Source organism: Flavobacterium sp. TMP13 (assembly GCF_050847115.1).
Lineage (GTDB): Bacteria > Bacteroidota > Bacteroidia > Flavobacteriales > Flavobacteriaceae > Flavobacterium.
In genome coordinates, this window is record NZ_CP193656.1 from 807,399 (window position 1) to 865,069 (window position 57,671).

The following is a 57,671-nucleotide window of genomic DNA, read 5'->3' on the forward strand; positions in this document are numbered from 1 at the left end:
GAGCAGCTTCGATACCCAAAGCAAATTCGGCTAGAGGCAGTAGTTTTGAGTTGGCCGATCCTCCTAGTATTCCTTTAAAATAATTAGAAAAACCAAGCCCATGAATGATTCCAAAAAACAAAGTAATAAAGAAAATCACATTTATACTTTCAGTTTTAGATGATTTTCCGGCGGTAAATAAATTAAACAGTGCGGTAATAAAAATCGTAATCGGAATTAAAAACTCCACCAAATTTACTCTTATTGCAACCACGCCGTACACGGAAAGAAATAAAGCCACTGTATGACCTATTGTAAAGATAGTAACTAATAACAAAATACGTTTCCAATCTTTAAACGCATAAGGCACCGCAAGCGCTATTAAGAACAAAACGTGATCGTAAGCATGAATGTCTAAAACATGTTTTAATCCTATTTGAAAATAAATCCAAAACTCTGACATAGGTTTTTTTATTAAAAATTGATAAGGGCTTGTAAACTTACAATTTATTTTGAAAACCGTCTATTCTCACTTTAAATTCAACAATAAAAATAAGTTAATATTCAAAAAAAGTAGTGCAAAAAAATTATATAATAATTAAAATTAATAATTTAAAAATAGGGTTATCTTTGCGGGATAAAAACTTATTAATTATGTCATTTTCAGATTTATTTGATAGCGAATTCAAACAACGTAATAAAGGTCATTTTGCTGCTATTGTTCGTGTAGCATTAGCCGATGGAATTTTACATCCTGAGGAAAAAGACTTTTTAGACAAACTAGCGTCACAGTTAGAAATCTCAGATGCAGAATATGTAGAGATTTTAAGCGATCCTTTGAGATATCCTATCAATCCACCTTATTTGCACACACAACGTTTGGAGCGTTTGTACGATTTGGCTCGTATGGTTCATGCGGATCATAATTTAGAAAAAAAACAAGAAGTAATGTTACAAAAAATTGGAATTGGTTTAGGATTCAATCCAAGTAACGTAAATTATATAGTTGCAAAATCACTTTCATTAGTGGGCAAGAAAGTAGATTTAGATACCTTTATTTACGAAATGCAAAACATGAATAAATAATTCAACGTTTATACCTTATTAGAGGGCTGCTTCATTAATTTGATGCAGCCCTTTTTTTTTGCACATTACTTTACGAACAAATGCAGCTACACGCACATAATAACAAAAAATACTATTTTGTGAAATACCACTAAAACGCTTCTACATAATTTTGGACTACTGTATATTTGTTGCTTTAATAGCTGTTGTTTTTATAAAAAAGTGTTATTATAGCATAAAATCTATAAGTATTACACATTATGAATATCAGAAAAGGACAGATCGAAGACATGGCAGCGGTTTTAGAATTAATCCAAGAATTGGCAACTTTTGAAAAAGAACCGGAGGCAGTTGTAGTCACTGTAGCTGACTTAGAACGCGACGGATTTGGACCCAATCCTTTGTTTCATGTTTTTGTCGCCGAAGTTGATACCGAAGCCAAGAACAACAATAACTCGAAAGAGATTGTTGGAATTGCATTGTATTACTACCGTTTTTCTACATGGAAAGGTAGAACGATTCACTTGGAAGATCTTATTGTAAAAGAAAGCATGCGAGGATCTGGATTAGGTTTGGCTTTGTATACTGAAATCTTTAAGCAAGCGCAAAAAGATAAAGTAAGACGAGTAGAATGGAATGTCTTGGACTGGAATACACCAGCAATTAAATTTTATGAAAAATCTGGTGCAAAAGTGCTTGATGAATGGCGTGTCGTACAAATGGACGAAGCTGGAATCGAAGCATTTTTGAATCATAAAAAATTGATTTAAAAATATAGAGTAGAACTAATGAGAGTATACAAATTTGGTGGTGCATCGGTAAAAGATGCAGAGGGAATTAGAAACGTGTATGATGTTTTGCAAAAAACAGGATATGAAGATGTATTGCTGATTGTTTCTGCAATGGGAAAAACCACAAACGCATTAGAGGTAGTTATTAAAAACTATTTTGAACAATCGTCTGAACTACAATCTTCTGTTCAAGATGTGAAGAACTACCACGATCAAATTTTGTTGGATTTATTTTCGGACCCAAATCATCCTGTGTTTGAAATTATAGCAAATCATTTTACGGATTTAGAGTGTTTTATGGAACACAACAAATCACCTAATTACAACTTCGTCTATGATCAAATTGTAAGTATGGGAGAAATTGTTTCGACTACTATTTTGAGCCAGTTTATGAGTTTTATGGGAATTGATACCCAGTGGATCGACGTTAGAAATTTTATTAAAACAGATGCCAATTACCGTGATGCAGAAGTGGACTGGGAACTAACGCAAGAAAACATCTCTAAAAACATAAAAACCAATAGCCTAAATATTACTCAAGGCTTTCTAGGTTCTGATGAAAACAACTTTACTACTACTTTAGGTCGCGAAGGTTCTGATTATACGGCTGCGATTTTTGCTTATTGCTTAAATGCGGAAAGCGTTACGATATGGAAAGATGTTCCCGGAGTAATGAATGCAGATCCGCGCTATTTCGAAAATGCGAGTTTGCTTAATCAAATATCCTATCGCGAAGCGATTGAATTGGCTTTTTATGGTGCTTCGGTAATACACCCAAAAACGCTACAGCCTTTGCAGAAAAAAGAGATTCCGTTGTACGTGAAATCATTTATCAATCCTTTATTACCAGGAACATCTGTCGCTAAAGGAGTTGATTTGGAGCCATTCTATCCTTGTTTTATTGTTAAAAGAGAACAACTATTAATTTCGCTTTCTTCTATTGATTTCTCTTTTATAATGGAAGAAAACATTAGTGAGATTTTTAAATTGTTCCATGAATATCAAATCAAAGTAAACTTGATTCAGAACTCAGCGATTAGTTTTTCTGTTTGTGTCGAAGATAAATTCTCGAATTTTAGCGAACTGAACAGTATATTATCGAAGAAATTTAAAGTTGATTTTAACGAAAATGTAACTTTATACACGATTCGTCACTTTACTGAAGAAGCCGCTACAACAGTAGAAGCAAACAAAACTGTTTTACTAAAACAAGTAAGCCGCGAAACCATGCAAATTATTATACAAGGAACTTAATTAATTGATTAAGGTTATATTTTAATTCTAATAAGGTTTTGCTACTACAGCAAAACCTTATTTTTTTTATTTAAAAACAAATTACGTATTTAAACACTACTTTTGAACCGTTGGATTTACAGTATTTATGTTTAAAAAAGTACTTTTCATTGCGTTCTTACTTATCTATTCTGGACTTTATGCTCAGGACGAAAGTTCTTTATATAAAAATAGTACCGTTGCGGTTACGACCGATACGATTCACCTAGATACCAACAGTATCAACCCTACTTTTTTTGAAATTAGAGATCAGAATGATACACTTTTAGACGCTACTACTTATACTGTAGATTTTTTAAAGGGCACTTTACTTCTAGACGAAAATCTGATTACCAAAACAAACATTGTTACGATTTACTACCTAACTTATCCTGATTTTATAACCAAAGAATACGGTGATTATGATTCGAGTAAAATAATTAGCAACGACGCTGTACTCGGAACTCTTTACGAAATCCAGCCTAAAAAAATAGTTCCTACTCCTTTTGATGGACTCACTACTTCTGGAAGTATTAGCCGCGGAATTACGATTGGCAACAATCAGAATTCTGTTTTAAATTCCAATTTAGACCTTCAAATTACTGGAAAACTTTCCGAGAAAGTGAGTATTCGAGCCTCTTTGCAAGACAATAATATTCCGCTACAAGATGGTGGCTATTCGCAGAAGCTGGATCAATTTGATAATATTTTTATGGAATTATTCAGTGAAAATTGGTCGATTCGGGCAGGTGATATTTTATTAGAAAACAATTCTAGTTCTTTTCTTCGCTTTAACAAAAAAGTACAAGGTCTTTCGCTGAATTTTGACTTTGGCAAACCCGAAAATAGAACCAGCGTTTTTGCGTCGGCCTCATTAGTACGCGGACAATATGCCAAAAGTGAGTTTTCAGGTCAAGAAGGCAATCAAGGTCCGTATAAATTAATTGGTCAAAATGGCGAATTTTACGTTTTAGTCATTTCGGGATCGGAACGCGTGTACGTCAACGGGAATTTACTACAGCGTGGCGAAAACAACGATTATGTAATTGATTACAATGCAGGAGAAATTATTTTCACTTCTTTATTTACCATTACTTCCGAAATGCGAATTACGGTCGAATACCAATACAGTGAGCAAAATTTTACTCGTTTTGTAACTTATGATGGAGTGAAACACACCACGAAAGATTGGAACTTTGGCACGTATTTGTATGCCGAAAGTGATTTGAAAAGTCAACCTTTGCAACAAAATTTAAATGGAAATCAAGTCGCCATTTTAGCCAATGCAGGTGACAATACTGCACTAATGACGGCACCCTCGGCTTATGAGGAAGCCTACTCTGAAAATGCTGTTTTATATCAAAAAATAATCAGCAACGGTCAAGAATTTTTTGAATTGTCAAATGATGCGGCGCTCGTTTTGTACAATGTAAAATTTAGCATGGTGGGCGCAGGCAAAGGAAATTATACTTTACAAAATAACAATACAGTCAATAGAACATATGAATATGTTGCCCCCGTAAACGGCATTTCGCAAGGCAATTATGCGCCTGTTGTCAAACTAATTGCGCCCATAAAAAAACAAATCGCTACGTTTTTTGGCCAATACAATCCTTCTGAAAAAACAAACATCGATTTTGAACTTGGATTAAGCAATAATGACTTAAATCTATTTTCAACCCTTGATGACGCGAACAATTCCGGAGCAGCAGGAAAACTGAAGATCAAGCAGCGATTATTTACTGGAAAATATACTTTGGATGCGTATACTGATTATCAATTTGTTCAAGAAACTTTTCAATCGGTAGAACGTTTGTACAATATCGAGTTCAGTAGAGATTGGAATATTCCGAATCTTCTTTCTGGAAATAAAAGTTTGCTACACTCAGGTTTGACTTTTAATCGAAAAAAATCAGCAACCGAATTGTCCTACCTGAATTATGGCTTTGAAAAACTAGATGCAAATGATAATTACCACGGAATCAGACAGTCATTATTTGGCTATTTACAAAACAACCATTGGCGAATTGAAACACAAGGCAGTTACTTAAAAAGTAATTCTATCGAAAAGGACTCTCGTTTTTTAAGGAATAACTCGAAAATACAGTTCAACTGGAGCAAAAATTGGTTGACTGCGAAAGTTCGTCTCGAAGACAATGAGGAAAAAAATATTTTGACACAAAGTTTGACTAATTTGAGTCAACGTTTTACCGAATATAGTTTTTATGCAGGTCGTGGCGATAGCACCAAAGTGTTTGTAGAATTGGGTTATTTAAACCGCACTAACGACAGTTTACAAGATGGCTTGTTAGCGCGCGTCAACCACTCGCAAACCTGGCAAATCAAATCGAGATTACTACAAACTACTACCCGCGATTTATCGGTATTTGCCAATTATCGAAATTTACAATTTGAAGATCCAACCCAAGTTTCAGTAGCTTCGTTTAACTCGAGAGTCTTGTACAACGATCGTTTTTTCAATCAGTTGTTGCAGAGCACGACTTTGTATGAAACGACTTCTGGAACTATTCCGCAGCAAGATTACACTTACGTAGAAGTGCCCGCTGGACAAGGCGTGTACACTTGGATTGATTACAACGGCAACGGAATTCAGGAATTACAAGAGTTTGAAACAGCCGTTTTTCAGGATCAAGCCAAATATATTCGGATCTTTTTACCGAATCGCGTCTACATCAAAACCAATCAAAATAAGTTCTCGCAATCGCTCACTTTTAATCCAAACCAATGGCAAAATAAGAAGGGATTTCAAAAATTACTCTCTAATTTTTACAATCAAACGGCTGTTTTATTAGAACGAAAAGTAAAAAATGAAGGAAGTGGGTTTGAACTGAACCCATTTGACTTTAATGCCGAAAATGCTCTGGGATTGAATGCCAGTATTCGCAACAGTTTGTTTTATAATCGCGGCAAACAAAAGCATTCGGTAACCTATACTTATTTGCAAAATCAATCGAAAAACTTACTGACGATTGGTTCGCAGGATAACAAAAATAGTTCGCATCAAGTGCAATACAATCATTTGTATCAAAAAAGTTGGTTGCTTGGTTTTTTTACGAAAAGCATTTATACCACATTAAATTCCAAAGATTATGTAGATAAGAATTACATCCTAAACGGCTATCAACTAGCTCCGAAAGTGAGTTATTTGTTTTCTAAAAACACGAGTTTAGATTTCTTTTACGAACAAACGCAAAAAGACAATCAAATTGGTAATTTAGAAACCTTGCAGCAACACCGCTTGGGAACTTCTTTCTCGTATGCAGGCGACAAGAAAGTAACTTTAAATGGTGAGTTTTCTTTGTACGAAAATAAATTTAATGGTAACGAACTTTCATCGGTTGGTTTCCAAATGCTCGAAGGATTGCAAACGGGACAGAACTTAGTTTGGCGTGCGCTTATTCAGAAAAACATAACGCAATTTTTAGATGTTAATTTGAATTACCAAGGCCGAAAAGGAGAAACAGGCGGAACCATTCATGCGGGAAGTGTGCGACTCCGCGCTTTTTTCTAATAAATTAAATCATAAATTATTGGCTTTATCAGACACACAAGGCAAGCAAAATAGTTGCACAACATGAAACGCGACTTTAGTGTTAAAATACAAGACGACGAACCTATGAACCATTTGAAACAATCAAATAAAACCATTTTAGTTGCACCTTTAAATTGGGGACTGGGACACGCAACGCGCTGTATTCCTATTATTCAAGCATTACTAGACCATAACTACGTTCCGATTATAGCTTCGGATGGAAATGCATTGGAATTATTGCGTAAAGAATTTCCTTATATTGATATGTTCGAATTGCCTTCGTATCACATTGAATATTCAAAAACGGACAAGTATTTCAAATGGAAAATGCTTATATCCATTCCTAAAATAATAAAAGCAGTTCTAGCTGAAAAAAAACTGATACAGCAGTGGATTACAAAATACGAAATTGACGGTATTATTTCAGACAATCGTCTGGGCATATACAGTGCTAAAATTCCGTCCGTTTATCTTACACATCAAATCAATGTACTTTCGGGAAATACCACTTGGTTTTCTACGCAATGCCATCGTTATTTTATAAAAAAGCATAACGAATGCTGGGTGCCTGATGTGGCCCAAGATCCAAATTTAACTGGAAATTTGGGACATGTAAAAAACACTTCTCTCAATATAAAGTACATTGGCCCGCTGAGCCGAATGAAACAAAAAGAGCTTAATAAAAAATACGATTTGATGGTTGTTCTATCGGGTCCCGAACCACAACGCAGTTTATTAGAAGAGAAGTTAAAAAATGAAGTTTTAAAATATAAAGGAAAAGTCATTTTTATAAAAGGAATTGTAGAGAAAACACAACAAAATGAAACATTTAAAAACGTCACCTTTTATAATTTTATGAATACCAAGCAACTCGAGCAGACTTTTAATGAAAGTGATCTTGTTCTATGTCGTTCGGGTTATACTACTGTAATGGATTTAGTCGCATTGCAGAAAAAAGCCTTTTTTATTCCGACTCCAGGACAATACGAGCAGCTCTATTTAGCCAAAAAATTAGAAAATGAAGGTTTGCTTCCTTTTTCTTTGCAAGAGGACTTTTGCATTGAAGACCTTTCTAAAATAAATAATTTTTCAGGTTTACCAAAAATAGATTTCAAAACAAATTGGAATGACTTATTTAAAGTTTTTGAGAAGATGTAAAAGAAAAAAAGCATTACATCAATTGAGACATAACGCTACCTGTTATTTTGTAAATTTTAAAAAACCTTCTTTTTCTTGTACTATATCTCCATTTATTAGAACTGAACTGAGTATAATATTTCCGTTTTTTCTACTAAATGTACAATCTATAGTATCAGCATCCAGGGCATTCCACTGTATTATCGTTCTCGGCTCCTTAATCGCTGCATCATTATTTAAATAAATCTTCATCGCCTTACCGTTAGATCCTGCATCAAAAATTTCATACCCCTTTCCGTTAAAATTATCAATACGATCGTATGTTGTGATCACTCCATTTTTATCTACAAATAAAATTTGGATTTTATCTGTGTTCAAGGAGTTCGTAGTTGTAGAATTAAGCAAATCATTCCCTTGATTATTTTGCACTAGTAAATTTAAGTTCACATCAATGTTTGTGCAGCAAGAATCGCGCTCCGAATCGCAGGACAACAAGCCCAATAATATCGTAAAAAATATAATCTTTTTCATAAAAAAAGTAAATTTATTCCAATCAAATGTAGCATTAATAATACAAAAAATAGAATATAGTAAAATATTTTTGATAGTATGCATGTTTTTAAAACCTGAAAAAATTATTCATCTTCTCCTTTTTCAGTATCTGCGAACTTATCGTGTTTGATAATTTTGGCATTAATCCTAAAAAAAAAATATTCAGCCACATTGGTACAATGTTCAGAAATACGTTGTAAATGCTTTAAAACAACAACTAAATTTGTTCCTGAAACTACCGTTTTGGAACTTGTTTTCATTAACACATTTATTTCGTGAATTGATTCGTCTGTTCGGTTTTTGATGGTTTTCTTTAAAATTAATATTTCGCCAATCGCAGTTCAATTAATTTTCCCATGTAAAAAGAAGCCGCATTATCACTGGTTCTAGCCGCTTGCTGCATGTTTTGCGTAACGATAACAATGGTATATTTCTTTTTAAACTCATGAATTAACTCTTGGACTTTTGACGTAGAAATAGGAGCTAGAGCTGAAGTTGGTTCGTCCATGAATAAAACAGAAGGCTGAATCGCTAACGCTCTGACAACACACAAACGCTGTTGTTGTCCACCTGACAATTCGAAAGCTGACTTTTTTAATTTGTCTTTTACTTCATCCCAAAGTGCTACTTGCTGAATCGACGTGACTACTCGTTCTTCGATTGCAATTTTATCTGTAATTTCGTTGACTCACAATCCGTAAGCTACATTTTCATAAATGGTTTTCGGAAAAGGATTTGGTTTTTGAAACACCATTCTGACATTTTTAGGCAAGTCAACGACGTTGGTATTTTTAGTATAAATATTGGTTCCATCGATTAAGAAACTAAAATCAACGAATTCGACTAACTTATTACTTACAAACGTGATGACAAACAAGATGCATCCCAAAGCCTTAACAATGCAATCAATGGCAACACGAATAACAATTTTGCTCTTTTATTTTTTGGTTTTCTCTTTATAATTTATATAAAAAAAACACGTGCTACCCCACAGTTAACGATAGATTAAGTAATCTTTACTATTAACATGCTGTCGATTAGATGTTTAAAAAATTATATTCCAATTTCGACTTGCAAACGGGCGTGCCAAGTTTTTTGTTCCAGGTCATCAGCAAACTTCAATGTACCATAGGAATATTCCATTTGGAATTTAAGCTTGTGACTCAATACATATTTAGAAACAGATAAGCTCATATCATTGGCATCTGCCGCTAAATTTTCGATGGACTTAGCTGCTTTTTGAGTAGAGTATCGCGCAGCGACTTGATAATTAGACGAAAAAACATAACTCAGTTGCGCATCGACACCTTCGCCAACATATACAAACCTAGTCTGCGTAATATCTTTTGGATTTACCGTTAGCGGTTTGTCACTGTTTCTGTTCATGTAACTCAGTTCGGCAGCCCAGCCGTTGTACTTTAGCATTGAATCTAAAAACAGCGATTGCATCGTGCGCGCTTCATACAAAAGACTGCCCAATTGGCCTTGTGTGCGCACTGCATTATTATTTTGATTGAAGGCTCCGGCAACCATTAATTTTGGCGTTTTCTCTCGCATCAAATCCGCTTCAAAATGAGAACCATCTTTCACAAATACACCAAACGGATATAATTCTACTTTCCCAGTAAGCGAAACGCCATCATTGGATTTCTTAGTCCAATTTCGGCCCTCTCCAGTAGTTAAAGCTCCCACCAAATTATAGGAAAACTGGTTCTCCTTTTCATTAGAATATTCTACAAACAAACCAAAATCACGATCGAGATTGAAGCGAGAATTATTAATTGTACGATCTGTAAACTCGAGCGCGCTAGAAGAAACAATGCGCTGATTGTTTCCTGGCAATGTTGCTTGTCCAAAAGCCAGTGTTACTTTATTGGTTGCCTTGTAGTAAAAAACCCCATCCATTAAAATATTTCCATTATCGTCAACACCTAGAATTGCCATATCCTTTGCGGAGAAACCCAATTGAACTCGATAACCAAATTTTGGATTGTACACAAAACCATCCATTTTTAAACGAAGACGTCGTACTTCTCCTTCTACAATTGGATCTTCATTTTCTACATTGACATATGTAAATCTACTTTGAATTCTGACACCAATATTTACTTGAAATAGACTGTCTTTGGCTGTAATCCCTAGTTTTTTACCAGAAGCATAATAAGACGAAATATCATTTTTATTTTTGGAAGATTTTAGAGCGATCGGCGCTTCTTGTGCAGCCAAAACGAACGAAAAAAGAAGTAATACTAGTGCTAAATTGTTTCTCATTTAAAGAATGGGTTACTTGTATGTTTATTTTACGCAAACTTAATGTTAATTTTTATGTCTAATATTACCAAAAGGTTACGCTTACGGTAATTTAAAGTAATCGAAAGCGTTGCATAAAAATACTACTATACGGCGTAGCAAACCGATAATGAAATTTATTTTCTCATGCAAAAAAGCTAATTGATAAATAGCAAACTAGATTGGTGCACAAACAAAAAAAGAGCCGTTAAAATGAATTAACAGCTCGTGTGATTTACTTTAAATTAAACTTTACAGTTTCAAAATTTTTTAAGTTCGTTCTTTAAAGGGCTTTATTTTTTTTAAGGCTTTTTCTAAAGTAAAAGAAAAATCAGATCCAATACCGATTTCGCTTTCTACATAAACTTTTTCTTTGTGTGCTTCGATAATGTGTTTTACAATGGCCAATCCTAAACCAGAACCGCCTTCTGTGCGAGAACCACTTTTGTCTACACGATAAAAACGTTCAAATAGACGCGAAATGTTGTGCTTTTCGACACCTTCGCCATCATCACTAATTCGAATCAATATTTTCTTCTTAGTCAAATTTACAATACTCACTTCGGTTTGTCCGTTTAGCTTTCCGTATTTAATCGAGTTGACAATTAAATTTTCTAGCACTTGTTGAATGCGGTCTTTGTCTCCTTTGACCACTATGATTTGGGGATATTTTTTTTCGAATAACAAGCGTATTTTTTTCTTCTCAGCTTTCATTTCGAGCAATTCAAAAACATTCTGAATGAGTTCGACGATATTGAATCGAGATATATCTAAATTTAAATCACCTACTTCGAGTTTAGTAATCATGTCTAAATCTTCGACAATATAGATCAAACGATCTACTCCTTTTTCGGCACGTTTCAAATATTTCTCTCGAATTACTTCGTCATCCATGGCACCATCTAGCAAAGTCGAAATATATCCTTGCACGGTAAACAAAGGTGTTTTTAATTCGTGTGACACGTTTCCTAAAAATTCTCGGCGGTATGCTTCTCGAATTTCCAGCATTTCAATTTCTAACTTTTTGCCGGTAGCAAATTTTTTGACTTCGCGAGAAAGTGTTTCCATATCGGTTGTAATCGGTTGATTTAAAAGTGGCGTGGACTCTAATAAAGAAACCTCATCGTAAATTTTCTTTACTCTTCGGTAAATAAATCGTTCAACTCGATATTGCAAAACAATAAAAGAAAAAATATAAACGCAAAACGCGAATACTGTACTGAAAAAAAATAGCCGTTCTACCGAGCTTTTAAAAAACAAATAGGCTAATAAAGCACCAAAACCAGTTGCAAATAAACTGATAAATAGTGCCGATTTTATAGCAAATTTGTATGTTTTCTTGAAACTTATCTTCATTAAATAAATCTAAATGTATTAAAGTAAAATTTAAAACCGCTGCACTACTACTTCGGGTAGTTCAAAAGAAAACCACTAAGAGAAGAAGTAAAATTAAGCTTTTAAAACGCTCAATAAAACTAAAAAATCTTAGTGGTTCTATAGTTGTTTTTTATGAATTATAAATTGAAAAAAACTACACTTCAAATTTATAACCTACTCCTTTTATAGTTTTAAAAAAATCTTCGCCTATTTTTTCTCGTAATTTACGAATGTGCACATCGATCGTTCTTCCGCCAACTACCACCTCGTTACCCCAAACTTTGTCGAGTATCTCATCTCGTTTAAAAACTTTACCGGGCTTGGATGCTAACAAATAGAACAATTCAAATTCTTTTCTTGGTAAAGAAATTTCTTGATCGTCTTTGATGATTTTGTACTCTTCCCGGTTAATTTCTATTCCGCCTACATTAAGAGTGTCGCTCGTTTTTTCTTCTTCGCGCGTACGGCGCAACAATGCTTTTACTTTACTAACCAGTAATTTGGGTTTAATTGGCTTGGTAATATAATCATCAGCTCCGGCATCAAAACCAGCTACCTGCGAATAATCTTCGCTGCGAGCGGTTAAAAAAGTAATAATAACATTATTTAATTCTGGAATTTTACGAATATTTTCACACGCTTCCATACCGTCCATTTCGGCCATCATTACATCCATTATAATAAGGTCTGGCAATTCTTTCTGTGCTTTTTGTATCGCCTCTTTTCCATTAGAAGCCGTTACAATTTGATAGCCTTCTTGCGATAAATTGTACCCTACTATTTCTAGAATATCGGGCTCGTCATCTACTAGTAAAATTTTGGTTTGTGTCTTTTTCATATTCAATTAATAAAGCATCAAAGGTTGATAAATCGCCGAATTATAACAGTTTACTCGCGACGATTATAGTTTACAAGTGTAAATATATAACTATTTAGCCCTTTAAAAAGTGGAGTTAACCGTAATTTAAATTAATAACAATTTGATAATACAATGGAGACAAAAGCATAACAAGCGGCTAACATGAACTTTACAAAGCCACCTTTAATTTGCATCAAAATAAACAAACAAAGAAAATGAAACTGAAAGTAAACTTACAATTTCTTATTATTACCTTATTATTTTGCTCACTCGCTTTTGCTCAATCTAAAGGAACCATTTCTGGAACGTTAACCGATAAGGAAATGAATAACGAATCGTTACCTTTTGCAAACGTTGTGATTAAAGGTACAACTGTTAGCACCAATACTGACTTGGACGGTAAATATTCGTTATCTGTCGTTCCTGGAGAATACATTTTGCAATTTAGCTTTGTAGGCTACGACAATGTAGAAGTTCCAGTGGTTGTTCGAGCCAGTGAAACGGTTATCGCAAACCAAACTTTGTCTTCTGGTGGATACACGCTTAACGATGTGGTAATAAAAGCTACTGTGAGTCGCCAAAAAGAGTCTGCTCTATTACTCGATCAAAAAAATGCAGTCGCTTTTAAGGCAGCAATTGGAGCTGAAGAAATTACTCGAAAAGGCGTAAGCGATGTAGCCAATGCAGTAGCAAAAGTGAGCGGCATCTCTAAACAAGAAGACTCGGGAACTATTTTTGTACGCGGTTTAGGTGATCGCTACAATGGCACTACTTTAAATGGACTTCCGTTACCGTCCAACAATCCTTCTAATAAAAATATAACATTAGACATTTTTTCGACTAGTATCGTCGATAATATTGGGGTAAGCAAAACATTTGAAGCGCAAAATTATGCCGATTTTGCTGGAGCAAATATTGATATTAGTTCCAAGAAATTCAGTGGCAAACCTTTTATTAGTTTTTCACTTGGTGCCGGAGCTAATACGAACGTAATGAAGTTAGATCATTTTTACTTGCAAGATGGTCCGTCTTACACGGGATTTAAAATAATAAAAACGCCAAGCGCTCCTTTAAAACCATACAACTATGCAACAAGTTGGGACAGACAAGAAAACAAGAACATCTTAAACGCTTATTACACCTTAAGTGCCGGGCGAAAATTCAACATTAATGAAGAAAGTTCTTTAAGTACTTTCATCACCGGTTCTTTTAGTGCAAAAAATAAGTATACAGAAGGATACAGCAGAGGAAACTTAACTGCCGATGGAGACATACTATCTGATTTTTATCGAAAAGCTTACAAACACAGTACGACCACAACAGCGATGGGAACAGCTGATTATAAAATCAATGCTAAAAATTCTATTTTAATTACGTCATTGTTCTTAAATTCAAGCGAGCAAGATTATAGTGAATATGAAGGAACCAACGTGAATTTTGATGGCGGAGGAATAGGAATTGATCAAATATCTGGATTCATTAAGCGTGGAACATTTGAAAGGACGCAGTTGTATGTGAACCAATTGGTGGCTAAAACTAAGTTTAACGAGCAATGGAATTTAAACTGGGGCTTGGGTTATAGTATTGCCAACAATAGCATTCCAGATCGCATGCAAAACTCTTTCGTTAAAGCTGCTGACGGAATAAACTATACGTTCTTTACCAATTCGAACATTCACAACCACCGCTTTTTCCAAGATTTAAAAGAAAAAGAATTCGCTGCCAATGTCGCACTTTCGTATGATTTTAATAGAAATAATATCCACGACGAATACAAAGGAAAAGTAACTTTTGGTTATTCTGGTAAATTAAAAAAAGTAGATTACAGTACGCAACAATATTCATTCTTCCCCGATAGAAATACACTTTCTTTTTCTAAAGAAGAACTAAACACTACCGATATTTATTTAGACGCTACAAATTTCGGATCTGCGTCTTCAAACAAAATACAACAATCCTATAATGGTAATCTCGACATTAATGCGGCTTTTACTACTGTACAATATGCTGTAACCGATAAATTAGGCGTGATTCTTGGCGCGAGATTAGAGCAAACCAGTCAAAATGTTGTTTTTTACTCCACTGTAAAACCAAATGGTCAAAGTGCTGACCATACCAAATTTAATGTTTTACCAAGTTTAATTTCTAAATATGCGCTAAATGAAAATCAGAATTTAAAATTCTCTTTTAGTAAAACGTATACGCTTCCTCAATTTAAAGAAAAAGTAGAAATTTTGTATGAAGATGTAGCGCAAGCTTACGTAGGAAATGCAAATTTATACGCTTCTACCAATTACAACGCCGATTTAGGTTGGGAATTTTTTCCGAAACCAGGCGAACTGATTTCGGTGACTGCATTTGGTAAAATTATTCAGAATCCGATTAACGAAATGTTTCTAAATTCGTCTTCTAACGACATCACTTATGCAAATACCGGAGACAAAGCAACTGTTGCAGGAATAGAATTGGAGTATCGAAAAAATATTTTTGAAATTGAAAATACTAACGATTTAAAAACCAAATTGTCTTTCGACTTAAATGGATCGTACTTGTACAGCAACCAAGATCTTAGTAATGATAAAGTAAATGCTGAAAATACTTTTGGAGCCAATTTTACTTTTGCAGAAAGCAAATTATCAGGAGCCTCTAGCTTTTTAGCTAACGCCAACCTTTCGTTCATGAACGAGTTTGCTCAAGATAAAGATGTAACTGCGACCCTTTCGTACTCTTATTTTTCGGACAAATTAGCCGTTATAGGAACCTCAAATGTCGGGAACATGGTAGATAAGGCGGTTAATAAATTAGACTTCATTATCAGTTCTAACGTAAGCAAGAATATCAAATTAGGCTTCATTTACAACAACATCTTAAATCCGAGCTTCGAACGTGTTTTAGAACAAGGAAAAGTGACTGGAAAAGAAGCTGTTGGTGATGTGTTAGTCACTTCGTACAAAGCGGGTTCTGACCTTAGACTGACGTTGAATTACAGCTTCTAAAATTATTTTTTGCGTCAATAAAAAAGAGGATTAGCAATTACTAATCTTCTTTTTTATGAGTACTAATTCAATGTAAACTTTAGATTAACTATGCTCATACATACTACCTTAGACTTAATATAGAATTAATGCCGCCTTAACTCCATAAAAACATCTGATGCTTTACTTTGCCCTAATTAAACGAAACAATAAAAAATCAATTCACATGAAAAAAACACTTTTTGCAATGGCTGCAATAGTAGGACTTACGGTAACCGCTTGTAGTTCTGATGATAGTAACAGTATTAAAAACGACAGTACTTTTGAACTAAAAGTTGATGATTTACAAGGAGACATTAAAGACGGAATTGTTACTCTAGACCCTAGTAAAACTTACACTTTGACCGGAGGATTGGTGGTTAAATCTGGAGCAACTTTAGTAATTCCTGCTGGAACAATAATTAAAACGTCACCAACTGCGCTAGAAACTTCTTTATATATTGCTGTAGAAAGAAATGCGAAAATTAACATTAATGGAACTGCTGCAAAACCGGTAGTGATGACTTCTGGCAAAGCATCTCCAGCCGAAAGCAACTGGGGTGGATTAATAATCTGTGGAAATGCTAAAGTAAATACAGGAGACAACGGTACATCTGAAGTTGGTGGTTTAAGTTATGGTGGCACAGACAACCTTGACTCGTCAGGAAATATTACCTTTTTAAAAATCATGTACACGGGCTCTAAATTTACAGCAGAAAAAGAATACAATGGTATTTCTTTCTTCGGAGTAGGCTCAGGAACAGAAGTTTCAAACATTTACGCTTTTGAAAGTGGTGACGACGGAATTGAGTTTTTTGGAGGTGCTGTAAATCCATCTAATTTAGTAATCATTAACTCGTATGATGACTCGCTCGATTTTGCTGACGGATGGCAAGGAACTGCTACTAACGTATACATTAAGGGTATTACTAAAGCGGGCGTTGAAGGATCTAACAATCAAAAAAATCCTGCTGATGCGCTGCCGATGACTGCTGGTAAAATAGTTAACATTTCTATTGTTAAAGGCGATGATAAATTTAAAGCCGACGAAAAAGCGATTAACTATAAAGAAGGTGGTGGAAAACAAACGTATACTAATTTATTTGTCGCAGCTGACATGCCTATAGCATTATGCAAATTATCTACAGATGCTGGCGTAGTTGCTAACCTTGCAGCTGGTAACTTTATCATAACCAATTATACTTTTGGTGCTCAAATTACTACTTTAGATGGCCCTAAATTATCAGGAACAACTACTGCTGCAACTGGTGCTGGCGCAGGAGCTAGTTTACCTTCTTGGGCAGATTGGACTAAATAAAACCTACTAAATAATACAATCGAGCGGTCTGAAAATTGATTTTCAGACCGCTTTTTTTGTGTCCATCTACACATTACACCAATAGGTAAACGTCTCCAAATGCTGTACTCTAAAATAGTAGTAAAGTATTTGAATTAATAAATTACAGTTAAAAAATAAAGGCCTATAACATTATTTAACTAACTGAAATACAATATAATGCAGCATTTATAACTAATTATAAAAATATACTCCTAAAAATTTGTTACACCGTATTTTTTTTGTAATTGCTATATCTTTTTTATGTACTTTTACGAATACCAAATAGATGCGATGGCAAAAAATTACTTTTATATTACTTTTTTATTGGCTTTTTTCTTTTCTCTGAGCGTCTCAGCTCAAGACGGTAAAGCGCAATCCAAACCGCAAGATACTACGGTTATTGAAGGTCTAAGTGTGTACCCAAATCCCGTAAGTAACGGTAAAGTTTACATTACTTCAAAAAATGATTTCAATAAACAAATTATCATATTTGATGTTTTAGGCAAAAAAGTTTTGCAAACGGAAATAGCTTCAAGGGAACTAAACGTATCTTCTTTGGCCCCTGGTGTTTATATTATTAAAATAACCGAAGAAAATGCTACCGCTACACGAAAATTAATCGTTCGATAAAAGCTCTACAGTATACATAAAGCTCCAACTTGTTTGGAGCTTTATCTTTTTAAAATAGTTAGTACCTTTGCAAAAAAAATTGTGATTGCAACTTCTGATATCTTTACTATTTCAAACCAAAAACAATTTGAAAAAACAGCCCTTAAAGTTTTTCGGCACCAGCGCGAGCACAATTTAGTGTATCGGGAATTTTGTGATTTGCTAAAAATAAATCCACAAGAGGTAAAATCACTGACAAGCATTCCATTTTTACCCATTCAATTTTTTAAAAGTCATGCGGTTGTTTCTAATACAAATCCTATTCAGGAAACGTTTAGCAGCAGCGGCACTACAGGCATGATTACCAGTAAACATTTAATTACTGATGTAAGCATTTATGAAGAAAGTTACCGCAGCGGATTTACGCAATTTTACGGCAACATTGAAGATTATGTGGTCTTGGCTTTACTTCCATCCTATTTAGAAAGGGACGGTTCTTCGTTAATTTATATGGTCGAAGATTTAATTCGTTTATCGAAACAAAAAGAAAGTGGTTTCTATTTGCACAATCACGAAGAACTGATCGAAAAATTAGAGAAACTGGACCAATCGGGACAAAATGTGATTCTGATTGGTGTTACTTATGCTTTATTAGATTTAATCGAAAAACATCCATTTAAGCTCCAAAATACCATTATTATGGAAACCGGTGGCATGAAAGGCAAACGCAAGGAGATGATTCGCGAAGAATTACACGAACAACTTTGCGCAGGTTTTGGAGTTACTGCCATTCACTCAGAATACGGAATGACGGAGCTTTTGGCTCAAGCCTACTCGTTAGGAAACGGAATTTTTGAATGCCCTTCGTGGATGCAAATTTTAATACGCGATACGGAAGACGCTTTAACCTACGTAAAAGAAGGAAAAACGGGTGGCATCAACGTAATCGATTTGACCAATATTAATTCGTGTTCTTTTATTGCTACGCAAGATTTGGGCAAAAAATATCCCAACAACTCTTTCGAGGTATTGGGACGTTTTGATAATTCTGATATTCGTGGTTGTAATTTAATGGTGCTTTAAAAACCAAATTATTAGAGTATTTAAGCTATTAAACTACTCTTACCACAAAATAGTTTTTCTTACCACTTTGCAATAATACAAACTGCTGATTAATTAAGTCGTTGCTTGTCAACACGTAATCTTCTTTAACTTTCTCTCTATTTACAGAAATAGAGTTAGCAGTTAACGCACGACGCGCTTCTCCATTCGATTTAAAAAAGCTTGTTTTTTCGTTTAAAACTGAAACAATATCTAAACCAGCTTCTACCTCTGATTTACTAATTTCTGCTTGCGGGACACCATCAAAAACATCTAAGAAAGTAGCTTCATCCAATTGTTTCAAATCATCAGAAGTAGCGTTTCCAAAAAGAATATTTGATGCTTTTACGGCATTGTCCAAATCAGCTGAAGAGTGAACCATTATCGTAACCTCATCAGCCAAACGTTTTTGCAACAAACGCAAATGTGGTGCTTCTTTGTGCTTAATAGTTAAGTCTTCAATTTCTTCTTTAGACAAAAAAGTAAATATTTTAATGTATTTCTCAGCATCGACATCTGAAGTATTCAACCAATATTGGTAAAATTTATACGGAGAAGTTCTCGCTGAATCCAACCAAATGTTTCCACCTTCCGACTTTCCAAATTTAGTTCCGTCTGCTTTTGTTATTAGCGGACAAGTCAACGCATATGCTTTTCCTGCCTCAATTCTTCGAACCATTTCGGTACCGGTAGTAATATTTCCCCACTGATCGCTTCCGCCCATTTGTAGGGTACAACTTTTGTTTTTATATAAATGTAAAAAGTCGTAGCCTTGTACCAATTGGTACGTGAATTCTGTAAACGACATTCCTTCAGCAGACTCAGATGACAACCTTTTCTTTACAGAATCTTTAGCCATCATATAATTTACTGTAATGTGCTTACCTACGTCGCGAATGAATTCTAAGAAGGAGAAATCCTTCATCCAATCGTAATTATTAACCAATTCTGCAGCGTTTGGCACATCCGAGGTAAAGTCTAAAAAACGAGACAATTGCGCTTTAATCGAATCTTGATTGTGGCGTAATGTTGGTTCGTCTAATAAATTTCTTTCATTCGATTTTCCTGATGGATCACCAATCATTCCGGTTGCACCACCAATTAAAGCTACTGGTTTGTGGCCAGAAAGCTGAAAATGTTTCAATAACATCACACCAACTAAATGTCCGATATGTAATGAATCGGCAGTTGGGTCAATACCCACATACGCCACACGCATTTGTTCCATCAAATGTTCTTCGGTACCTGGCATAACATCGTGAAGCATTCCTCTCCAAGTTACTTCTTCAATAAAATTTTTCATCTTTTTAAACAATTTTTGCAAATATAAGGATTGTGAGTTGCAATCTCAAAAATTATCGTGTTTAGTAGGCTCTAAAGATTCAAAGTCCCAAAGTAGCAAAGGTTTAAAAAAGTGCTAACGTAAACAGAATATTGAACGAACCTAAAGTGCTCAATTGCTTGTCTGAGCCTTTACAAACCTCAACCTTACAATCGCTGAACCATTCTAAAATATTAAGAACAAAAAATGATAGCGAAATACAACATTCTATTTTATCTTTACTGAATGATTTTAATAACAGGAGCCACAGGTTTAGTAGGCGCACATTTGGCTTTACATTTAATTGAAAAGGGAAATACGGTTCGTGCAATTTACCGTGACGCTCAGTCGATTGACAAGACAAAAGCGTATTTTGACTTTTACCAAAAAGGTGATTTAATCGATAAGCTAGAATGGATTCAAGGTGATATTTTAGATGTTCCTTCCTTAGAAACTGTTTTTGTCGGAATTGATTTTGTCTATCATTGCGCCGCTTTTATTTCTTTTGATCCAAATGATGAAGAAAAAATCAGGAAAACTAACATTGAAGGTACGGCTAACATTGTAAATTTTTGTATTGCCAAAAACATTCAAAAATTATGTTTTTTAAGTTCGATTGCGGCCCTAGGTGATATCGCTCCGCATGAAGAAAGTATTTCTGAAACAACAGATTGGAATCCTGAAAAACCGCACAGCGATTACGCAATATCAAAATATGGCGCAGAAATGGAAGTTTGGCGCGGACATCAAGAAGGTTTAGATGTACTGGTTTTGAATCCTGGCGTTATCATGGGACCTTATATTAAAACAACAAAAATGCAGCAAGGAAGTGCCACTTTATACCATCGTGTTGCCAATGGTTTGTCTTTTTATACTTTAGGTCGAACTGGTTTTATAACCATAAATGATGTTGTTACTATTGCCATTGAGTTGATGGAAAGCGATGTTAAAAACGAAGGATTCTCTTTAGTGGCCGAAAATATAGTTTTTAGAGAAATACTAGATGCCATCGCTAAAAGCTTGGGAGTCAAGAAACCGCGCATTCACGCCGATGCTTCTCTCATGAATATTTTGTGGAGAATTGATTGGCTGCTTTCTAAAATCACCAATAAAAAGCCTCAAATAAGTAAGGCTGGCGCAAAAGCATCGTACTCAAAAAATTTGTATTCGAATGCAAAGATTAAAAGAACCTTAGATTATAAATTCGAAAATGTCATTGCGTACATTTCAGAAAAAGCTATTCGATAGCACGCAGTTTATGACGTGTTTTTTTAATGCTTTTATTGATTGAATCTTCATTGACTCTTACTGCAGGAAGGGCTTCTGCTTTTTCCTGCTTCTTAGCTTTTTTCGTATTTTCCCTAATCGAATCTTTTTTTCGATTAGGGAAAATACGTTTGTTTACAATACTGTCTTGTGTTTTAATTCGGTTTTGAACCTCTGTAAATATGTCCTTGTATTGGCTAAAATGCGAAGCATAATACATGTTGTTTTGCGCAAATTGCAAGCTGTCAATTTTATATTTTTTGTAGATGTATTTTGGTGTATTCACTTGATTAGAGTCCACAACATAAGGATATTGATACTTTATGGCTTCTAGCAAAGCCATATCATACAAAATATTTGTCATGATTTTTTTATCAATCAATTTTTCTGGTTTTGCGACAACTTCCTCTTTGCAACTAACCATCAAAAGCACCATTGAAACAACTACTAAAATTTTCTTCATTATAACAATTTAACGATCAAACAATAAACGTGCTCCAGCGCGAATATCTTTTACTTTAAAAGAATTGTAAACCAATTTACCATTTACAAAAGTGTGTGTCACTCTAGATTTAAAGGTGTATCCCTCGAAAGGAGACCACCCACATTTGGCTAATATATTCTCCGACTTAACACTCCAAGGCATTCCTGCATTTACGATTACCAAATCGGCGAAATATCCTTTTCGTATAAATCCTCTTTTTTCTATCTTAAAAATTTTAGCTGGATTGTGTGCCGTTTTTTCGACAATTTTCTCCACACTAATTTTCCCTTTATGGTGCGCCTCAAATAGTGCAACTACTGCATGTTGCACTAGCGGACCACCAGAAGGTGCTTTTAGATAATTTTGTTTTTTCTCTTCCTTCGTGTGTGGTGCATGGTCTGTCGCAATAACATCAATGCGATCGTCTAACAAAGCTTCCCACAATGCATCGCGATCTGCAGCTGTTTTTACTGCCGGATTCCATTTAATATAATTTCCCTTGGTTGCGTAATCGTCATTGGTAAACCACAAATGGTGTACACAAACTTCGGCTGTAATTTTCTTTTCTTCTAACGGAATTTTATTGGTAAACAATTCCATTTCACGAGCGGTAGAAAGATGAAAGATATGTAAGCGTGCTCCAGTCTTTTTTGCAAGCGCAACCGCCTTTGAAGAAGACAAATAACATGCTTCTGCACTTCGGATCAAATGATGCGCCGTTACCGGAATATCATCTCCATATTCTTCTTTGTACTTCGCTAAGTTTTCTTGTATGGTAGTTTCATCTTCGCAATGAACAGCAATTAACATTTTGGTACTCGAAAATATTTTTTCTAAAGTAGCTTCATCATCCACCAACATATTTCCTGTCGATGAACCCAGAAATATTTTAATACCAGCTACATTTTTGGGATTTGTTTTTAAAACTTCCTCTAAATTATCGTTGGTCGCACCCATCATAAATGAATAATTCGCGTACGAATTATTGGCTGCAATTTTATATTTTTCTTCTAAAATTTCTTGAGTAACTGCATTAGGCACCGTATTAGGCTGCTCTATAAACGAAGTAATTCCGCCAGCAACAGCTGCTCTAGATTCTGATTCAATGTCTCCTTTATGCGTCAAACCTGGCTCTCTAAAATGCACCTGGTCGTCTATCATACCTGGAATCAGGTAATTTCCTTCGGCATCAATTATCGTACAATCAGATGATTTAGCACTTATGCTTTCGGAAATATCTACAATTAAGTCATTCTCAATTAGCAAATCACCTTCAAAAATTGTCCCTTCGTTTACTATTTTAGCATTCTTAATTAAGATTCTACTCATTTTATTATTTATAAAGTATTAAAAACTTTTCTTATTCGCAGTGCAATTACACCAAAAATGGCTTCTTTAATAATGGCATTACTCATTTTTGAAACCCCTCTTGTTCGATCGGTAAAAATAATCGGAACTTCGGTGATCTTAAACTTTCCGCAAAAAGTTCTGTATTTCATTTCGATTTGAAACGCGTAACCTACAAACTTTATTTTATCTAAGTCGATCGTTTCTAGAACTTCTCTTTTAAAACAAACAAAACCAGCGGTCGCATCGTGAATTTGCATCCCAGTAATAAATTTTACGTAGACAGAGGCGAAATAAGACAACAAAACACGGCTTAAAGGCCAGTTGACTACGTTTACACCCGTTACATAACGAGAACCAATTGCTAAATCGGCGCCGCCAAAGTGACACGCATCGTACAACTTTTCTAAATCGTTTGGATTGTGAGAAAAGTCGGCGTCCATCTCAAAAATAAACTGATAGTCTCTTTGTAAGGCCCACTTAAATCCATGAACGTAAGCGGTTCCTAAACCTGCTTTTTTTGTACGGTTTTCTATAAACAATCGTTCTCCAAATTCGCTTTGCAATTGCTCCACTTTTTTGGCCGTTTTATCGGGAGAATTGTCGTCGACAACAAGTATATGAAAAGATTTGTGCTGAGAAAGCACTGCCCTTATTATACTTTCTATATTTTCAATTTCGTTATAGGTTGGAATTATAACAACAGAATCATTCATGTTTTTTGAGTAATTGCAAAGCAAAAGTAAACTTTTTATAGCATTTGATTGATATCAAGGTACTATTTGTTTTAAAAGGAACACCGACGCAGTCTTGTAACGCCATATTATGTTATTTTAAGAATATATGTTTGATAATACAGTTATAATAAAAGTATTGAACCAAAAAATTACTAATTTTGCCGCATTATGATGGAAGAACTTCAATTACGAATCACCGAAAACAAAGACTGGGCAACTGTTCTGTTTGTGGTTGCTTTTGCTATTATCGCCATAACAAAGTCTGTTTACGAGAATCGTTTTAATGATTTCTCTAGGTTAATATTTTCAGATAAATATGCCAAAATTTATCGCGACAGCAGTCATCTAAAAAGTAGCTTTACCGCTTCATTGTTTTTTGTACAAATAATTTCGTTCGCTTTTTTTATTCTGCTTACCCTAAATATATTTGGATATGCATCAAAAACTGACTGGCTGCTTTACATCCAAATTATTACTTTCTTATTCTTTTTTATTGTTTCTAAATATTTAGTCGAAAAAATAATAGCCACTTCCTTTAATATGGAAGAGTTTATTGAGCAATTCAATCTTCAAAAAGTCACGTATCGAACCTATATCGGAATTTTGTTACTGCCGATTAATGCGATTTTGTTCTATTATGATGGATTTTCTACTAATGTTCCGTTAATAATTATGATAGTTGCTTTGACAATTAGCATGGTTGCTTATATTATTTCAATAAAAACCTATCAAAATGCAATTATCGGTAAGTTGTTTTATTTTATTTTGTATCTTTGCGCACTTGAAATAGCTCCTTATTATTTCATGTATTATTTGTTTACAAAGGGCAATATTTAGAAAATATTATTATATGAAAGTGAAAACAATTTTGGTATCTCAGCCGGAACCTAAAGTAGAAAACTCTCCTTACTTTGAGCTACAATTAAAGCATAAGATAAAAATTGATTTTAGACCTTTTATCCATGTCGAAGGAGTAAACGCAAAGGAAATCCGTCTTCAAAAGATAGATCTTAATAATTACACTGCGATCATTTTGACAAGCAGAAACGCAGTGGACCACTTTTTTAGAGTGGCTGAAGAAATGCGTTATAAAATTCCAGAAACGTTAAAATATTTTTGTCAGTCGGAAGCTGTCGCATTTTATTTGCAAAAATATGTGGTGTACAGAAAACGTAAAATTTATGTTGGAGCAAAAGATTTTGCCGATTTGTCTCCACTTATCAAAAAATACAAAGACGAAAAATTCTTATTACCCGCTTCAGATCAACTGAATGCAGATGCACCTATTACCTTAGATAATTTAAAAGTAGATTGGACTCAAGCTATTTTTTATAAAACTGTAATGAGTGATTTATCTGATTTGGCAGATGTTTATTATGATGTGTTGGCTTTTTTCAGTCCAACTGGAATTAAATCATTGTATAAAAACTTCCCTGATTTTAAACAAAACGATACTAGAATTGCAGTTTTTGGAACTTCAACTCAAAAAGAAGCATTAGAGCACGGTTTGCGAATTGACATTATGGCGCCAACGCCAGGAAATCCATCTATGACAATGGCATTAGAAAAATATATAGTGGAAGCAAATAAAGGAAAATAATTTTTTTGCTCAACCAAAATAATAAAGCTGCAAGATTTGCAGCTTTTTTTATGCAGAAATATTAATAATTCCCCCACATTTGATAATCACTTAGATGTTTGTAGCAAGCGACGTTGGCAAACAAAATAATGCGATATTTATGAAAGCTGCTAGAAATCCCATCCGGCTAATTACCAATAAAATCGACATACCAGAAGCGATAATTCATCAATAACTATCTAAAAAGATTAAATTGAAGTATTTTGGGTTCTAAACTTAACGTAAACTATATACTTTTACTCTTTAATAGCATTGTTTTTAAAAGCAACTATTTGGATAAAGTTGCACGAAACCCTCCAGCATTAAAAGAGCTCACAAAAGTAAAACCACAAATAAAAAAGCCAGCATGATTTTAAATATCATTCTGGCTTTTGTGTGTTTTAAAAATATCTAATTAATTTCTTCTTCCCCCCATATAAATAGAGACGTAATACAACAAAGTACCAATAGAACCAATTGCCGCTACGACATACGTTCGTGCAGCCCACTTTAGCGAATCTTTGGCGCCAGCGTGTTCTTGTGGCGTTAACATTCTTTTATTTTCTAGCCATGCCAATGCACGATTACTCGCATCATATTCTACCGGCAACGTTACTATTGTAAACAATGTCGTTGCCGAAAATAGTACAATGCCGAATAACAACAGTTCTGGAAAAGCGTTCATCAATAAGATTCCGGCCAATAAAATCCATTGCATAAAGCTTGACGCCACATTTACCACTGGCACTAATTTCGAACGCATCGTTAACCATTCGTAACCCACCGCATGTTGCACAGCATGACCACACTCGTGAGCCGCAACCGCTGCCGCAGCTGCGTTTCTTTGACTGTAGACCGCCTCACTTAAATTTACCGTTTTATCTGTTGGATTGTAATGATCGGTCAACCGTCCTGGCGTGGATATTACTCGAACATCTCTAATTCCGTTATCAGCCAACATTTTTTCAGCGATTTCTGCTCCCGTCATATTATTTTGCAAATGCATTTTCGAATAAAATTCGAATTTACTTTTTAGCCTTGAACTCACTAACCAACTAAAAAGCATGATTATACCCGCAAGTATTAAATAGCTACTTCCCATATTTTATATTTTTAAAATTCTATTTCTGTTACTCATTTAAAAGAGCAAATTGTGAACCAAAGTATAAAAATGTCATATTGACATTCTTTAAAAAGCAATTACAACAGCAATCAAAGAATAACCAAAAGTGTTTAAATACATACAGTAAACATCTCCGCAAAAGATAGTTAAACAGAAACAAAAAAATCCAAATCCCAACAACAATTGGAATCTGGATTTTTATCTATATATAGAATGACATCAACTAAAATTAATAACTCACAATTAAAAATTAAAAATTCATAATTAATAATTAGTGATTTATCCAACCAAGTTGATGATTTTTCCTGGAACAATTATCACTTTGTTTGGCGTTTTGCCATCCAATTGTTTTAGCGTTCTTTCGTCTTTCATAACGATTTGCTCAATTTGATCTTTGGTTAAATCCAAAGGTAATTTTAGCGTGAAACGCATTTTTCCGTTGAATGAAACCGGATATTCTTTTTCTGATTCTACTAAATACTTGGCTTCAAAAACAGGAAAAGGAACTGTAGCAATCGAACCTTCATACCCTAATAACGACCATAATTCCTCAGCGATGTGTGGCGCATAAGGCGAAATTACAATTGCCAACGGCTCTAAAATGGCACGCGAATGACAGTTTTGAGCAGACAATTCGTTTACACAAATCATAAATTGTGAAACTGATGTATTGAAGGAAAAATTCTCAATGTCATCGACAACTTTTTTGATGGTTTTGTGTAAGGATTTTAAATTCTCTTTGTTTGGTTCTTCATCAGTTATAATTAAATTATGTTCATCAAAATACAAACGACAAAGTTTTTTTAAGAAACCAAAAACACCTGAAATTCCAGCGGTATTCCAAGGTTTTGCTTGTTCCAAAGGCCCAAGAAACATTTCGTACAAACGCAACGTATCCGCTCCGTATTCGGCGCAAATATCATCTGGAGTTACTACATTGTATTTGGATTTGGACATTTTCTCTACCTCGCGACCAACGATGTATTTTCCGTTTTCGTCCAAAATAAATTCGGCATTTTTATACTCTTCTCTCCAATTTCTAAATCTCTCGACATCCAGTTCATCTGAAGCATTGACCATCGAAACGTCTGCGTGGATTGGCTGAACATTTTGACCTTCTATTTTATTTTTAGATATAAAAGAATTAGTTCCTTCTAGTCTATAAACAAAAGCACTAGTTCCCAAAATCATTCCTTGATTGATCAGTTTTTTGAAGGGTTCTTCGGTTGGTGCAAAACCTTTGTCTTTTAAAAATTTATTCCAAAAACGCGCATACAATAAGTGACCAGTTGCATGTTCATTTCCTCCAATATATAAATCGACACTTTCCCAATATTTTAGGGCTTCCGCCGAAGCAAATTCGGTTTCGTTATTGGCGTCCATATAACGCATCCAGTACCAAGAACTACCAGCCCAACCCGGCATAGTATTTAGTTCTAAAGGAAAAATTGACTTGTTATCTACTAAATCTGTTGCAACTACTTTATTATTCACCGTATCCCAAGCCCAAACTATTGCATTTCCTAAAGGCGGCAAACCTTCTTCGGTAGGCAAATAATTGGCTACTTCTGGCAAAATGATAGGCAAATGTTGCGCATCAATCATTTTAGGCAAACCATTTACATAATACACCGGGAAAGGTTCTCCCCAATATCTTTGGCGAGAAAAAACAGCATCACGCAATCGGTAATTGGTTTTTCCTGTTCCTTGTTCAATAGCCTCCAATTCAGCAATAGCCTTCTGAGTCGCTTCTTTATAACCCAAACCATCTAAGAAATCAGATTCTACTAATTTAAAGCCATCTTTCGATCCAAACGCGGATTCTGAAATGTCTTGATCAAAAATATTCTTGATCGCTGGCATTCCCTTTTGTCCTTTAAAGAAATTGGCAAAAGCATAGTCGCGCTCGTCACCACAAGGAACCGCCATAACCGCCCCTGTTCCGTAACCCGCTAAAACATAGTCACCAATCCAAACCGGAATTGGCTCTTTTGTAAAAGGATGTTCCGCATATCCTCCTGTAAACACTCCCGAGATCGTTTTAACATCTGCCATGCGCTCTCTTTCAGAACGTTTCGCCGTTTTTTCGATGTAGGCATCAACTGCTGCTATTTGCTCTGCAGTTGTAATTTGAGAAACTAATTCGTGTTCTGGCGCTAAAGTCATAAATGTAACTCCAAAGATAGTGTCGGGACGCGTAGTAAAAACTGAAATAGTCCCATCTAAATTTTGCAAACTAAAATCTACCGAAGCTCCAACTGATTTTCCAATCCAGTTCCTCTGGCTTTCTTTGATGCTTTCGCTCCAGTCGATATCGTTCAGGCCTTGTAACAAACGTTCCGCATAAGCCGAAATACGCATGCTCCATTGTGTCATTTTTTTACGAATAACTGGATAACCACCACGTTCTGAAACGCCATTGACAATTTCGTCATTGGCTAAAACCGTTCCTAATCCTGGACACCAGTTGACTTCGGTTTCGGCCAAATAGGTTAATCTGTATTTTAATAAAATCTTTTCTTGCTCTTCTTCCGAATAAGTATTCCAATCTTCGGCTGTGAAAATTGCTACCTGATCATCGCAAACTGCCTCTACCAGCACATTTCCTTCTTCAGCAAAAACTTTCACAAGTTCTGTTACATCAAAAGCTTTATTCTGTTTTTTGCAATACCAAGAGTTGAACAATTGAATAAAAATCCATTGGGTGTGTTTGTAATAATCTGGATTAGAAGTGCGCACTTCTCTGCTCCAATCAAAAGAAAATCCAATTTTGTCCAATTGCTTTCTGTAACCTGCAATCTGATTGCCTTCTTTATCTACGCCACCGTCAATATTCACACGCGTCGTGTCTTCTGGTCTTTGTCCAGTTTGAATGGCATATTGCTCCGCTGGCAAACCGAAACTATCGTAACCCATAGGGTGCAACACATTAAAACCTTGGTGTCTTTTGAATCTCGAATACACATCTGAAGCAATATAACCTAGCGGATGTCCTACGTGCAGCCCTGCTCCCGAAGGATAAGGAAACATATCTAATACATAATGCTTGGGTTTATCTGAATTGTTTTGTGCTGCAAAAGTTTTGTTTTCTGCCCAATATTTTTGCCACTTGGCTTCTATTTCGTTCGGATTGTATTTCATCTTTAAGGTACTGAGTTGCAAAGTGACAAAGCGCTGAAGATTTGCTCACTATAAATTATAAAAATGCAAATTTACATTTATTGTACGTGCTACAAAAACAATTCGCCAATTATGGTTTATTTATAGCATCCAAATTTCTATTTCAGGCTAAAAATGAATTACTATTTAAAAAACCGCCACAATTTCGTCTTAATTTCAACTTTAAGCACTAAAGTCAAAACTTTGACCGTTATTAGCTTCATATAAAGAAATTCTTTATTATTTTTACGTCAAAATTCAGATAAACTATGAGTTCTTCTTTTGATAAATTTCAAAAACGCAGGTTAATTTCCTCTTATTTTTCAGTTGTACTTAGTGTATTTCTGGTTTTATTTCTATTGGGTGTTTTAGGATTATTCGTTATTAATTCTAAAAAATTAGCCGATGATTTTAAAGAAAAAATTGCCATGACGGTTTTCTTTGACAACGACGCCAACGATAGTATTGTAAAAGCTTTTGACGCCGACTTAAAAAAAGTGCCGTATGCAAAAAGCTATGTTTATGTTTCTAAAGACCAAGCTGCCAAACAGCACACTGATATTATTGGAGAAGATTTTTTGACTTTCCTAGGAGAAAATCCATTGCAAAACTCTTATGACATTCATTTAAAAGCCGATTATGTTGAAAAAGACAGCATCGCTAAAATCGAAAAAAGTCTTCGCAAAAACGCTATGATTTCGGATATTGTTTACGATAAACAATTGGTTAATTTGGTTAATGACAACATTAAAAGAGTAAGTTTCTGGATTTTAATTATCAGTGGTTTTTTAACCGTAATTGCTGTTTTATTAATTAATAGTTCCCTTAGACTATCCATACATTCTAACCGATTTATCATTAAAACCATGCAAATGGTAGGTGCGACAAAATCTTTTATCCGAAGACCTTTTGTAATGCGAAGTGTAAAATTAGGAATGATTGGTGCTGGCTTAGCCATATTGGCATTGATTGGTGTATTGATTTACTTAGATACCAATTTCCCAAGTTTAGGCATTCTTGATGACAAGGTTTTAATTGCATTTGTATTATTAACCGTTTTAGGAGTCGGAATTTTGATTACTTGGTTGAGTACGCACTTTGCAACACAACGTTTCTTGAACTTGAGAACAGACGATTTATATTAACACTAAGCATAAACAGCTAGCAATCTTATTTTTCTGATTGATAGTTCACAAATATTCAACACAATGAAAGACAAACAAACCAATCAAGAATTTCTTTTTGATAAAGTAAATTATAAAATTCTTTTAATCGGAATTGGAGTAATTGCTTTAGGTTTTATTTTAATGAGTGGCGGCGGAAGCGATGATCCAAATGTTTTTAATGAAGCCATTTTTAACTTTAGAAGAATTAGATTGGCACCAACCACCGTTTTAATTGGTTTTGGAATTACCATTTATGCCATTCTTAAAAACCCAAACAAAAAAGTAAATAGTACAAACATCTAGCAGCTTCTTTTTTAAAAGCGCCACTATATTTACTACCTATTAAAAAATACTGATCACTGATCATTTGATAAATGAATACAATACAAGCCATCATTCTTGCTATTATTGAAGGATTGACCGAATTTTTGCCGATTTCATCGACCGCTCACATGGGCTTTACTGCGGCTCTTTTAGGAATGGAAGAATCAGAATTTTTAAAAATGTTTCAAGTTTCAATACAGTTTGGCGCTATTCTAGCCATTGTCGTTTTGTATTGGAAAAAATTCTTTGATTTTAAAAACTTTGATTTTTATATAAAATTAGCTTGTGCTGTTGTACCTGCGCTGGTTTTGGGCTATCTTTTTGACGATAAAATTGAAGCCGTTTTAGGCAACCAAATCGCCATATCGACAGTTTTAATTTTAGGCGGAATTGTGCTTTTATTTGTAGACAATTGGTTTAAAAACCCACGAATTCACGACGAAAAAGAAATCAGTATTAAAAAAGCAGTGATCATTGGTTTCTGGCAATGTTTGGCCATGATGCCCGGAACATCTCGTTCTGCAGCCTCAATTATTGGCGGAATGACACAAGGCTTAAGCCGAAGAGCAGCAGCCGAATTCTCTTTCTTTCTAGCAGTTCCAACCATGTTGGCAGTAACCGTATATTCTGTTTTTGTAAAAACTTGGGGCAAAGGAACCGGAACCGAAATGAAAGGGTACGAAATGATCTTACAAGATGAAAGCCATATCTATTTATTTATTATTGGAAATATTATTGCTTTTATCATTGCCCTACTGGCAGTAAAAACTTTTATAAATGTATTGGCAAAATACGGATTTAAATTTTGGGGTTGGTATCGAATAATCATTGGAATCGCATTGTTAATTTATTTTTATTCAACTAAATAATGGAGCCATTAACAATAGAAGAATACCAAGAAGGACAAATTTTTCTGGTAGATAAACCCCTAAAATGGAGTTCTTTTCAAGCGGTAAATAAATTAAAGTACGCTTTAATTAACAAAATCGGGCTTCCCAAAAAGTTTAAAATCGGTCATGCAGGCACTTTAGATCCTTTGGCGACTGGCTTATTGCTTATTTGTACGGGAAAATTCACCAAAAGAATTACCGAATTGCAAGGACAAGCCAAAGAATATACCGGAACCATTTGTGTTGGAGGAACCACGCCATCTTATGATCTGGAAACTGAAATTGATCAAACTTTTGCAATTGATCACATTACTGAAGCGTTAATTAACGAAACCATTCCACAGTTTTTAGGCGAAATTGATCAAAAACCACCTATATATTCGGCAATTAAAAAAGATGGAGTTCGTTTGTATGAACACGCTCGTGCGGGTCAAGAAATAGAAATTGCAACCCGAAAAACGACTATCAACGAATTTGAAATTACCAGAATTGAGTTGCCCGAAATTGACTTTAGAGTCGTTTGTAGCAAAGGTACTTACATTCGCTCGTTGGCCTTTGATTTTGGAAGAGCATTGCAATCTGGCGCACATTTAACAGCTTTGCGCCGAACGAAAATTGGTGACTACAATGTAAAAGATGCCATTGATGTTGAAGCATTTGAAAAAAGTTTAGCTTAAAAATCACAATATAAAAACCCATTACAAAACGTATGTTTCGCAATGGGTTTTATTTTTTCTAAGAAATACTATTCTTACTTCTGATCTACGTAATTCATGATCTCCATAATTTCTGCTTGGGTACTTAGACCTTTGTCATGTAAATACCACAATTGCAAGTCCGATTTTGCCGTTTCATCAACGACTCCAAATTCCTTTTTATAATCACTGATTAATTTTACGGCACCTGCAGGACGCGGACCCCAATGATTTTCGACCAATGATGTTTCCTTATTTATTACAATTAACTTCGGAATTGCTTTTCCGTTATTAGTCAAAAAATAATTCATTAACTCTGGATTTTCATCTCTTAAAACGATTCGTAAATCTATTTTTTTAGAATCAATTTCAGCCATTTTATGCATAATTGGCAACAATTGCGCTGCATCACCACACCATCCTTCAGAGATTACCAACCAAATATAATCGTGTTTTAAATCTTCGATTCCGCTTTTGACTTCGTCAGCGATCACAATTGTTTTCTCCAAACGACTCATTCTTTTTTCATTTAAAGTCGCATAGTTTCCTAAATCTTCCGATTGTTCATCACCTGTTACTTTACCTTCAGTCAATAAGTCGCTTACCAATTTTCTATATTCTTCGTACGAATGACTCGCAAACAAGGATTTAGCTACAGTACTATTCATAATAATTTTATTTTTTAATGTCTTACAAACTTAAATATACTAAAAAGAATTCAAAATGACTTTTATCACACAAAGCAATTCTAACAAGAATAATTAATTTTAGTAAAGATTATTTTAAAAAATTAGAATATGTCTATATTTGCACAAACAAACGCGACAAACAAATGAAATACAAAAGAATTCTTCTAAAATTAAGCGGTGAGGCCTTGATGGGTGATTTACAATATGGTATTGATCCTAAGAGATTGGGCGAATATGCAGATGAAATCAAAAAGATTCACGATAAAGGAGTGGAAATTGCGATTGTAATTGGTGGAGGAAATATTTTTAGAGGTGTTTCTGGCGTAAGTTCTGGAATGGACAGAGTGCAAGGTGATTATATGGGAATGTTAGCCACTGTTATTAATGGTATGGCATTGCAAGGTGCTCTTGAAAACAAAGGAATGTTAACTCGTTTGCAAACTGCACTTAAGATTGAAGCAATTGCTGAACCTTATATTAAAAGAAGAGCCGTTCGCCATTTGGAGAAAAACAGAATTGTAATTTTTGGTGCAGGAACGGGAAACCCGTACTTTACTACTGATACAGCTGCTGTTTTAAGAGGTATCGAAATTAATGCTGATGTGATTTTAAAAGGAACCAGAGTCGATGGTATTTACGATTGTGATCCAGAAAAAAATGCAAATGCCATTAAATACGAGACTATTTCTTTTCAAGATGTATTGCAAAAAGGACTAAACGTAATGGATAGTACTGCATTTACATTGAGTCAAGAAAACAAATTACCAATTGTCGTTTTTGATATGAATAAAACAGACAACTTAATAAAAATTTGCGAAGGCGAAAATATTGGAACTGTAGTTAATATATAAGTCTCCCAAAAGTTGGTGTTTGCAAAACTGAATACGGAGATTGAAACCAAAAACTAAAAAAATGAACGAAGAAATAAATTTTATATTAGAGAGTACCCAAGAATCTATGAGTGATTCGGTTGCGCATTTAGAGAAAGCTTTTTTAAATATTCGTGCAGGAAAAGCTTCTCCAGCCATGCTTGGAAGCGTTTTTGTTGATTATTATGGGTCTGCAACACCGTTGAGCCAAGTAGCAAAGATTAGCGTTCCTGACGCAAGAACGATAACGTTGCAGCCTTTTGAAAAAAATATGTTGCATACAATCGAAAAAGCGATCATGATTGCCAATTTGGGCTTTAACCCAATGAACAATGGTGATGTAGTTATTATAAGTGTACCGCCATTGACAGAGGAACGTCGTAGAGATTTAGCTAAACAAGCTAAAGTTGAAGCGGAAGATGCAAAAATTAGCATTCGCAATGCTCGTAAAGATGCCAACTCTGATATTAAAAAATTAGAAAAAGACGGAACTTCAGAAGATGCATGCAAAGGCGCAGAAGAAGAAGTACAAACGCTAACCAACTCTTTTATTAAAAAAATTGACGAAGTTTTAGTTCTTAAAGAAGCAGAAATAATGAAAGTGTAATTCACTTTTAATTCATATCCATCCGTCTTGTTGTTTTTTTATGCAAGACGGATTTTTTTATTGCTACTTTTGTACTACCCAATCTGGCTTGCCGCAAATTATTACACCGCTTCTCGTCATGAAATTATATTTGTTTTTACTGCTTCTTTTATCGCTTGGCACTCAAGCGCAAATGCAAGTAAACGGAATTGTAACCAACAAAAAACAGCAACCACTACCTTTTGCGACCATTAGCACTGATAATAATCTAACGACAATTACTGACGTCGATGGTAAATTTAGTATTGCTTCTAATGCTTTGGTCAATTCCTTGTCGGTGACTTATATTGGTTACGAATTAAAAACGATTCCCGTTCGAGGCGATAAGATTTTTTACACCATTATTTTAAAGCAAGAAACGGCATCACTAAAAACAGTTGTGGTATCGAATGAAAATCCTGCTTTAAACATTATTCGCAAGACTATTGCGGCGAAGCGCAACACCAATCCGCAAAACAGATGGACGACTTTTAAATATAAAAACTACAACAAACTTATTGTTACTGCTAATCCAGATTCTATCAGAGGCTATATTGACACAACTATCACGCACCGAAATACGAGCAGACAACGAATTGAGATTGACTCTGCTAATTATAAATTCAAAGAATTAATTAGCAAGCAACATTTATTTCAAACTGAAAAAGTTTCGCAGTTTGACTTTTCCAACAACAAACTAAAACAAACCGTATTAGGAATTAAAATGGCTGGTTTTAAGCAACCTATATACGAGATAATGGGCTTTAATTTACAGTCGTTATCGATTTATGATACTAAGTACGAACTGTTCGAAACCAAATACAACAGTCCGATTTCAGTAGATGCTTTGCACGATTACAACTATAAAATACTGGACACCATAAAAATTAAAGGCAGACCAACTTTTATGGTTTATTTTAAAAATAAAAAGAAAAGTCGTGCTAATGGTTTAGAAGGTGCACTTTATATTGATACCGAAAACTACGGAATAGCACAAGCTTTAATGCGAATTAGAGGGGTTTTAGACATCAGCGGTAGACATGAATTTGAATACCTCGAAAATGAGAAAATTTGGTTTCCGCAAAGCACTACCTTTAAAATTGTAAAAGGCAAGAATGACGACGATATTAAAATACTAGGCGGAACGATTCAATTTGAAGGAGATACCGAAAAAGATTTTAAAACTCGCAAAAAACAAGCCACCGATTTTACGTATGTTCTTTCGCAAAGCAACACATTCGATCTAGAATACAATGTGCCTATTAGGATCCAGAGGCCGGCTATTGCAATGGAACTAACCGAAGCAGCCATTACGAGAGAAGAATCCTTTTGGAAAAAATACCGCAAAGACAGTTTGGATATTCGAAGTCAAAAAAGCTATGTTTTGCTGGATAGTATTTCAATTGCCAAACGAATTGAAAGTCGTTTAAAATTTGGGCGAAAAGTAATTGATGGTTATTTACCTCTCGGAATATTTGATTTTGATTTGCGAAAATTAATCAGTTACAATAATTATGAAGGTTTTCGTTTTGGAATAGGAGGAGTTACCAACGATCATCTGTCTAAAAATTTCCGGATCGAGGGCTACAGCGCTTATGGAACCAAAGATGGTGTTTTTAAATACAATATAGGAAGCGGTTTTAGGGTTGGGAAATTAACCAATTCGTGGCTCAATGCATCCTACACCGATGATGTTCGAGAAATTGCAAGTACGGTTTATGCTGTTGACAAACGTGTTTTTAAACTATATGATCCACGACCGATCAACATTAGTACTTTTTACCATTATGTGAGCTACAAAGCAAATTTTCAGACCAGAATAATTCCGAAAACCGAAGCTTTGTTAGAGTTTTCTCGATCGTATATTGAACCAAAGTTTGATTACTTATATAATTTAAACGGCCAATTATACTCTGATTATGTCATGACGACCGCCATGCTTTCTATTGCCTGGAATCCCTTTAGTGAATACATGCAAACACCAACGGGAAGAATGGAATCTGAAAAAAGATATCCTAAATTTACCTTGCAATACACGCAAGCCTTACCTAATGTTTTACAAAATGATTTTCTTTTTGGTAAAATCGATTTTAAAACTGAAGTCGAAAAAAAATACTTAAACGGACAAAAATCGAGTGCTTTACTGCAATTGGGTTATGCATACGGAAACGTTCCTCTTACCCATTTATACAATACGGGTCCGAATAATTTAACTAAAGAAACTATTTTTGAACGCATCACTTTTGCAGGTCGAAATAGTTTTGAAACCATGTATTTCAATGAATTTTTCTCTACAGAATACGCAATGCTGCAGCTAAAACATGGTTTTAATCGAATTACTTTATTAAGTGTATTAAAGCCTTCTTTAGTTTTAGTTACCCGAATGGCTTGGGGAGATCTTCAAAAACCAGAGCAACATGTTGGTCCAACTTATAAAACATTAAACAACGGTTTTTTTGAATCTGGCATTGAGTTAAACCAAATTTACAAAGGTTTTGGTTTGAGTGGTTTTTATCGATATGGCCCAAACGGCTTAGCTAAAATACAAGATAATATTGCAGTAAAACTCTCTTTCCGGCTAGATCTTGGTTTGTGATTTTAAGTAGTTGACACAAATTTTAGTCCGATTATCGAAGCTATTAACGTAGTTAAAAAGAAAATCCTCCAAAAGGTTGCTGGCTCCTTAAAAATAAATATTCCTACTAAAACAGTTCCAACCGCTCCAATTCCTGTCCAAACTGCGTAAGCTGTTCCAATTGGTAAGGTTTGCGTGGCTTTATACAACAAAACCATGCTTATCGTTAAGCAAACAAAAAATCCAATCATCCAGTAGGTTGCGATCATTCCGGTTGTTTCTTTCGCTTTTCCTAAACAAGAAGCAAAACCAACTTCAAACAATCCAGCAATTATAAGTAAAATCCAATTCATTTTTAAAGTTTAATAGTTACACCAAAAAGACGTTTCGCCACCAAATACTTTCGAAAGTAAAATGCTTCGGATAAAGAGACAAATCGCAGTTTCTGCTGTAAAAATAGAAATAAAAGTCTGATTTACGAATGGCAAATGATTCAGAAGTAAAATTATAAATAATATCTAACGCACTTATTATAAAAGAATCTGACTTTTCAATTTTGTAGAAATGCGAATTTATTCTCCCGATTCCACCGATCCAATCATAGATCTAGGATTTTTAAATTGCTATTAAACGATAAATCTGCTTTACAATTCATTTCGATTAATTAAAAAGTAGTGGAGCAAAATACAGTTTTGCGTACTATTTTCATACGCGTATTTTGGGAGTATTTTAAGACTTCCCAATTAAAAAAAAGAGCTTAATACTAAGCTTTTACCGCTGTTTTCTTTACCTTTGCACCCATTTTATGCATTATGAAAAAGAAATTAAAAGTTGGCTTTTGGGAATTTATAGCACGTATTGTTCTTAAAAATCGAATTGCGATCTTAAGTTTAATTATTTTACTGACTGTTTTTTTCGGATTGCAATGGAAAAACATACAGTTTTCATTTACCGAGGCTAACTTACTTCCAGACGACCACCCTATTAATAACGAATACAATACGTTTTTAAAAGAATTTGGTGAAGAAGGAAACTTAATTGTTGTTGGCGTAAAAGACGATGCTTTTTATACACCAAAAGCTTTCGAAGCGTGGGGCAAATTAATGGCGAGCATTAAAGCACAAAAAGAAGTTGACTTAATCGTTTCGATAAGCGACCTTCAAAAATTACAAAAAAACGATTCGCTACAAACTTTTGAACTGGTTCCTTTTGTCAATCAAAGCAAGACCAAAGACAAAACGTATTTAACTAGTTTAAAGAAAGATCTGTTCGAAAAAATGCCGTTTTACGAAGGATTGCTTTTTAATAAAAAAAGCGGAAGCATACGTTCAGCCATTTATTTAGATAAAAAGATTGTCAATACAGAGCGCCGAAAAGATTATATTTTAAATGATTTTATTCCGAAAATTGAAGCTTTTGAGGAAGAAACCGGAATTGATTTGCGCGTTTCGGGTATGCCTTACATTCGAACATTAAATGCCAAGAGCATCACCGACGAAATTAGTTTATTTGTGGGCGCGTCTCTTTTGATTACTTCGCTAATTTTTTTCTTCTTTTTCCGTTCGTTTCGTGCTACTTTAATTTCAATGGTAATTGTAATTATCGGTGTAATGTGGACCTTCGGATTTTTAGGATTATTCCATTACGAAATCACCGTACTAACGGCTTTAGTTCCTTCTCTGGTCATTGTTATCGGAATACCCAATTGCATTTTTCTTACCAATAAGTATCAGCAAGAATACCAAGCGCACGGCAATAAAGCAAAAGCTTTACAACGCGTAATTACCAAAGTAGGAACCGCTACTTTAATGACCAACTTAACAACAGCAGCCGGCTTTGCTACTTTCATCATCACCAACAGCGTGTTGCTGAAAGAATTTGGTATTGTCGCATCGGTAAGTATTGTATCGTTGTTTTTCTTGTGTTTAATTACGATTCCAATTTATTACAGTTATCAGCCTATTCCTAAAGAACGTCATTTAGAACATTTGAGCCGAAACTATACTCGTGCTTTTATGGAATGGATTGAACATACCGTGCGTTACAAGCGCCGTTATGTGTATGGTGTTGCCATTCTTATTTTTGCAGTTGGTATTTTTGGTGCTTTACAAATTAAAACATCTGGAAGTTTGATTGAAGACATGCCGCAGAAAACGGGATTCTTTAATGACATTTTATTTTTCGAACAAGAATTTGACGGTATAATGCCACTTGAAATCACCATTGATACCGAAAGAAAAAAAGGAGCAATGAAACTTTCTAACTTAAAAAAAATGGATGAGCTTCAAAGTGCGATAGAAGAAATTCCAGAACTTTCTAAACCTATTTCTATTTTAAACTTGGTTAAATATTCTAAGCAAGCTTATTACAATGGCAATCCTGACTATTATGCTTTGCCAACAGCGCAAGAGCAATCGTTTATTTTAAGCTATGCCAAAAACACCAGTAAAAATGCCGACGAAAATGTAATGAAAAGTTACGTAGACAGTACGGGACAAATTGCACGCATGACAACTTTTATGAAAGATATTGGCACGGGAAATATGGCTAAAATCGAAGATAAATTACAAAGTAAAATTGACTCTATTTTTCCCGCTGATCACTATAAAGTAGTACTTACCGGTAAAGCTTTTGTGTTTGAAAAGGGAACAAAGTATTTGCTAAGTAATTTGGTAACATCATTACTATTTGCCGTTTTGCTAATTTCTTTACTGATGGTTTTTATGTTCCGTTCTTTAAAAATGGTGGTTGTTTCGTTAATTCCCAATTTGTTACCATTGATGATTACCGCTGGTTTGATGGGTTATTTCGGCATTCCATTAAAGCCTTCTACAATATTAGTTTTTAGTATTGCTTTTGGGCTTTCGGTCGATGATACAATTCACTTTTTGGCGCAATACCGTCAGGAATTAACTAAAAATAATTGGAAAATTAAACGTTCCGTATACGCTACTTTAAAAGAAGCCGGTGTGAGTATGTTTTACACATCCGTAGTTTTATTTGCTGGATTCTCGGTATTTATGTTATCCGATTTTGGAGGAACTGTTGCCTTAGGAGGATTGATCGCGATTACTTTAGGATTCGGAATGTTATCGAATTTGATCTTACTGCCGAGTTTAGTGTTAACATTGAATAAAAAATTGGCTAATCAACAAGAATTTACCAAGCCCACGATTGACGTTTTAGCCGATCTTTCGGAAACGGAAGACGAAAGAAACGAACGATAAGAGCACTAATTTGTCGCAGGCTACGTCTTAATAGTAGCAGCGTAATACTAGAAAAAAAATAAAAAATTAATATGGAAAACCAAGTAGTTGTACTACATAATTATTTAGAGAAATTAACTGATTTTGCCGTTTTTTACGCCCCCAAACTGGTAGGCGGAATTATTGTTCTTTTTGTTGGTTTATGGATTATCAAATTAATAACCAAAGGTGTTTCAAAATCATTGGAGAAATCAAATATTGATCATTCTCTTATTCCGTTTTTAAGAAGTTTAACCAACATTATTTTAAAAATTTTATTGGCCATTACGGTAATGGGAATGATTGGCATAGAGATGACTTCGTTTGTAGCAATTATCGGTGCTGGTGGTCTGGCCATTGGTTTGGCTTTGTCGGGAACGCTTCAAAATTTTGCTGGAGGAATAATTATTCTGATATTAAAACCATTTAAAATTGGTGATTATATCGAAGCTCAAAATTTTGCCGGAACCGTGAAGGAGATCAGCATTTTTTCGACACTGTTAAATACGCCAGATAAAAAGTTAGTTATTATTCCGAATGGACCTTTATCTACGGGAGCAATAATCAATTATTCCGCGGAAGATCTGCGAAGAGTCGATTGGAAATTCGGAATCGCATACGGTGATAATGTCGAAGATTTTAAGAGAGCTTTAAACACTTTTATCACAGAAGACGAACGTATTTTAAAAGACCCTGCAGTATTTATGGGCTTGTCTGAGCTGTCTGGAAGTTCGGTAAATTTTGTGGTTCGTGCCTGGGTTAATGGTCCCGATTATTGGGGCGTATTTTTTGATATGAATGAAAAAGTATACACTCGATTTGCAGATCATAACTTAACTCCTCCTTTTCCACAAATGGGCGTGCACGTTCATGCGGTACAGGGATCAAATTAAGAATTTTAGTTTTACAAATTATAAAAAAATCCTGCTCTTTAAAGTGCGGGATTTTTTGCTTTTACATTGTTTTTGAGTAATGGAATTAAGTTCTTTAGCTAGTAACTTCGTACAAATAATGAGAAGAATTTTGTATTTGACAATGACTCTTTAATCTTATAAAAGCACTAAAGCCGTAGCCCCGGTAGTAGCGGCATCCTTTTGGGGCATGGTTTGCCCCAAAAGATATAGCGGATGACGGGAAATAGCTCCTAATAAAACAGTGTCGACCTACAAAAAACGGGCAATTACAAAGAAAAGATTTATATTTGCAGAGATTGGACGACTATTTTTAAATCAATTTTACAATTAAAATGAAACACACAAAAGTTAAGGATTTGCTGACTAGCAAGACGACACTTCAAGAAGTGAATGCAAAGGGATGGGTAAGAACTTTTAGAAACAATCAATTTATCGCGCTAAATGATGGGTCGACCATTAATAATATACAATGTGTTGTAGATTTTGAAAATACGGCCGAAGAAACATTAAAAAGAATTACTACTGGCGCTGCGATTTCGGTAACAGGAACTTTGATTGAAAGCAAGGGTGCTGGTCAGAAATACGAAATTCAAGTTTCTAAATTAGAAATCTTGGGAGATTCGGATGCAGAGAAATTTCCGATGCAGCCTAAAAAACACTCGTTAGAATTTCTACGTGAAAACGCGCATTTACGTGTGCGTACCAACGCTTTTGGCGCTATTATGCGTGTGCGTTCCGTATTGTCTTTTGCAGTTCACAGCTATTTTCAAGAAAAAGGTTTTGTATATGTAAACACGCCAATTATTACAGGTTCTGACGCAGAAGGCGCGGGAGAAATGTTTAAAGTGACTGCCTTACCCTTTGAAAATACCCCTAGAACAGAGGACGGTAAAATAAACTACAAAGAAGACTTTTTTGGAAAAGAAACCAATTTGACGGTTTCTGGACAACTAGAAGGAGAGACTTTTGCAATGGCTTTGGGTCAGATTTATACTTTTGGACCAACTTTTAGAGCTGAGAACTCGAATACCTCTCGCCATTTGGCTGAGTTTTGGATGATCGAGCCAGAAGTTGCATTTAATGATTTGGACGACAATATGGATTTGGCGGAAGATTTTATTCAATATGTAATAAAATACACGTTGGATAAATGTTCTGAAGATTTAAAATTCTTGGAAGGTCGCTTGTTGGAAGAAGAAAAATCGAAACCACAGGCAGAAAGAAGCGAAATGGCTTTGTTGGAAAAACTGAACTTTGTTTTAGAAAATAACTTTAAACGTGTATCTTATACCGAAGCAATTGATATTTTAAGAAATTCGACGCCAAATAAAAAGAAAAAATTTAGTTACATCATTGAAGAATGGGGAGCTGATTTACAATCGGAACACGAGCGTTACTTGGTTGAAAAGCACTTTAAGTGTCCGGTAATTTTGTATGACTATCCTGCCAACATCAAAGCATTTTATATGCGATTGAACGATAATACGGAGCCTGGAAAAGAAACTGTTCGCGCCATGGACATCCTTTTTCCTGGAATTGGAGAAATCGTTGGTGGTTCTCAAAGAGAAGAACGTTACGACGTTTTGGTAGAGAAAATGAGAGCTATAGGAATTGACGAAGAAGAATTATGGTGGTACTTGGATACGCGCCGTTTTGGTTCAGCAGTTCACTCTGGTTTCGGACTAGGTTTTGAACGTTTGGTATTGTTTGTAACCGGTATGACTAACATTCGCGATGTAATTCCGTTTCCAAGAACACCTGGAAGTGCTGAATTTTAAACAAAAATGAGTCGGTTAATCGATTAACGATTTAACAATAAAAAATTTAACGATTACAGAAAATAATGCTAAAGCAATTTTTAAATTTAAAATTATCACAGAAATTATCTCCACAGCAAATTCAGCTGATGAAGCTAATTCAATTGCCTACGCAAGCTTTTGAGCAACGTCTGCTGGAAGAAATGAATGAAAATCCAGCTTTAGAAGCAGGAAAAGAAGACGAATACGATGCTGAAGATGAATTTGCTAATGAAGAGTTTGATGATTACGATGAGTCGGAATCTGAACGAATCGAGGCGGAAGACATTAACATCGATGATTATTTGAGCGATGACGACACGCCCGATTATAAAACGCAAGTCAATAATTACAGCGAAGACGAAGATCGTGAGATGCCGTATGCAGCGCCAATTAGTTTTCATCAAGATTTAATCAATCAGTTGAATACTTTTATTCTGAACGACGAAGAACGAGAAATTGCTGAATTTTTAGTGGGCAGCATCGACGACATGGGTTACATAAGACGCAGTGTTCCTGACATTGTGGATGATATGGCATTTACCCAAGGTATTTATACCGATGAGAAAATGGTCGAACGCATGATGCAAGTTATACATGAACTAGAGCCTTCGGGTGTTGGTGCACGCGATTTGCAAGAATGTTTGTTGTTGCAATTGAAGCATAAAACACCTACGGAATCTGTTGATTTAGCGTACGACATTATCGAAAATCAGTTTGATGCTTTTACCAAAAAGCATTATGATAAATTGATGCAGAAATATAATATTTCGAATGATCAGCTTAAAAAAGCAGTGCACGAAATAGAGCGATTGAATCCAAAGCCAGGCGGATCATTTACAGGAAACAATAAAGTGACTGAAAATGTGGTTCCCGATTTTGCTATTCGTATTGTAGAAGGTGAATTGGAATTGTCTTTAAACGGTCGAAATGCACCGACTTTGCACGTTTCTAAAGATTATCAAGAAATGATGCAAACGTATAAAGTATCTAAAGATAAATCGGCCGATCAAAAAGATGCGGTGCAATTTATCAAACAAAAATTAGATTCGGCCAAATGGTTTATCGATGCCATTCGACAGCGCCAAGAAACACTTTTTGTAACGATGAATGCCATTATGCATTATCAAGAAGAATTTTTCTTAGAAGGCGACGAAACCAAACTGCGACCAATGATTCTGAAAGACATTGCCGATTTGGTTGGCTTGGACATCTCGACGATTTCTCGAGTGGCCAACAGCAAATACGTAGAAACTCCGTATGGAACTAAATTAATTAAAGAGTTTTTCTCTGAATCGATGAAAAATGATCAAGGAGAAGACGTTTCGACTTTAGAAATTAAAAAGATTTTGCAAAATACGATTGAGGAAGAGGACAAACAAAAACCGTTACCTGACGATCAATTGGCTGAAATTTTAAAAGAAAAAGGCTATCCAATTGCGCGAAGAACTATAGCCAAATACCGAGAACAACTTGATATTCCGGTAGCCAGAATGCGAAAGAAAATTTAAAACACATAAAAAAAGAGATAAACCAATTACCAGTTTATCTCTTTTTTGTTTAAAGTAAGTACTTCTATTTCTCTTTATTCTTTTTCATAGCATTAAAATAGGCGGCACGGCTCAACGGCTCGTATTCTTCGGTTTCGCCTAACATTACCAATTTATCACTGTCGGTTTTTCTAAAACTATAATTGGCTAAATTTCCGGTTCTCGTGCAAACAGCATGTACTTTGGTCACATATTCTGCCGTTGCCATTAAAGCAGGCATGGGTCCGAACGGATTTCCTTTAAAATCCATATCCAAACCCGCAACAATTACCCGAATGCCTTGATTGGCTAAATCGTTGCAAACAGTCACAATTTCATCATCAAAAAACTGTGCTTCGTCAATTCCGACCACGTCACAGCCTTGCGCTAGAATAGCAATATTGGCAGCGGCAGGTACGGGAGTAGAACGAAATTCATTAGAATCGTGAGACACTACCATCTCGTCATGATATCGGGTATCTATGGCTGGTTTAAAAATTTCGACACGTTGTTTGGCAAATTGAGCGCGCTTTAATCGTCGAATTAACTCTTCGGTTTTACCCGAAAACATTGAGCCACAAATGACTTCAATCCAACCAAACTGTTCTTTGTGATTTACTGTATTTTCGAGAAACATTTTGTATTTTTCTAGCTTTAAAAATGAATAGTTTTTATTACTTTGTACTGGTAATAATTGGAGCTAAAAATAGTCTGTTTTTAGGCTTTTTCAAAAGTAGAAAATTTTTATCAAATCGAAGATTCGCAAACACTTATTTCGAGAAATAAAAGTAAATCCGCAATCTTAATAGTACAATACATTCACAAAAAAACATTTTTTTAGCAAACTACGCTACTCACTATAATTTTATCTGATATGAAAAAGAAATTGGAAGCCGAATTAATCAGCATTGCACATCGTATTTTAAAGCTTACAAATAAATCCGACATCAACCAATTGTATTTGGAAACACAAAAATTATATGAAAAATTAGCTGTTTTAAAATTCGTCGATGACAATTTTGATGATGCAAAACCAACTATTGGCCGCGCAGCAATTGTCTCTCAAATCGAAGAGGCTTTTAAAAATGAAACCATAGCACTACAAGCTTCTACAATGGAAGCGCCACTGGCAGCTGAAACGATCATTTTAGAAGAAACAACAGCGTCAAATGATGCAGCTGTACTACAAACTTCTATTCACAATGAGCCAATTGTAGAGGATCAAATTGCAGAAGAACCATTAGCAGAAGAAATTAGCACTGAAGAAGCAATTGTTGCTGAAGTAATGGCTGAAGAAGTACATTATGAATCAACAATCGATGAAGAACTTATCGCTGAAGAACCTGAGGTTTTGGTTTCTGAAATATATCAAGAAGAAGAGGCTAAAACGGCTGCATCCGAATACAATGATGATGCGATTTCTTTATTGAATGATGAGGAAAAGAAGGCAATAGAAAGAGTTACTGAAACCAGTTTTAGCGATTTTACGCCTGCTTTTGAGTTAGATAATGAAGACGAAGAGGACGAAGAGATTGCGATCATTGAAGAACCGAAGAGAAACAAACCATCGGAAGCCGTTCAAATTTCTTTTGAAGATTTAATGGGTATTAATTATGTTGAAACTCAATTTGTAAAAGTAGATGATGTTTCTTTTGTATCTGCTCCAAAAATTACCGAATTTAAAGAAAAGAAAGAAGAGCAAGAAGTTGCTGTTTTAGAAAAAGCGGAACCGAAAGCAATGTCTTTAAACGATAGACTTTCCAAAGGAATTCATATTGATTTAAACGATCGTTTGGCTTTTACTAAGCATCTTTTTGGCAACAGTCCAGAAGATTACAATCGTGTTTTAAATCAATTAATCACTTTTGACACATTTGGCGAAACGAGACAATTTATAGAAGATATGGTTAAGCCAGACTACAACAATTGGGATGGCAAAGACGATTACGCCCATCGTTTTATGGAAATTCTAGAAAAGAAATTTCTGTAAATTTTAAATAAAAAACTTATTATCGACTGCGTTTTAAAACGCATTACTTTAAAATAAACTTTAGCTGCTAATTTTATGTCCAAATTATATATCGTTCCGACACCCATTGGCAACCTCGAAGACATGACTTTTCGTGCCATTCGGATTTTGAAAGAAGCCGATTTAATTTTGGCAGAAGACACCCGAACGAGCGGAAAATTATTAAAACATTTTGAGATTGGTACACACATGTACAGTCATCACATGCACAACGAACACAAAACCACCGAGAATTTAATCTCCCGTTTGCAAGGTGGCGAAACCATTGCTTTGATTTCAGATGCGGGAACTCCTGCAATTTCAGATCCTGGTTTTTTATTGACGCGCGCCTGCATCGAAAATAAAATTGAAGTGGAATGTTTGCCTGGCGCAACAGCTTTTGTACCTGCTTTGGTCAATAGTGGTTTACCCAACGATAAATTTATTTTTGAAGGTTTCTTACCTGACAAAAAAGGCCGACAAACTCGTTTTTTGGCTTTAGCCGAAGAAACACGTACGATGATATTGTATGTTTCTCCGCATAAATTACTAAAAACATTGGTTGAATTTGTGACTTATTTTGGAGCAGAAAGACCCATTTGCGTGTGTCGCGAATTGTCAAAAATGCACGAAGAAAATGTTCGTGGAACGGTTGGTGAAGTATTAGCACATTTTGAAAAAATTGCACCAAGAGGAGAAATTGTGGTTGTGGTTGGTGGAAAACCAATTGTAAAAGAACCAAAAAGATCGAAATTCTCAAAAGACGAGAAAGAAGAAGAAGAAGCATGAGCGAAACAAAAATAACAATCATCGGTGCCGGTTTATCGGGTTTAATGAGTGCTTATTTGTTGCAAAAAAAAGGCTATGAAGTCACTATTTTAGAAGCTGACACTCGAAGTGGCGGTCGAATTGAAACCTTGACGGGAGCAACTGGAGCAACTATGGAAATGGGCGCTACGTGGTTCAGTAAACCACACCAGAATCTTATCGCGCTATTGGAGGAATTCAACATTCCTTATTTTAAGCAGCACACACAAGGCATCTCTCTATTCGAAACAATGTCTTTTGTCCCACCTCAAAAATTTGAAATTTCAGATGCCGAAGAGCCCTCTTACCGCATAGTTGGTGGCACGGCAAAATTGATTGAGAAATTGGTACAGGAAGTTGGCATTCAAAATATCATAACCAACTCGAAAGTAACTTCCATAAAAGAAATGGACGGCTATTTGGAAATTACCACTGCTGACGGAATTACCTCTAAAGCATCAAAAGTCATCAGTACTTTGCCTCCACATTTGTTAGTGCAAACTATTGGTTTCGAACCTCAACTGCCTGAATCAATTGAAAAACTAGCTAAGAAAACACATACTTGGATGGGAGAATCCATCAAATTTTCGGTTGAATATGCCACGCCTTTTTGGAGAACAAATAATTATTCGGGTACACTTTTTAGCCAAGCAAGTATTATTCAAGAAATGTACGATCACAGCACTTTTGACCACAATGGATATGCTTTAAAAGGATTTTTAAATGGTGGCACACATGCTTTGTCTCGCGAAGAGCGAAAAGAAAAAGTGATGTTGCAATTGACTAAATTATTTGGTACTGAAGCAAACAACTATGTCGATTATCATGAAAAAGTATGGCGTGACGAACCTTTAACATTTTTCCCTTACGAACAATTACTCATGGGTCATGAAAACAATGGCCATCCAAATTATAAAAATATATTTTTAAACGGTAAATTATTCATTTCTGGATCAGAAACTGCTTCTCAAAACCCAGGTTATATGGAAGGAGCAATCGTTGCAGCAAAAGAAATTGCCGCTCAATTTTTAAAAAAAATAAAATGAACTTAACTGCTTTTTTAGAAAAATTACATCAAACGCCCGAAGCAATTATCTTTTCAGAAACCATTGCAGTAATTGAGGACAATTATACCTTCGCTCCTACTGCTTTCGAAAATGGAACGCTGCACAATGCTGCTGGCGAAAACAATGGTTCTTGTAAATTGTTCGCCTTTGCCGAAATTCAAAATTTATCTGCAGCTGCAACTTTATCTTGCTTTGGCGCTTACTATTACGAAGAAGTATTGAAAGATCCAGAAGGAAGCAACCACCAAAACATTCGTAATTTTATGAAAACAGGCTGGGACGGAATTGCATTTTACGGAAGTGCGTTGGAAGCAAAATAGCAATATAACGCGTCTAATCTATTGATTTTCAATACATAAAATTAGATTGCTTAAAAATATTGGATTTCTTATATTGAAATAAAACATACATCCTTAATTAAATATCAGATGCGTTGGAGCTTAAAACCAAAACCTGCTGCAGATAAAATCAAACATTTAGCGGAAGCGTTAAATGTAGAAAGTTTTGTAGCGCAACTTTTGATTCAGCGTGGCATTGAAACTTTTGATGAAGCGCGCGATTTTTTTCGGCCTTCCTTGGCCCATTTGCACGATCCATATTTAATGAAAGATATGGATAAAGCAGTGGAACGTATCGAAATTGCCATTGCCAATAATGAGAATATATTGGTTTTTGGGGACTACGATGTCGATGGTACCACGGCCGTATCTTTGGTTTCTTCCTATTTAAAAATGCATTATCCCAATGTTGCGACCTACATTCCAGATCGCTATGCCGAAGGATATGGTATTTCGTTTATGGGAATTGATTTTGCCGACGATAATGGATTTTCTTTAATAATCGCTTTAGATTGTGGTATTAAATCAATTGAACATGTCGCCTACGCGAAAGCAAAAAATATCGACTTTATTATTTGTGACCACCACAGGCCTGGAGCAACATTGCCTGATGCTGTCGCGGTTTTAGACCCCAAGCGAAATGATTGTAGTTATCCTTATGACGAATTGTGTGGTTGTGGCGTGGGCTTCAAACTCATACAAGCTTTAGGTCAAAACAGAAATGAAAATATTGAAGATTTAGCGCCGTTTTTAGATTTAGTAGCGACTGCAATTGCCGCAGATATCGTTCCGATGACGGGCGAAAATCGAGTATTGGCCTACTTCGGCTTGCAGGTAATCAATTCAAATCCTCGTCCAGGTATAAAAGCTTTAATTCATCAAGTAAAAAAGAAAACACTCGAAATTACCGATGTTGTTTTTATCATTGCTCCTCGTATAAATGCCGCAGGACGCATAAAGCATGGCAATCATGCGGTTGAATTGTTAACCGAATTTGATTTTGAACAAGCACAACAATTTGCTTCTGAAATTGAAAAATACAATGCCGACAGAAAAGATTTAGACAAACTGATAACCAAAGAAGCGTTAAGTCAAATAATTGATAATCAAGAGGAAGAACGATTTTCTACTGTCGTTTTTCAACACGATTGGCACAAAGGCGTTATCGGAATTGTGGCCTCTAGATTAATAGAAAATTATTACCGTCCGACCTTGGTCTTTACGCAAAGCGGAGACAAATATGCTGCTTCTGCCCGCTCGGTAAAAGGCTTTGACGTTTATAATGCACTTGAAGCTTGCTCGGAACATTTAGAACAATTTGGAGGGCACATGTATGCAGCCGGAATGACTTTAAACCCAGAAAAGTATTTAGATTTTAAAAATGCATTCGAAATAGAAGTAGAAAAAACGATACTCCCTGAAATGCTACAGCCCGAAATAGAAATCGATGCAGCAATTGATTTTAACGAAATCACGCCCAAATTAATTCGGATTTTAAAACAATTCGAACCTTTTGGCCCGCTTAATATGACGCCAATATTTATGACATCAGAAGTTGTCGATACGGGTTACGCAAAAACTTTAGGCGCAGCAGATGAACATTTGCGTTTGTTCGCCAAACAAGAAAACTCTAGTGGTGTGGCGGCAATTGGTTTTGGATTGGGTAAAAAATTTAATTTAGTAAGCCAACAAAAACAGTTTCAAATCGCTTACACCATAGGCGAAAATGAATGGAATGATAAAATTTCTATACAATTGATGTTAAAAGATATTAAAGCGCAATGAATCAGCCAACTATAAAAAAAGACCCGTACGCAGCACTTCGTTTCAAAGAATTTAATACCTTTTTATTGGTGCGTTTTGCTATGGTCTTTGCGTGGTCCATGCAATTTATTGTAATCGAATGGGAAGTATACAGTTTGACTAAAAACCCGCTTTCTTTAGGACTTATTGGTTTAATGGAAGTAATTCCCGCCGTCGGTATGGCATTGTTTGCTGGTCATATTGTAGATCAAAGGGAGAAAAAAGGATTGTTGCTGAAATGTATTTTGGGATTCTCTGTCATTAGTTTTGGCTTGTTCTTGTTGACGTGGCCTGTTGTGATTGAAGGTTATTCACAAAATACTGTTTTATATTCGATTTACTTTTTGGTTTTCCTTGGCGGGTTGGTTCGTGCGTTTTTAGGACCTACTATTTTTTCGCTATTGTCATTATTAGTTCCAAAAAAAGTATATCCAAACGCTGCAACTTGGAGCAGTTCTGTTTGGCAAATTGGTGCCGTTTTAGGACCTGCAATCGCTGGTTTTTCAATCAATTGGATTGGTGTACATTGGTCCATGTGCGCTGTTTTTGGATTTTCTATTCTAGCACTCCTAGCGTTAACCCAAATTACTACCAAACCAATTTTGAATCCTAAAATTGGGGAGCCCGTAATGGATAGTTTAAAAGAAGGACTCAAGTTTGTGTATCACAACAAAACAATTCTGGGCGTGATTAGCTTGGATATGTTCGCCGTTTTATTTGGTGGAGCTGTTGCTTTGCTGCCAATTTACGCCCAGGACATTTTGAAAGTTGGCCCTGAAGGTTTTGGAGTATTACGCGCCGCGCCTGCTGTTGGCTCTTTCTTAATGATTTTAACATCTGCTTATGTTCCTTTGTATAAAAAAGCCGGAATGAAACTCTTGGTCGCTATTTTTGTTTTCGGTCTGTGTATTATTGTCTTTGGCGTTTCGACTATTTTCTGGATCTCTGTCATAGCACTGTTTTTAAGTGGTGTCGCTGATGGCATTTCAGTGGTTATTCGTCAAACTATTTTACAACTAAAAACACCAGACCACATGCGCGGACGCGTTTCTTCTGTCAACTCGATGTTCGTTGGTTCATCTAATGAATTAGGTGCTTTTGAAAGCGGTTTAGCAGCAAAATTAATGGGAACCGTAACTTCTGTAGTTTTTGGAGGAACCATGACGCTACTCACCGTAGTTTTGACTGGATGGAAAACACCAATTCCGCAGTTGGATCTTCAAAAAGATATGGATGCTAATAATGATGACGCTTAAAAATATAAAAAAATGAATCCATTAAAATCAGTACAATGGCTAAATGAAAACAAGAACAATCCAAAATTGATTGTTTTGGAAGCCAGTTTAAAGTCGACCGCAAACGAAACAAATGCTATCATGAATCAGCACATTCCTAATGCAATGTTATTTGACATTTCGACTGTTTTTAGTGATACAAGCAATCCTTTACCTAATATGGTTCCTTCGGAAGCGCAATTTACTGCAGCAGCACGAAAATTAGGAATTGACTCGGACAGTATTATTGTGGTTTACGATACGATAGGTGTTTATTCGAGTCCAAGAGCTTGGTGGCTGTTTCTAACCATGAATCATGCAACTATTTTTGTGCTGGATGGCGGTTTACCCGAATGGATTGCCAACGGCTATGCAACTTCAGCAACATTAAAAATAACAAATCTACAAGGAGATTTTATTGCGAAATACCAGCCTGCTCTCATTTCCAATCGTTTTGATATTTTAGAAAACTTAGATACCCAAACTAAAACGGTCATTGACGCGAGAAGTCCGGATCGTTTTGCAGGGATTACACTAGATTCAAGAAAAGAAGCCCGTTCCGGACATATTCCGCACAGCAAAAATATATTTTTTGAAGCCGTTTTGAACGGCACAACACTAAAAAGCAAAGCTGAATTAGCATCTATTTTTGAAACTGTTGTCGCCGAAGACAAACCACTTATTTTCACCTGTGGCTCAGGAATTACCGCGTGTATCGATGCGTTGGCCGCAACAGTTGCTGGAATAGAAAATTTAAGTATTTACGACGGATCGTGGAGCGAATGGGGAATTTTGCCTGAAGTACCAGTTGAAACTAAACAGTAAAAAACAGAATCACTATTGAGAAACCATTATTAAATAGTTAAAAAACGACAGTTATTCTAAATTTAAATTGTTTTTGCTTAATTTATAGTAATTTCACATTCCCAAATTACAAGGTATGTCTTTTAAAATACAGATTAACGCTTTAAGAAGGCGTATTACTCGCAGTTTAACTAAAAATGTCGGTACAGCTAAGCTTAAAAATAACCGTAATGCCAATTCTAAGGTCGATTTTAAAAATGTATTAATTTCTCGACCGAATCACCGTTTGGGAAACCTATTGTTAATTTCGCCTTTGGTGCAAGAAATCAACGCAACTTTTCCCGATTGTAAAATAGACCTATTTGTGAAAGGTGGCTTAGCTCCTATTATTTTTAAAAATTACACATCGGTCGATAATTATATTAATTTACCTAAAAAGCCATTCAACGAAGTTTTAAAATACATCCAAGTTTGGATTAAAATTAAACAGAAAAAATACGACTTAGTAATTAATATCGATAAAAACTCTTCGTCGGGTCGTTTATCAACACAATATGCTAATGCAGATTATAAATTTTTTGGTGAGGACAACGAAGCAATAACTACAAGATATAAAGACCATGTTCACATGGCGAAATATCCAGTATATGAATTCAGATACTATCTAGAACAATTGGGGTTTCCGAATAAAGAAAAAGAAATACCTACAATTAATATGAAGTTGAGTGATCTGGAACTGAAACAATCAAAAATAATTTTGGATGAATTAGTACCAAATGACAAAAAAACGATTGCGATTTTTACTTTTGCTACTGGAGAGAAATGTTATTCGCCAGAATGGTGGAATCCTTTCTATGAAAAATTAAAAATTGCTTTTCCTGATTATCATATTGTCGAAGTACTTCCGGTTGAAAATGTTTCTCAAATTAACTTTAAAGGACCTTCGTTTTACAGTAAAGATGTTCGAGAAATCGCAGCTTTTATAGCTAATACCGAACTTTTTATAGGTGCAGATAGTGGAATAATGCACTTAGCATGTGCTTCGCAGATCCCTGTTTTAGGATTGTTCTCGGTAACAATTCCTGAAAAATACGAACCGTACGGCAATGGCAGTATTGCAATTGATACCAATACTACAACAGCAGAAGGAATAATAGAATTGGCTAAAGTGAGACTTCTTTCTTCCCTTTAAAACTTAACTTTTCTTTTAAAGTTTTAATTTAGAATTAATATAAATAATTATTACATTTGTTGAACAACTGTCGTAATTATGAAAGAAATAGAACAAGTTTATCACAATGAGTTTGGTATTTCCTTTTATTGGAAAAAAGAACAAGAGACTCTTTTGGAGAAAATACAATTGGTATTTAAAGAAACCGGCTTTTATTTGACTGTAAAGCAGCTCAAAGAGTTTTGTGAGTTTGTCCAGCTCAGTCAAGCTCAAAATGATTGTTGTGACGATTGTGTTTTAAAACAGGATTGCCATAAGTTCTTATTAAAAACGCCTTGTAACGAAATAGAATTAGCCGTATCAGTGGCAGAACTTCACTTAATTGAAGATTTAATAAGAGGAACCCTTTTCTCTATTCAAATTGATGAATTTATAAACGGTGTCGGAAGAAATTAATTTTCAAATTTTTTAATCTCTAATTTTTCTCCGTCAAAAATACCATAAGTGAAATATCCAATCCAATCGCCTAAGTTTACGTATTCGGCATTTTCTCCAACAGGAACGACCATTGGCAAGTGGCGATGACCAAAAATAAAGTAATTGTAGTGTTTTGTTTCTAATTTTCTTTTAGCATACAAAATTAACCACTCGTTTTCTTCTCCTAAAAACGTTACATCTTCATCTCCCGAAATTAACTTGTTTTTGACTGATAAATACTGGGCTAATCCTACGCCAATATCTGGATGCAACCAACTAAAAAGCCATTTTGAAAACGGATTGGTAAACACTTTTTTCATGCGTTTATAGCCTTTATCTCCAGGGCCTTTTCCGTCTCCGTGACCAATTAAAAATGTTTTACCATTAAAAGTAAATTCTTTGTTATCGTGATACACCGGAATATTTAATTCCGTTTCAAAATAATCATGCATCCATAAATCGTGATTTCCTACGAAAAAGTAAATCGGAATTCCGCTATCTCGAATTTCTGCTAATTTTCCTAAAACACGTACAAATCCTTTCGGAACTACTTTTTTATATTCGAACCAAAAATCGAATAAATCGCCCAGTAAAAAAATGGCTTCCGCATCTTGCTTTACTTCATCTAACCAAGCGACAAATTTCTTTTCACGTGGCAAACTAAGTTCAGCAGTCGGTGCACCAAAATGTTGATCGGAAGCAAAATATACTTTTTTATTGAAAGGTAACTGCATGAAAATGGATCAATTATAAGTTATCACTAGCGTACCATTCGGCAAAAGACGATTCGGTTTCTTGTAATCTTAAAGAGAATAATTTAATTTTTTCGGGTAATCTTTTTTTGATTCGCTCAGCAAAATCGACAACCATGTTTTCGCTTGTTGGTTGGTAATCAACTAAAATCACGTGATGATCTCTGGCAATTAACTCTTTAGCTAGCTCAATATGTGGTGTTGTTTCGTTAAAAACGGTAGCGTGATCAAATTGATCCACAATTTCTTCAGTAACAATTTTTTTAAGATCAGAAAAGTCAATTACCATTCCGAATTTAACATCAGACCGGTTTGTAATTGGCGATCCGATAACGGTAACCGATAACTTATAACTATGGCCGTGTACATTTTTACATTTTCCGTCGTAGCCATAAAGTGCATGTCCGGTTTCGAAACTAAATTGTTTGGTGATCCTAATATTACTCATCGAATTGTATTTTGAGTTTGCAAATTTACAAAATTAAAAACGGCTTTTAATCTCTTTTTTTATTGTAATAATACAAGAAGTACGCTACTCCGATTAAGAGTACAACAGGAATAAATGAGCCAATAACTACCCCTATTTGATAACTCTCGTCGGGTGCATTTTTAATTTTTTCGGAAACATCAAGATTTTGTATTAAAAGAAATAGAGACATTTTATTGTTTTTTAAATTGTAGTAAAGCATTTTTGGTAAAATCAGACAAGACTAATTTACCTGAAATTTCAGCGCGCGCAATAAGTAGCTTATCCCAATTCTCTGTGCCTTCCCAAATGATCTTTTTCATTTGTGCCAAAGCTTCTGGATTGTAACTAGCAATACTACGAGCAAAAGCAGTAACTGCTGTAATAAGTTCTTCGGGAGTGGTAACCACTGTAGCAAAGAGACCTTTTTGCTGCGCCCACGTTGCAGTTTGCCATTGTTGTGCGTTCAATGTCATTTGCGCCATTGCCGTTTTACCTATTTTATGAGATAATACTGGTTCAATAACAAATGGACCAATACCAATAGCTAACTCAGACAGTTTAATGCTACTGTCTTCTGTTGCAAAAGCATAATCACACGCAGCAACAATTCCGACTCCACCGCCAACTGCTTTACCTTGAACACTCGCTACTATTATTTTAGAACAGCTTTTCATAGCATTAATAAGATGCGCAAAGCCTGAGAAAAACGACTTTCCTTCTGATTCATTTGTTACAGCAAGTAGTTCCTCAAAGGAAGCACCTGCGCAAAAAGCTTTGTTCCCTTCACTTTTTAAAATAATGACATTTACTAAAGAATTACCATTTAAGTGATTGATCTCTGCAGTCAATCTCTGCAATAAATCGCTTGGAAAAGAATTACTCGCAGGATGACCAAAAGTAACCGTTGCAATTGTATTATCGATCTTGCTGTGCAAAGAACCCTTTGAAATTACTGTACTCATAAAAATTATTTATGAGGTAAAGTTACGGTTTTGAAAAATAATTTCGCCAATGGCTTTTGAAATTTGTTTTTTGAAAAATAAATGTCTTTATTTGTCGACGTTTTGGGGGATTAGCTCATTTGGCTAGAGTGCTTGCCTGGCAGGCAAGAGGTGATCGGTTCGAATCCGATATTCTCCACCAACAAAATCAAGCACTTACAATCTTTTTGTAAGTGCTTTTATTTTTTACTGCAATTATACTGCGGCATTGTAATTGTTTTTGGAAAACAAAAATTCGATTTTATTATTTCTACTTATTGTACATCATCAAAATTACCGCAAGGCTATCTTTTGTTTTCTTAAATCGTTACTCGTAGATTTAGGTCTTCATTAAAGCTTTAAAAAACTACTCGCTCAACAACAGCTTAAAATGTAAATAAATGATAAAACT

General features: G+C 35.1%; 52 protein-coding genes and 1 tRNA gene (1 of these 53 only partly in view). 33 read left to right on the plus strand and 20 right to left on the minus strand.

Annotated elements, in window-relative coordinates; all coding sequences use genetic code 11:
- A protein-coding gene (locus tag ACRASX_RS03535; RefSeq protein ID WP_432222433.1) for a HupE/UreJ family protein crosses the window boundary here: on the minus strand, positions 1-442 show its 5' portion. Its footprint begins 152 nt before the window's first position; the window shows 442 of its 594 coding nt (coding positions 1-442); its start codon is at positions 440-442; the stop codon falls past the left edge of the window.
- A 191-nt stretch (positions 443-633) separates the two neighbouring features.
- On the opposite strand from ACRASX_RS03535, the gene ACRASX_RS03540 reads away from it, so the two are divergent.
- The 5 genes from ACRASX_RS03540 (at position 634) to ACRASX_RS03560 (ending at position 7,818) form a co-directional block, all read left to right on the plus strand.
- Positions 634-1,065 carry a TerB family tellurite resistance protein gene (locus ACRASX_RS03540; RefSeq protein WP_066311317.1) on the plus strand — a complete coding sequence of 144 codons (432 nt, stop codon included), beginning with the start codon at positions 634-636 and terminating at the stop codon, positions 1,063-1,065.
- A 239-nt stretch (positions 1,066-1,304) separates the two neighbouring features.
- Entirely contained in the window at positions 1,305-1,814 is a 510-nt protein-coding gene (locus ACRASX_RS03545; RefSeq protein ID WP_432222434.1) for an N-acetyltransferase family protein, read from the plus strand.
- 18 nt (positions 1,815-1,832) lie between these two features.
- Positions 1,833-3,089: an aspartate kinase gene (locus ACRASX_RS03550; RefSeq protein ID WP_432222435.1), complete on the plus strand. Its 1,257-nt coding sequence runs from the start codon at positions 1,833-1,835 to the stop codon at positions 3,087-3,089.
- Positions 3,090-3,216: 127 nt separating this feature from the next.
- Positions 3,217-6,639, plus strand: a complete 3,423-nt coding sequence (locus tag ACRASX_RS03555; protein WP_432222436.1) for a hypothetical protein — start codon at positions 3,217-3,219, stop codon at positions 6,637-6,639.
- Positions 6,640-6,702: 63 nt separating this feature from the next.
- On the plus strand, positions 6,703-7,818 hold the full coding sequence (locus tag ACRASX_RS03560; RefSeq protein WP_432222437.1) for a glycosyltransferase: 1,116 nt from the start codon (positions 6,703-6,705) through the stop codon (positions 7,816-7,818).
- Positions 7,819-7,860: 42 nt separating this feature from the next.
- On the opposite strand, the gene ACRASX_RS03565 is transcribed toward ACRASX_RS03560, so the two are convergent.
- The 6 genes from ACRASX_RS03565 to ACRASX_RS03590 form a co-directional block, all read right to left on the minus strand.
- The gene (locus ACRASX_RS03565) at positions 7,861-8,328 is read right to left on the minus strand and encodes a hypothetical protein (protein ID WP_432222438.1); all 468 of its coding nucleotides are present in this window, start codon (positions 8,326-8,328) and stop codon (positions 7,861-7,863) included.
- Between the two features lie 104 nt (positions 8,329-8,432).
- Positions 8,433-8,609: a hypothetical protein gene (locus ACRASX_RS03570; RefSeq protein WP_432222439.1), complete on the minus strand. Its 177-nt coding sequence runs from the start codon at positions 8,607-8,609 to the stop codon at positions 8,433-8,435.
- A gap of 59 nt (positions 8,610-8,668) precedes the next feature.
- A complete protein-coding gene (locus tag ACRASX_RS03575) occupies positions 8,669-9,028 on the minus strand; it encodes a phosphate ABC transporter ATP-binding protein (protein WP_432223063.1) in 360 nt (119 codons plus the stop codon).
- Positions 9,029-9,402: 374 nt separating this feature from the next.
- On the minus strand, positions 9,403-10,620 hold the full coding sequence (locus ACRASX_RS03580; RefSeq protein ID WP_432222440.1) for a porin: 1,218 nt from the start codon (positions 10,618-10,620) through the stop codon (positions 9,403-9,405).
- Between the two features lie 288 nt (positions 10,621-10,908).
- Positions 10,909-11,994: a sensor histidine kinase gene (locus tag ACRASX_RS03585; protein WP_432222441.1), complete on the minus strand. Its 1,086-nt coding sequence runs from the start codon at positions 11,992-11,994 to the stop codon at positions 10,909-10,911.
- 175 nt (positions 11,995-12,169) lie between these two features.
- The gene (locus ACRASX_RS03590) at positions 12,170-12,853 is read right to left on the minus strand and encodes a response regulator transcription factor (protein ID WP_066311337.1); all 684 of its coding nucleotides are present in this window, start codon (positions 12,851-12,853) and stop codon (positions 12,170-12,172) included.
- 236 nt (positions 12,854-13,089) lie between these two features.
- On the opposite strand from ACRASX_RS03590, the gene ACRASX_RS03595 reads away from it, so the two are divergent.
- The 4 genes from ACRASX_RS03595 (at position 13,090) to ACRASX_RS03610 (ending at position 18,919) form a co-directional block, all read left to right on the plus strand.
- The gene (locus ACRASX_RS03595) at positions 13,090-15,870 is read left to right on the plus strand and encodes a TonB-dependent receptor domain-containing protein (protein ID WP_432222442.1); all 2,781 of its coding nucleotides are present in this window, start codon (positions 13,090-13,092) and stop codon (positions 15,868-15,870) included.
- Between the two features lie 205 nt (positions 15,871-16,075).
- Positions 16,076-17,206: a hypothetical protein gene (locus tag ACRASX_RS03600; protein ID WP_432222443.1), complete on the plus strand. Its 1,131-nt coding sequence runs from the start codon at positions 16,076-16,078 to the stop codon at positions 17,204-17,206.
- Positions 17,207-17,518: 312 nt separating this feature from the next.
- Complete coding sequence (locus ACRASX_RS03605; protein ID WP_066313405.1) at positions 17,519-17,857, plus strand: T9SS type A sorting domain-containing protein; 339 nt, start codon at positions 17,519-17,521, stop codon at positions 17,855-17,857.
- 81 nt (positions 17,858-17,938) lie between these two features.
- Positions 17,939-18,919: an acyl transferase gene (locus ACRASX_RS03610; protein WP_432222444.1), complete on the plus strand. Its 981-nt coding sequence runs from the start codon at positions 17,939-17,941 to the stop codon at positions 18,917-18,919.
- A gap of 28 nt (positions 18,920-18,947) precedes the next feature.
- Here the strand turns inward: ACRASX_RS03610 and tyrS are convergent, their stop codons facing one another.
- Positions 18,948-20,240, minus strand: a complete 1,293-nt coding sequence (gene tyrS / locus ACRASX_RS03615) for a tyrosine--tRNA ligase (protein ID WP_066311346.1) — start codon at positions 20,238-20,240, stop codon at positions 18,948-18,950.
- Positions 20,241-20,504: 264 nt separating this feature from the next.
- Here tyrS and ACRASX_RS03620 point away from each other — a divergent pair, with 264 nt between their 5' ends.
- A complete protein-coding gene (locus ACRASX_RS03620) occupies positions 20,505-21,506 on the plus strand; it encodes an NAD-dependent epimerase/dehydratase family protein (protein ID WP_432222445.1) in 1,002 nt (333 codons plus the stop codon).
- Here the strand turns inward: ACRASX_RS03620 and ACRASX_RS03625 are convergent.
- Genes ACRASX_RS03625 through ACRASX_RS03635 form a run of 3 tightly spaced genes read right to left on the minus strand, consistent with a single transcriptional unit; the run spans position 21,496 to position 24,071 of the window.
- Positions 21,496-21,987 carry a DUF4296 domain-containing protein gene (locus ACRASX_RS03625; RefSeq protein WP_432222446.1) on the minus strand — a complete coding sequence of 164 codons (492 nt, stop codon included), beginning with the start codon at positions 21,985-21,987 and terminating at the stop codon, positions 21,496-21,498. The genes ACRASX_RS03620 and ACRASX_RS03625 overlap by 11 nt on opposite strands.
- A 9-nt stretch (positions 21,988-21,996) precedes the next feature.
- Positions 21,997-23,337: a dihydroorotase gene (locus ACRASX_RS03630; protein ID WP_432222447.1), complete on the minus strand. Its 1,341-nt coding sequence runs from the start codon at positions 23,335-23,337 to the stop codon at positions 21,997-21,999.
- Positions 23,338-23,345: 8 nt separating this feature from the next.
- Positions 23,346-24,071 carry a polyprenol monophosphomannose synthase gene (locus ACRASX_RS03635; protein ID WP_066311362.1) on the minus strand — a complete coding sequence of 242 codons (726 nt, stop codon included), beginning with the start codon at positions 24,069-24,071 and terminating at the stop codon, positions 23,346-23,348.
- A 189-nt stretch (positions 24,072-24,260) separates the two neighbouring features.
- Here ACRASX_RS03635 and ACRASX_RS03640 point away from each other — a divergent pair, with 189 nt between their 5' ends.
- Both ACRASX_RS03640 and ACRASX_RS03645 read left to right on the plus strand, forming a co-directional pair.
- The gene (locus ACRASX_RS03640) at positions 24,261-24,929 is read left to right on the plus strand and encodes a DUF4271 domain-containing protein (protein ID WP_066311370.1); all 669 of its coding nucleotides are present in this window, start codon (positions 24,261-24,263) and stop codon (positions 24,927-24,929) included.
- Positions 24,930-24,942: 13 nt separating this feature from the next.
- A complete protein-coding gene (locus ACRASX_RS03645) occupies positions 24,943-25,692 on the plus strand; it encodes a uroporphyrinogen-III synthase (protein WP_432222448.1) in 750 nt (249 codons plus the stop codon).
- A 433-nt stretch (positions 25,693-26,125) separates the two neighbouring features.
- Here ACRASX_RS03645 and ACRASX_RS03650 read toward each other — a convergent pair whose 3' ends face one another.
- Positions 26,126-26,812 (minus strand): zinc metallopeptidase, encoded by a 687-nt coding sequence (locus ACRASX_RS03650; protein WP_066311380.1) that lies wholly within the window; start codon positions 26,810-26,812, stop codon positions 26,126-26,128.
- A gap of 300 nt (positions 26,813-27,112) precedes the next feature.
- The gene (gene leuS / locus ACRASX_RS03655) at positions 27,113-29,974 is read right to left on the minus strand and encodes a leucine--tRNA ligase (RefSeq protein WP_432222449.1); all 2,862 of its coding nucleotides are present in this window, start codon (positions 29,972-29,974) and stop codon (positions 27,113-27,115) included.
- 287 nt (positions 29,975-30,261) lie between these two features.
- Here leuS and ACRASX_RS03660 point away from each other — a divergent pair, with 287 nt between their 5' ends.
- From ACRASX_RS03660 to truB, 4 genes are all read left to right on the plus strand, one after another.
- Positions 30,262-31,137, plus strand: a complete 876-nt coding sequence (locus ACRASX_RS03660; RefSeq protein ID WP_066311388.1) for a cell division protein FtsX — start codon at positions 30,262-30,264, stop codon at positions 31,135-31,137.
- Between the two features lie 63 nt (positions 31,138-31,200).
- Complete coding sequence (locus tag ACRASX_RS03665; RefSeq protein ID WP_432222450.1) at positions 31,201-31,461, plus strand: DUF3098 domain-containing protein; 261 nt, start codon at positions 31,201-31,203, stop codon at positions 31,459-31,461.
- Between the two features lie 71 nt (positions 31,462-31,532).
- Complete coding sequence (locus tag ACRASX_RS03670) at positions 31,533-32,351, plus strand: undecaprenyl-diphosphate phosphatase (RefSeq protein ID WP_432222451.1); 819 nt, start codon at positions 31,533-31,535, stop codon at positions 32,349-32,351.
- Positions 32,351-33,049, plus strand: a complete 699-nt coding sequence (truB, locus tag ACRASX_RS03675) for a tRNA pseudouridine(55) synthase TruB (protein ID WP_432222452.1) — start codon at positions 32,351-32,353, stop codon at positions 33,047-33,049. The genes ACRASX_RS03670 and truB overlap by 1 nt, the downstream gene beginning before the upstream one ends.
- Before the next feature lie 74 nt (positions 33,050-33,123).
- Here truB and ACRASX_RS03680 read toward each other — a convergent pair whose 3' ends face one another.
- Positions 33,124-33,735, minus strand: a complete 612-nt coding sequence (locus ACRASX_RS03680) for a thioredoxin family protein (protein ID WP_432222453.1) — start codon at positions 33,733-33,735, stop codon at positions 33,124-33,126.
- Positions 33,736-33,899: 164 nt separating this feature from the next.
- On the opposite strand from ACRASX_RS03680, the gene pyrH reads away from it, so the two are divergent.
- The 3 genes from pyrH to ACRASX_RS03695 all read left to right on the plus strand — a co-directional run bounded on the left by pyrH (position 33,900) and on the right by ACRASX_RS03695 (position 37,846).
- Positions 33,900-34,607 carry a UMP kinase gene (pyrH, locus tag ACRASX_RS03685; protein ID WP_066311400.1) on the plus strand — a complete coding sequence of 236 codons (708 nt, stop codon included), beginning with the start codon at positions 33,900-33,902 and terminating at the stop codon, positions 34,605-34,607.
- Positions 34,608-34,668: 61 nt separating this feature from the next.
- Entirely contained in the window at positions 34,669-35,232 is a 564-nt protein-coding gene (gene frr, locus ACRASX_RS03690; protein ID WP_066313408.1) for a ribosome recycling factor, read from the plus strand.
- A gap of 118 nt (positions 35,233-35,350) precedes the next feature.
- Positions 35,351-37,846, plus strand: a complete 2,496-nt coding sequence (locus tag ACRASX_RS03695; protein ID WP_432222454.1) for a DUF5686 family protein — start codon at positions 35,351-35,353, stop codon at positions 37,844-37,846.
- A 2-nt stretch (positions 37,847-37,848) separates the two neighbouring features.
- Here ACRASX_RS03695 and ACRASX_RS03700 read toward each other — a convergent pair whose 3' ends face one another.
- On the minus strand, positions 37,849-38,178 hold the full coding sequence (locus tag ACRASX_RS03700) for a DMT family transporter (RefSeq protein ID WP_066311407.1): 330 nt from the start codon (positions 38,176-38,178) through the stop codon (positions 37,849-37,851).
- A 459-nt stretch (positions 38,179-38,637) separates the two neighbouring features.
- Here ACRASX_RS03700 and ACRASX_RS03705 point away from each other — a divergent pair, with 459 nt between their 5' ends.
- The 4 genes from ACRASX_RS03705 to rpoN all read left to right on the plus strand — a co-directional run bounded on the left by ACRASX_RS03705 (position 38,638) and on the right by rpoN (position 45,291).
- Positions 38,638-41,052, plus strand: a complete 2,415-nt coding sequence (locus tag ACRASX_RS03705; RefSeq protein ID WP_432222455.1) for an efflux RND transporter permease subunit — start codon at positions 38,638-38,640, stop codon at positions 41,050-41,052.
- A 71-nt stretch (positions 41,053-41,123) separates the two neighbouring features.
- Positions 41,124-41,963, plus strand: coding sequence for a mechanosensitive ion channel family protein (locus ACRASX_RS03710; protein WP_432222456.1), 840 nt, complete (start codon positions 41,124-41,126; stop codon positions 41,961-41,963).
- A gap of 353 nt (positions 41,964-42,316) precedes the next feature.
- On the plus strand, positions 42,317-43,762 hold the full coding sequence (asnS, locus tag ACRASX_RS03715) for an asparagine--tRNA ligase (protein WP_066311413.1): 1,446 nt from the start codon (positions 42,317-42,319) through the stop codon (positions 43,760-43,762).
- 65 nt (positions 43,763-43,827) lie between these two features.
- Positions 43,828-45,291 (plus strand): RNA polymerase factor sigma-54, encoded by a 1,464-nt coding sequence (gene rpoN / locus ACRASX_RS03720; protein ID WP_066311415.1) that lies wholly within the window; start codon positions 43,828-43,830, stop codon positions 45,289-45,291.
- 64 nt (positions 45,292-45,355) lie between these two features.
- Here rpoN and ACRASX_RS03725 read toward each other — a convergent pair whose 3' ends face one another.
- Positions 45,356-45,946, minus strand: a complete 591-nt coding sequence (locus ACRASX_RS03725; RefSeq protein WP_066311420.1) for a thymidine kinase — start codon at positions 45,944-45,946, stop codon at positions 45,356-45,358.
- Between the two features lie 237 nt (positions 45,947-46,183).
- Here ACRASX_RS03725 and ACRASX_RS03730 point away from each other — a divergent pair, with 237 nt between their 5' ends.
- The 9 genes from ACRASX_RS03730 to ACRASX_RS03770 all read left to right on the plus strand — a co-directional run bounded on the left by ACRASX_RS03730 (position 46,184) and on the right by ACRASX_RS03770 (position 55,037).
- On the plus strand, positions 46,184-47,299 hold the full coding sequence (locus ACRASX_RS03730; protein WP_432222457.1) for a hypothetical protein: 1,116 nt from the start codon (positions 46,184-46,186) through the stop codon (positions 47,297-47,299).
- A gap of 75 nt (positions 47,300-47,374) precedes the next feature.
- Positions 47,375-48,106, plus strand: coding sequence for a 16S rRNA (cytidine(1402)-2'-O)-methyltransferase (rsmI, locus tag ACRASX_RS03735; RefSeq protein WP_432222458.1), 732 nt, complete (start codon positions 47,375-47,377; stop codon positions 48,104-48,106).
- The gene (locus ACRASX_RS03740; RefSeq protein ID WP_432222459.1) at positions 48,103-49,170 is read left to right on the plus strand and encodes a flavin monoamine oxidase family protein; all 1,068 of its coding nucleotides are present in this window, start codon (positions 48,103-48,105) and stop codon (positions 49,168-49,170) included. The genes rsmI and ACRASX_RS03740 overlap by 4 nt, the downstream gene beginning before the upstream one ends.
- Complete coding sequence (locus ACRASX_RS03745; protein WP_066311434.1) at positions 49,167-49,511, plus strand: HopJ type III effector protein; 345 nt, start codon at positions 49,167-49,169, stop codon at positions 49,509-49,511. The genes ACRASX_RS03740 and ACRASX_RS03745 overlap by 4 nt, the downstream gene beginning before the upstream one ends.
- A gap of 108 nt (positions 49,512-49,619) precedes the next feature.
- Positions 49,620-51,314 (plus strand): single-stranded-DNA-specific exonuclease RecJ, encoded by a 1,695-nt coding sequence (gene recJ, locus ACRASX_RS03750; RefSeq protein WP_432222460.1) that lies wholly within the window; start codon positions 49,620-49,622, stop codon positions 51,312-51,314.
- Complete coding sequence (locus ACRASX_RS03755; RefSeq protein WP_432222461.1) at positions 51,311-52,588, plus strand: MFS transporter; 1,278 nt, start codon at positions 51,311-51,313, stop codon at positions 52,586-52,588. The genes recJ and ACRASX_RS03755 overlap by 4 nt, the downstream gene beginning before the upstream one ends.
- A gap of 12 nt (positions 52,589-52,600) precedes the next feature.
- Entirely contained in the window at positions 52,601-53,431 is an 831-nt protein-coding gene (locus tag ACRASX_RS03760) for a sulfurtransferase (RefSeq protein ID WP_432222462.1), read from the plus strand.
- Positions 53,432-53,546: 115 nt separating this feature from the next.
- Positions 53,547-54,602 (plus strand): glycosyltransferase family 9 protein, encoded by a 1,056-nt coding sequence (locus tag ACRASX_RS03765; RefSeq protein WP_432222463.1) that lies wholly within the window; start codon positions 53,547-53,549, stop codon positions 54,600-54,602.
- A gap of 78 nt (positions 54,603-54,680) precedes the next feature.
- Entirely contained in the window at positions 54,681-55,037 is a 357-nt protein-coding gene (locus ACRASX_RS03770) for a hypothetical protein (protein WP_066311444.1), read from the plus strand.
- On the opposite strand, the gene ACRASX_RS03775 is transcribed toward ACRASX_RS03770, so the two are convergent.
- The 4 genes from ACRASX_RS03775 to ACRASX_RS03790 are packed head-to-tail and all read right to left on the minus strand — an operon-like array spanning position 55,034 to position 57,241.
- Complete coding sequence (locus ACRASX_RS03775; RefSeq protein ID WP_432222464.1) at positions 55,034-55,792, minus strand: UDP-2,3-diacylglucosamine diphosphatase; 759 nt, start codon at positions 55,790-55,792, stop codon at positions 55,034-55,036. The two genes, ACRASX_RS03770 and ACRASX_RS03775, sit on opposite strands and share 4 nt — an antisense overlap.
- A gap of 13 nt (positions 55,793-55,805) precedes the next feature.
- The gene (locus ACRASX_RS03780) at positions 55,806-56,258 is read right to left on the minus strand and encodes a 6-pyruvoyl trahydropterin synthase family protein (protein ID WP_066311456.1); all 453 of its coding nucleotides are present in this window, start codon (positions 56,256-56,258) and stop codon (positions 55,806-55,808) included.
- A gap of 46 nt (positions 56,259-56,304) precedes the next feature.
- On the minus strand, positions 56,305-56,469 hold the full coding sequence (locus ACRASX_RS03785; RefSeq protein WP_197413405.1) for a hypothetical protein: 165 nt from the start codon (positions 56,467-56,469) through the stop codon (positions 56,305-56,307).
- A 1-nt stretch (position 56,470) separates the two neighbouring features.
- On the minus strand, positions 56,471-57,241 hold the full coding sequence (locus ACRASX_RS03790) for an enoyl-CoA hydratase/isomerase family protein (RefSeq protein WP_432222465.1): 771 nt from the start codon (positions 57,239-57,241) through the stop codon (positions 56,471-56,473).
- A 104-nt stretch (positions 57,242-57,345) separates the two neighbouring features.
- On the opposite strand from ACRASX_RS03790, the gene ACRASX_RS03795 reads away from it, so the two are divergent.
- Positions 57,346-57,422, plus strand: a tRNA-Ala gene (locus ACRASX_RS03795).
- The last annotated feature ends 249 nt before the right edge of the window (positions 57,423-57,671 follow it).

Excerpts from the sequence above, each read along its gene's own strand:
- ACRASX_RS03540 (WP_066311317.1), top strand. The coding sequence starts at position 634 with ATGTCATTTTCAGATTTATTTGATAGCGAATTCAAACAACGTAATAAA.
- ACRASX_RS03545 (WP_432222434.1), top strand. The coding sequence starts at position 1,305 with ATGAATATCAGAAAAGGACAGATCGAAGACATGGCAGCGGTTTTAGAA.
- ACRASX_RS03550 (WP_432222435.1), top strand. The coding sequence starts at position 1,833 with ATGAGAGTATACAAATTTGGTGGTGCATCGGTAAAAGATGCAGAGGGA.
- ACRASX_RS03555 (WP_432222436.1), top strand. The coding sequence starts at position 3,217 with ATGTTTAAAAAAGTACTTTTCATTGCGTTCTTACTTATCTATTCTGGA.
- ACRASX_RS03560 (WP_432222437.1), top strand. The coding sequence starts at position 6,703 with ATGAAACGCGACTTTAGTGTTAAAATACAAGACGACGAACCTATGAAC.
- ACRASX_RS03565 (WP_432222438.1), bottom strand. The coding sequence starts at position 8,328 with ATGAAAAAGATTATATTTTTTACGATATTATTGGGCTTGTTGTCCTGC.
- ACRASX_RS03570 (WP_432222439.1), bottom strand. The coding sequence starts at position 8,609 with ATGAAAACAAGTTCCAAAACGGTAGTTTCAGGAACAAATTTAGTTGTT.
- ACRASX_RS03580 (WP_432222440.1), bottom strand. The coding sequence starts at position 10,620 with ATGAGAAACAATTTAGCACTAGTATTACTTCTTTTTTCGTTCGTTTTG.
- ACRASX_RS03585 (WP_432222441.1), bottom strand. The coding sequence starts at position 11,994 with ATGAAGATAAGTTTCAAGAAAACATACAAATTTGCTATAAAATCGGCA.
- ACRASX_RS03590 (WP_066311337.1), bottom strand. The coding sequence starts at position 12,853 with ATGAAAAAGACACAAACCAAAATTTTACTAGTAGATGACGAGCCCGAT.
- ACRASX_RS03595 (WP_432222442.1), top strand. The coding sequence starts at position 13,090 with ATGAAACTGAAAGTAAACTTACAATTTCTTATTATTACCTTATTATTT.
- ACRASX_RS03600 (WP_432222443.1), top strand. The coding sequence starts at position 16,076 with ATGAAAAAAACACTTTTTGCAATGGCTGCAATAGTAGGACTTACGGTA.
- ACRASX_RS03605 (WP_066313405.1), top strand. The coding sequence starts at position 17,519 with ATGGCAAAAAATTACTTTTATATTACTTTTTTATTGGCTTTTTTCTTT.
- tyrS (WP_066311346.1), bottom strand. The coding sequence starts at position 20,240 with ATGAAAAATTTTATTGAAGAAGTAACTTGGAGAGGAATGCTTCACGAT.
- ACRASX_RS03620 (WP_432222445.1), top strand. The coding sequence starts at position 20,505 with ATGATTTTAATAACAGGAGCCACAGGTTTAGTAGGCGCACATTTGGCT.
- ACRASX_RS03625 (WP_432222446.1), bottom strand. The coding sequence starts at position 21,987 with ATGAAGAAAATTTTAGTAGTTGTTTCAATGGTGCTTTTGATGGTTAGT.
- ACRASX_RS03630 (WP_432222447.1), bottom strand. The coding sequence starts at position 23,337 with ATGAGTAGAATCTTAATTAAGAATGCTAAAATAGTAAACGAAGGGACA.
- ACRASX_RS03635 (WP_066311362.1), bottom strand. The coding sequence starts at position 24,071 with ATGAATGATTCTGTTGTTATAATTCCAACCTATAACGAAATTGAAAAT.
- ACRASX_RS03640 (WP_066311370.1), top strand. The coding sequence starts at position 24,261 with ATGATGGAAGAACTTCAATTACGAATCACCGAAAACAAAGACTGGGCA.
- ACRASX_RS03645 (WP_432222448.1), top strand. The coding sequence starts at position 24,943 with ATGAAAGTGAAAACAATTTTGGTATCTCAGCCGGAACCTAAAGTAGAA.
- ACRASX_RS03650 (WP_066311380.1), bottom strand. The coding sequence starts at position 26,812 with ATGGGAAGTAGCTATTTAATACTTGCGGGTATAATCATGCTTTTTAGT.
- leuS (WP_432222449.1), bottom strand. The coding sequence starts at position 29,974 with ATGAAATACAATCCGAACGAAATAGAAGCCAAGTGGCAAAAATATTGG.
- ACRASX_RS03660 (WP_066311388.1), top strand. The coding sequence starts at position 30,262 with ATGAGTTCTTCTTTTGATAAATTTCAAAAACGCAGGTTAATTTCCTCT.
- ACRASX_RS03665 (WP_432222450.1), top strand. The coding sequence starts at position 31,201 with ATGAAAGACAAACAAACCAATCAAGAATTTCTTTTTGATAAAGTAAAT.
- ACRASX_RS03670 (WP_432222451.1), top strand. The coding sequence starts at position 31,533 with ATGAATACAATACAAGCCATCATTCTTGCTATTATTGAAGGATTGACC.
- truB (WP_432222452.1), top strand. The coding sequence starts at position 32,351 with ATGGAGCCATTAACAATAGAAGAATACCAAGAAGGACAAATTTTTCTG.
- ACRASX_RS03680 (WP_432222453.1), bottom strand. The coding sequence starts at position 33,735 with ATGAATAGTACTGTAGCTAAATCCTTGTTTGCGAGTCATTCGTACGAA.
- pyrH (WP_066311400.1), top strand. The coding sequence starts at position 33,900 with ATGAAATACAAAAGAATTCTTCTAAAATTAAGCGGTGAGGCCTTGATG.
- frr (WP_066313408.1), top strand. The coding sequence starts at position 34,669 with ATGAACGAAGAAATAAATTTTATATTAGAGAGTACCCAAGAATCTATG.
- ACRASX_RS03695 (WP_432222454.1), top strand. The coding sequence starts at position 35,351 with ATGAAATTATATTTGTTTTTACTGCTTCTTTTATCGCTTGGCACTCAA.
- ACRASX_RS03700 (WP_066311407.1), bottom strand. The coding sequence starts at position 38,178 with ATGAATTGGATTTTACTTATAATTGCTGGATTGTTTGAAGTTGGTTTT.
- ACRASX_RS03705 (WP_432222455.1), top strand. The coding sequence starts at position 38,638 with ATGAAAAAGAAATTAAAAGTTGGCTTTTGGGAATTTATAGCACGTATT.
- ACRASX_RS03710 (WP_432222456.1), top strand. The coding sequence starts at position 41,124 with ATGGAAAACCAAGTAGTTGTACTACATAATTATTTAGAGAAATTAACT.
- asnS (WP_066311413.1), top strand. The coding sequence starts at position 42,317 with ATGAAACACACAAAAGTTAAGGATTTGCTGACTAGCAAGACGACACTT.
- rpoN (WP_066311415.1), top strand. The coding sequence starts at position 43,828 with ATGCTAAAGCAATTTTTAAATTTAAAATTATCACAGAAATTATCTCCA.
- ACRASX_RS03725 (WP_066311420.1), bottom strand. The coding sequence starts at position 45,946 with ATGTTTCTCGAAAATACAGTAAATCACAAAGAACAGTTTGGTTGGATT.
- ACRASX_RS03730 (WP_432222457.1), top strand. The coding sequence starts at position 46,184 with ATGAAAAAGAAATTGGAAGCCGAATTAATCAGCATTGCACATCGTATT.
- rsmI (WP_432222458.1), top strand. The coding sequence starts at position 47,375 with ATGTCCAAATTATATATCGTTCCGACACCCATTGGCAACCTCGAAGAC.
- ACRASX_RS03740 (WP_432222459.1), top strand. The coding sequence starts at position 48,103 with ATGAGCGAAACAAAAATAACAATCATCGGTGCCGGTTTATCGGGTTTA.
- ACRASX_RS03745 (WP_066311434.1), top strand. The coding sequence starts at position 49,167 with ATGAACTTAACTGCTTTTTTAGAAAAATTACATCAAACGCCCGAAGCA.
- recJ (WP_432222460.1), top strand. The coding sequence starts at position 49,620 with ATGCGTTGGAGCTTAAAACCAAAACCTGCTGCAGATAAAATCAAACAT.
- ACRASX_RS03755 (WP_432222461.1), top strand. The coding sequence starts at position 51,311 with ATGAATCAGCCAACTATAAAAAAAGACCCGTACGCAGCACTTCGTTTC.
- ACRASX_RS03760 (WP_432222462.1), top strand. The coding sequence starts at position 52,601 with ATGAATCCATTAAAATCAGTACAATGGCTAAATGAAAACAAGAACAAT.
- ACRASX_RS03765 (WP_432222463.1), top strand. The coding sequence starts at position 53,547 with ATGTCTTTTAAAATACAGATTAACGCTTTAAGAAGGCGTATTACTCGC.
- ACRASX_RS03770 (WP_066311444.1), top strand. The coding sequence starts at position 54,681 with ATGAAAGAAATAGAACAAGTTTATCACAATGAGTTTGGTATTTCCTTT.
- ACRASX_RS03775 (WP_432222464.1), bottom strand. The coding sequence starts at position 55,792 with ATGCAGTTACCTTTCAATAAAAAAGTATATTTTGCTTCCGATCAACAT.
- ACRASX_RS03780 (WP_066311456.1), bottom strand. The coding sequence starts at position 56,258 with ATGAGTAATATTAGGATCACCAAACAATTTAGTTTCGAAACCGGACAT.
- ACRASX_RS03785 (WP_197413405.1), bottom strand. The coding sequence starts at position 56,469 with ATGTCTCTATTTCTTTTAATACAAAATCTTGATGTTTCCGAAAAAATT.
- ACRASX_RS03790 (WP_432222465.1), bottom strand. The coding sequence starts at position 57,241 with ATGAGTACAGTAATTTCAAAGGGTTCTTTGCACAGCAAGATCGATAAT.